The sequence below is a fragment of the Pseudomonas sp. 3HC3 genome, from assembly GCF_044904505.1.
GTDB lineage: Bacteria > Pseudomonadota > Gammaproteobacteria > Pseudomonadales > Pseudomonadaceae > Aquipseudomonas > Aquipseudomonas putida_Y.
The window spans coordinates 1-55,609 of record NZ_JADDRH010000003.1 but is presented as its reverse complement, the minus strand read 5'-3'; the positions used below and the strand labels follow the sequence as shown (position 1 = coordinate 55,609).

The following is a 55,609-nucleotide window of genomic DNA, read 5'->3' as shown; positions in this document are numbered from 1 at the left end:
CGTACAGTAGCCCGGCAATGAACAACCCCAGGCTCACCAGCACTTCAAGCCAGCCGAATACCGCCCGGGCCGGGTCGAACGCCGCCAGCACGCCCTTGATGAAATAGATATTCACCACGAAGCAGGTCCAGGCATGCGCCCGCGCGCTGCCTTTCAGCATGCCTGGCAGCAGTAACAGCAACGGCACCAGTTCGATCGCCAGAATCACCTCGACCCGGGCCCCATGCAGGTTGGCGAACCACAGGTTGTTCACCACCAACAAGGCGATCAGCCCGAAGAAGCATGCCAGGCTCAATGCCCGCGTCAGGCGCAGGCGTGGTACCAGCCATTGCAGCGGCGGCAATACCTTGGGCTTTCTAGCCACGCGTGGCCTCCAGGGCCTTGGCCGTGGTTGCCAGGCGTTGGCCCAAGGCGCGGCACAGGGCGATTTCGTGGGGGTCGAGTTCGCGTTTGCCATCGGCGCCTGCGTGGTGGCTGGCGCCATAAGGCGTGCCGCCGCCACGGGTCTCGAGCAGTGCCGACTCGCTGTAGGGCAGGCCCATCACCAACATGCCGTGGTGCATCAGCGGCAGCATCATCGACAGCAAAGTCGTTTCCTGGCCGCCGTGCAGGCTGGCGGTGGAGGTGAACACGCCAGCCGGTTTGCCGACCAGCTCACCGCCTAGCCAAAGGCTGCTGGTGCCATCTAGGAAGTACTTGAGCGGCGCTGCCATGTTGCCGAACCGGGTCGGGCTGCCCAGTACCAGGCCTGCGCAGTGGCGCAGGTCATCAAGGCTGGCGTACAGCGCGCCACTGGCCGGAATATCCGGGGCCACCGCTTCGCATTCGGTGGAGATCGCGGGCACCGTGCGCAGGCGTGCCTCCATGCCGGCCAGCTCGATACCGCGGGCGATGTGCCGGGCCATTTCGCTGGTCGCTCCATGGCGGCTGTAATACAGCACCAGGATGTAGGGCGTGCTCACGGCAGGATCTCCAGCACTTTTTCTGGCGGACGACCGACCACGGCCTTGTCACCGGCAACCAGGATCGGCCGCTCGATCAGCTTGGGGTGCTGGGCCATGGCCTCGATCAGTTGCGCGTCGGTCAGTGCCGGGTCGGCCAGGTTAAGTGTTTTATATTCGTCCTCGCCGCTGCGCAGCAATTGGCGCGGGGCGATGCCCAGCTTGCCGAGCAGGGCCTTGAGGGTGGCAGCGTCGGGCGGGGTTTCCAGGTAGCGCACGATGTTCGGGGCCAGGCCGCGGGCTTCGAGCAGTTCAAGGGCGCCGCGGGATTTCGAGCAGCGCGGGTTATGATAGAGCGTGAGGTCAGTCATGTCGGGTCGCATCCAGCTGGGTGTGGCGGCTATTCTAACCGCAGCGACTGACCAATTTGCTTTAAAACTCGAGAAGGATTGACCCATGGCAAGGCGTCTGGCAGCAGTACTGGCCATCACCGCGAGCCTGTTGCTCGGTGGTTGCGGTGCCGATTACGGCGTGGACCAACACGGTAATACGGTTAAGGCCGAACAGATCGAAGGGCACTGGCTGGTGCTCAACTACTGGGCTGAGTGGTGCGGGCCGTGCCGTACCGAAATCCCGGAACTGAACGCAGCGGCCAAGCAGTGGGCGGCTGATGGCGTCAAGGTGGTGGGGGTGAACTTCGATGGCCTGCAGGGGCAGGACCTGAAGCAGGCTGCCGAAACCCTGGGTATCGGTTTCACCGTGCTGGCCCAGGACCCGGCCGAGCGCTATGACTTGCCGCGCAGCGAGGCCTTGCCGGTGACCTACATCATTGACGACAAGGGCAAGGTGCGTGAGCAGTTGATGGGCGAGCAGACCCTGGAAGGGTTGCAGGCCAAGATCAAGGCCCTGAAAGGCGCCTGATGCATTCGGGGTCGGTTTGCGGTCCTTCGCGGGCACGCCCGCTCCCACAGGGGGATGACGAACTGTGGGAGCGGGCGTGCCCGCGAAGGGCCGCAAAGCGGCCCCGGCAATCCTCAGCCTTCCTCGGGCCAGAAGCGCAGCGGCTTGCCTTCGGCCGGCCAGAAGCGTATCTGCTCCACCGGTGATACATCCCAACGCTCTACCGTTTCCAGCGCCTGCAGGAAGCGCTTTTCCTGTTCCATCAGCGCGGGTGCGCACAGCTTGCGGGTCTTGCCGACCTTACCGAAGCTGAGGTGCTCGCCATCCAGCGTGTAAGGCGCAAACCAGTGGTTGCAGCCGCCGTTGCCATAGGCACGGCCGTCGCTGGCCAGGGTCAAGGTCAGGTGGCTGTAGTCGATCAGTGGTCGTTCGCCAATCCACTCCAGCACGTAGCTGCGCTCCTGCTGCAGCTTGGAAGGTTCTGTGGCGCAGCCGAGCAGGCCGGTTGCAATCAGCACGCCGGTCAGCAGATTTTTCACTCGGCGCTCTCCTGGCAACGTGGGCACAGGTGTTTTTCGCCACGGCTGGCCCAGCCCAGCTCTGCAATACGGGCGCTGGCCGCCGGTTGACGAGCTGCCTTGCCGAGCTTGGCGTCTACCGCGAACTCGAAGCGCAGCACCGCATCGCAGTTATCGCATTCGACCTGCCAGGTGAGGATTTCCAGCTCGTTGAACACCGGGCCGCTCGCCACGGCAACCCACTGGCCGCGTGGGTTGATCAGGTGGCGCACGCTTTCCACGGTCAGGCGCATGGACAAATCCTTGCTGCCCTTGAGCGTCACCAGCAGGCTGTCGCCTTTGTGCATCGAGCCGCCGTTGCCAGTGACCTGATAGCGGCCCGGCACCAAGGCGCGGCACTCGATCAGGGTGTGTTGCGGGTTGAAAAGGGTGTAGCGAAAATCGTGTTCGACCATGGGTCCTCCAGAAATGCCGCGTATCCTAGCACTAACCCATCACCAGGTTCTGTGGATTGCCTGCCGCCCAGCGGTTGATGTTGTCCAGTGTGGTCGCGGCAATGGCATCCAGCGCCTCGCGGGTGAGGAAAGCCTGGTGGGCGGTGATGATCACGTTGGGGAAGGTCAGCAGCCGAGCCAGCACATCGTCTTGCAAGGGCAGGTCGGAGCGGTCCTCGAAGAACAGTTGGGCTTCTTCTTCGTAGACGTCCAGGCCCAGGTAGCCAAGCTGGCCGCTCTTCAGTGCGTCGATCAGCGCAGGGGTGTCGACCAGCGCACCGCGACCGGTGTTGATCAGCATGGCGCCGGGCTGCAACTGGGCCAGGCTTTGCGCATTGATCAGGTGGCGAGTGTGCTCGGTCAGTGGGCAGTGCAGGCTGATGATGCGGGCTTCGCGCAACAGCTCGGGCAGGGGCATGTAGCGGGCGCCAAGGGCCAGCAGCTCTGGGTTGGGGTAGGGGTCGTACGCCAGCAACTGGCAGCCGAAACCGGCCATGATGCGGGCGAAGGCGGCACCGATCTGGCCGGTACCGACCACCCCGACGGTTTTGCCGTGCAGATCGAAGCCGGTCAGCCCGTGCAAGGTGAAGTCACCTTCGCGAGTGCGGTTGTAGGCCCGATGCAGACGCCGGTTGAGTGCCAGGATGAGCGCCACGGCATGCTCGGCAACGGCGTGTGGCGAGTAGGCCGGCACCCGCACCACGGTCAGGCCCAAGTGCTGGGCGGCGGCCAGGTCGACGTGGTTGTAGCCGGCTGAACGCAGGGCGATCAACCGCGTACCGGCTGCGGCCAGGCGCTGCAGCACCGGCGCGCCGAGTTCGTCATTGATAAAGGCGCAGACCACCTCAAAACCATCTGCCAGGGCGGCGGTGTCGAGAGTCAGGCGGGCGGGCTGGAAATGCAGCTCCAGGGAGGTGCCGCGGGCAGCCTCGGTGAAGCTTTCCTGGTCGTAGTGCTGGCTGCTGAACAACAGGGCGCGCATGGTGGAACTCCTTTGCAATGCATGTCTTGGGTGGGGCGCTGCCTGTCAAGGCATCCCCAGCGTGGCCCGGATCGACTCAAGCGCTCAATCTGGCCTGTGCCGCCAGCCGGCTGATCGCGCTGTCCAGTTCATCCAGGGCCTGCTGCGCCTGCGGGTTGTCCTGCTTCAGCAAGGTTTCGCTGCGCTGGCACGCTGCCCTTAACTGCGGCACCCCGCAATAGCGTGAGGCCCCGTTCAGACGGTGGACTTGCTCGATCAGGCCATTGCGGTCATCCGCTGCGCGGGCGGCGCGTATGGCTTCGCGGTCCATATCCAACGAGGCCAGCAGCATGCTCAGCATGTCAGCCGCCAGATCTGCCTTGCCAGCGGCCAGGCGCAGGCCCTCTTCGGGGTCGAGTACCTTCAGTTCGTCGCCGTTGGTCAGTAGCTCGGCCTGCGCCTGCTGCGGTGTGCCCAGGCTCAGGCCGGTCCACTTCATCACTACCTGGGCCAGTTGCCGTTCGCTGATCGGTTTGGTCAGGTAGTCGTCCATGCCGCTGTGCAATAACGCACGTTTTTCGTTGGCCATGGCATGGGCCGTGAGGGCGACGATCGGCAGCGGGTTGCCGCTTTGGGTGTTCTCCCACAGGCGGATCTGTTCCGTGCAGGCGCGGCCGTCCATGCCGGGCATTTGCACATCCATCAGCACCAGGTCGAACAGCTCGTCCTGCACGGCCTGTACCGCCGCATAACCATTGTTGACGGCCAGTACCTCGGCACCCAAGTCTTCGAGCAGGGTTTTTACCAGCAGCAGGTTGGCGGCATTGTCGTCGACGCAGAGTATTTTCGGTCGGCGCTGGCCATTGGCGCTGTTGACATCGGCCAGCGGGCGGCGTGGTTGCACCAGTTCCAGCAAGAGACGCCTCAGCTTGCGGGTGCAGGTCGGCTTGGACAGCAACTGGCCATGGCCGTTGGGCAGGTATGGGTGGTAAAGCGCCTGTTCGGTGGTCGGGCACAACACCACGCATTGGCAGTGGTAACGCTCGAGCTGCTGGTGATAATGGCCCAGTTGCTCGGGCGACAGGTTACCCAGGTTAGCCCCGAGCACCGCGAACTCGAACGGCAGGCCGGCCTGGCTGGCGGCCTGTACCCCTTGCAGCAACTGGTCGTAGGAGCCGAACAGGCTCACGCTGAGGCCGCAGTCTTCCAACTGGTGCTCCAGCGCCTGGCGTGCCAGTTCGTGGCCATCGACAATGGCGGCTCGGCGGCCAAGCAACGGCTGCGGTGGCAGCGCTTCGACATCGTCATGAGCCTTGGGCAGGTTGAGGCTGATCCAGAACTGCGATCCTTCGCCCGGGGTACTGTCGACGCCGATCTCGCCGCCCATCTGTTCGATCAGGCGCTTGGAAATCACCAGCCCCAGACCGGTGCCGCCGGGCTGACGGGCCAGTGAGTTGTCAGCCTGGCTGAAGGCCTGGAATAGCGTGCGCACATCTTGTGGTGACAGGCCGATGCCGGTGTCCTGCACGCTGATGCGCAACTGCGCGCAGTCTTCGTGCTCGTCTTCCAGCATGGCGCGCACGACGATGGTGCCTTCTCGGGTGAACTTGATGGCGTTGCTGACCAGGTTGGTGAGGATCTGCTTGAGCCGCAATGGGTCGCCAATCAGCGAAGCAGGCGTGTCACGGTAGATCAGGCTCAGCAATTCCAGCTGCTTGGCGTGGGCGGCCGGAGCGAGGATGGTCAGGGTGTCCTGGATCAGGTCACGCAGGTTGAACGGTATGCTGTCGAGCACCAGCTTGCCGGCCTCGATCTTGGAGAAATCGAGGATCTCGTTGATGATCCCCAGCAAGTTGTCAGCAGATTTCTCGATGGTGTTCAGGTAGTCGAGCTGGCGCGGTGTCATCTCGCTTTTTTGCAGCAGGTGGGTAAAGCCGAGGATGCCGTTGAGCGGGGTGCGGATTTCGTGGCTCATGTTGGCCAGGAACTCCGACTTGATGCGGCTGGCCTCAAGTGCCTCTTTGCGCGCCATGTCCAGTTCGATGTTCTGGATTTCGATGGTTTCCAGGTTCTGGCGCACGTCTTCGGTGGCCTGGTCGATGCTGTGCTGCAGTTCTTCGTGGGCGTTTTGCAGGGTTTCGGCCATGCGGTTGATGCCGTGGGCAAGTTCGTCCAGCTCATGGCTGCCCATGGTTGGCAGGCGTTCTTCGAGGTGGCCGTCCTTGAGCTGATTGACCGCGTGCTTGATGCGTTCGATGGGGTCGTTGATGGTGCGGCTCATGCGCAGCGCCAGCAGGCCACTGAGTGCCAGGCAGGCGAGGATCAGCAACAGGCTGGTGAACAGGTTGCGGTAGCCGCGCAGCAGCGTGCCGTCGTGCGACAACTCGATCTCTACCCAGCCCAGCAGACGATCGGCTTCGGCCGGCACGGCGTCGGTGGCCAGGTCACGGTGGTGGCCGAACACTGGCATCAGGTAGCGGGTGGCGTCGTTGCCACTGCGTTGCAGGAGTTGGGTGCCGGTACCGCCGCTGGGCGGCAGGTTGAGCATGCTCGGGCCTGCGTGGGCCAAGCGCGTACGGTCTGGGGCCAGAAACGCAACTGCGCGCACATCGGCCTGCTCCAGGGTTTGTGCGGCAATTCTCTCCAGTTGCGCAGGCGCGAGCCGGGCCATGGCGGGTGCGGCCAGTGGCGCCAGTTGTTCGGCGATCATTTTGCCGCGCTGCAACAGCTGGGTGCGCAGGTCGTTCTGTTGCAGCCAGGTGAAATAGCTACCCAGTACCAGGGCCATCAAGCCGGCCGGTAGCAGTGCCAGCAGCAGGACCCGGCTGCGGATTCCCAAACGATCGAGCACACTCGCCTCCTCTGATGTGCCTGGATGCCGTCAAGTGGTAACGGCCAAGCCGCGAAGTTACTCCGCCTGCCGCACCATTGCATCTCTTTAGTATGTGTCATGCGCTGTTGCCGGGGTATTGGTCGCAGCGCGGTTGCCTGGCAGGTGGCGAATACTCAATAATCGCTCAATTGAGAATTAGTGGCAGTTGCCAATGAATCCTGTAGCTATTTACAACTCCAACATCCTTGCCATCGAGGACGACCCGGTTCTTGGCGCCTATCTGCAAGAAGAGCTGCAGCGCGGCGGCTTCCAGGTCACCTGGTGCCGCAATGGCCTGGAGGGTCTGGAAACGGCTGGCCGCCAGGCTTTCGATGTTGTGCTCATGGACATCCTGCTGCCCGGGCTTGACGGGCTGGACGCCTTGGCGCAATTGCGCAGGCGCAGCGCCACGCCGGTAATCCTGATGTCGGCGCTGGGTGCCGAGGCCGACCGTATCAGCGGCTTTCAGCGCGGCGCCGACGATTACCTGCCCAAGCCATTCAGCATGGCCGAGTTGCAGGTGCGCATCGAGGCGATTCTGCGCCGCGTGGCTCTGGAACGGCGACATCAAGGCTCGCTGGAACCAGCCAACGGCGGCGAGCTGCAGTTCGACGAGGGGCTGTGTGACGTGTGCCTGGATAACCGCTTGGCGGGCCTGACCCCCAGCGAATACCGCCTGCTGGACATCCTCAACCGCAACCTCGACGAGGTCCTCAGCAAGCCGTTCCTGTACCAGCAGGTGTTGCAGCGCGGCTATTCACGGCATGACCGCAGCCTGGACATGCACGTCAGCCAGATCCGCCGCAAGCTCAAGGGCATTGGTTATCACGAACGTCAGATCCGCACCGTGTGGGGCAAGGGTTACGTGCTCAGTGCCAGCGAGGCGGAGTGAACCATGCTCGACCGCCATTCGCTGTTCTGGAAGCTGGCCATCTTGCTGGTGGGCTTCTGCCTGCTGATGATCGGCCTCAGTTACACCTGGGGCCGGCACATGGAAACCCAGAATGCCTTCCTCTCGCAGCCGGCACGGCAGACCTTGCGAGGTTATGCCGCCGAAGCTGAACAGGCTTGGCGCAGCGGCGGGCGGGTAGGGCTGGACCAGTGGGTGGCGGCCATGCATCAGCGCGAACGGGGCTGGGTGGGCGTGCTCGACATCAGCCTGCGCCCGCTCGACAACGCCACACTCAACCCACAGATCATGCAGCGTCTGACACGCCTGCGGGGTGTCGATTGGCCCATGAGTCGGCGCAGCATCGACCAGCCGTGGGTGCGCATACCGTTCCCGGGCGCGCCGGAGCAGGGGATGCTGGTGATCGAACTGCCGCAGCGCTTCAATCCGGGCCAGCACCGCTTGCTGTGGCGCATCGTCACCAACGGCATCATTCCGGGGCTGTTCACTTTGCTGTTGTGTATAGGCCTGTACCGCATGTTGATCGTGCCGCTGAATCAACTTCGCGAACAGGCCAATGCCTGGCGGGCCGATCAGCTGTCGGCCCGCCTGGACTCGCGCACCATCGCCCGGCATGACGAGCTGGGCGAACTGGCGCGTGCCTTTGACCAGATGGCCGAGCGGCTGCAAGGCACGGTGGCTATGCAGCAGCAGTTGCTGCGCGACCTGTCCCACGAAATGCGTACGCCGCTGAGCCGGCTGCGGGTTGCCTGCGATGGTGAACCCGACCTGCAGCGTCTGCGTGATCGCCTGATTCGTGAAGTGGACTGCATGCAGCAACTGGTCGAAGAAACCCTGCAACTGGCCTGGCAGGACGCCGAGCGTGCGCCGATGAACCTGGAGCCGATCGAGGTCCACGCCTTGTGGGAGTTGCTGGCCGAGAATGCCAGCTATGAGAGTGGCTGGTCGCCTGCACAACTGCGCTGCGAGGTGCCGGCCGACTGCTGGGTGCAGGGCAACCTCAACCACCTGGCTCAGGCGCTGGAGAACATGTTGCGCAATGCCATTCGTCACTCGCCGGCCGAGGGTGTGGTGCGGCTGGGTGGGCAGCGTGAGGGTAGCTATTGGTGGTTGTGGCTTGAGGATGAGGGTGGCGGTGTCGCTGAAGAAGACCTGGAACGGATCTTCGCGCCGTTCTCGCGGCTGGACGGTTCTCGGCCGGGGGATGGGGGCTTCGGTCTGGGCTTGAGCATCGCCCGCAGTGCCATTCAGCGCCAGGGCGGGACCTTGTGGGCGCAGAATGGCAAACGCGGGTTGCGCTTGTGGATGAAGTTGCCGTTGCATGTGCCGGCCTCTTCGCGGGTAAACCCGCTCCTACAGGCTAGCGGATCCCCGTAGGCGCGGGTTTACCCGCGAAGAGGCCAGCACATGTCACACCGTTATAGCTTGTAGCTATATGCACTACAGATTGCGTGATATGGCCGCGAAGGGTTTGCCGGTATGATAGTCACCCCCGCCGTCCGGATTGCGAAATACGCCCATGACCTTGCAGTACCCAACCATCGCCGATTGCGTCGGCAATACGCCACTGGTTCGCCTGCAGCGCATCGCTGGCGAAACCAGCAATACCCTCCTGCTCAAGCTCGAAGGTAACAATCCCGCCGGCTCGGTGAAGGACCGCCCGGCCCTGTCGATGATCGCTCGCGCCGAACTGCGGGGCCAGATCAAGCCGGGCGATACCCTGATCGAAGCCACCTCCGGCAACACGGGCATTGCCCTGGCGATGGCGGCGGCGATCAAGGGCTACAAGATGATCCTGATCATGCCCGACAACTCCACCGCCGAGCGCAAGGCCGCCATGACGGCCTATGGCGCCGAGCTGATCCTGGTGACCAAGGAGGAGGGTATGGAAGGCGCCCGTGACCTGGCCGAGAAGCTGCAGGCCGAAGGCCGTGGCCTGGTGCTCGACCAGTTCGCCAACGGCGACAACCCGATCGCCCACTACAACAGCACCGGCCCGGAGATCTGGCAGCAGACCCAGGGCACCATTACCCACTTCGTCAGTTCCATGGGTACCACCGGTACCATCATGGGCTGCTCGCAGTACCTCAAGGAACAGAACCCCGCGGTGCAGATCATCGGCCTGCAACCGATGGAAGGCTCGGCCATTCCGGGCATTCGCCGCTGGCCCGAGGAATACCTGCCGAAAATCTTCGACGCCACCCGCGTCGACCGCGTGGTCGACATGTCGCAGCAGGAAGCCGAAGACACCACCCGTCGCCTTGCGCGTGAAGAGGGCATTTTCTGCGGCGTGTCTTCTGGTGGTGCGGTCGCGGCCATGTTGCGCCTGTCCCGCGAAGTGGAAAATGCCGTGATGGTTGCGATCATTTGCGACCGCGGCGACCGTTATCTGTCCACTGGCCTGTTTGATCCACGCTAAATGTCCAAGAAAAAAAGCAACAGCGGCCTGCGCTTCCAGCCGGCCGGCGGTAATCGCACCCCACAGGTCCCCGTGGGCAAGAAGCAGCGCCTGGACATCGAGCGCCTGGCCGGTGACGGCCGTGGCATCGCCTTCCTCGACGGGCGTACCTGGTTCGTCAGCGGTGCTTTGGCCGGTGAAGCCGTGGAGGCGCGGGTGCTCAACGCCCGTGGCAAAGTGGTCGAAGCCCGCCTGGAGCGGTTGCTGCAGGCCGGGCCCGAGCGCCGTGAGGCGCCATGTCGCTACTACGACCGCTGCGGTGGCTGCAATCTGCAGCACCTGCCGCACGAAGCGCAACTGGCGCTGAAGCAGCGCACCCTCGCCGAGCAGTTGCAGCGGGTGGCCGGCGTGCAACCCGAGGAATGGGCCACACCCCTGAGCGGGCCGGAATTTGGCTACCGGCGCCGGGCCCGTGTGGCCGTGCGCTGGGACGTCAAGGCGCGTCAACTGGAGGTGGGCTTCCGCGCCGAAGCCAGCCAGGACATCATTGCCATCGACGATTGTGCCGTGCTGGTACAGCCCTTGCAGTCGATTCTGCGCCACTTGCCGACTGTGCTGCGCTCGTTGAGCAAACCGCAGGCGCTGGGCCATGTGGAGCTGTTCAGTGGCACCACCGAGGCGGTTCTGGTGCGCCACGTCATGCCGTTGCCGGCTGAGGACCAGGCCAGGCTGCAAGCGTTCTGCGAGCAGGCCAATGCCCAGCTGTGGCTGCAAGGCGAAGCTGAGCCGGCGCCCGTGGACCCTGCTGCGCAGTTGGGCTTTGCCCTGGCACCTTGGCAGTTGGAGCTGGCCTGGCGCCCGGGCGACTTCGTGCAGGTGAATGCCCAGGTCAATACCGCGATGATCGAGCAGGCCTTGGCCTGGCTCGCGCCACAGGCCGACGAGCGTGTGCTGGACTTGTTCTGCGGTCTGGGCAACTTTGCCCTGCCGCTGGCTCGCCAGGCGCGTGAGGTGGTGGCAGTGGAAGGTGTGCAGGCCATGGTCGATCGGGCCGCGGCCAATGCCCGGAACAACAATGTGCATAACGCACGGTTTTTTCAGGCCGATTTATCGCAGCCTTTGGCAGGCACCGGATGGGCCGCCGAGGGCTTTTCTGCGGTACTCTTGGATCCACCGCGCGACGGTGCTTTCGAGGTGGTGCAAGGCATCGCCCGCCTCAAGGCCAGAAGGCTGGTCTACGTATCGTGCAACCCGGCCACGCTGGCGAGAGACGCCCAAGTGCTGGTCGGCCAGGGGTACCGGTTAAAAAGGGCCGGGATTCTCGACATGTTTCCTCAGACGGCGCATGTCGAGGCCATGGCGTTATTCGAAGCGGGCTAGCTGACTGGCCCCTTGGTGCGGTTGCCACGGAAGGGCGGCCGCACGGTGATCGCCAGCACACCCGTATGGTGTGCTGCATGGAAAGGTAAAACAAAGATGGTACAGGTGAGAGTGCACCAGCCGGTCAACACAGACGGCAGTATCAATCTCGAAGCATGGTTGGACCATGTGGTAAGCGTCGATTCGGCACTGGATCGCGCAGCGCTGAAAGAAGCCTGCGAGTTTGCTCTTGAGGTAGAGAAAAAGGGCAACCCGGCCAAGCATTCCTGGGCGGATGGTACGTCCAGCTTCCAGGCTGGCCTGGAAATCGCCGAAATTCTGGCTGACCTCAAGCTCGACCAGGACTCCCTGGTGGCTGCGGTCATCTACCGTTCGGTGCGCGAGGGCAAGGTCACCCTCGCCGAGGTCAGCCAGTGTTTTGGCCCGGTGGTGTCCAAGCTGATCGACGGCGTGCTGCGCATGGCCGCCATCAGTGCCAGCCTCAGCCCGCGACAGTCGCTGGTGCTGGGCTCGCAGGCGCAGGTCGAGAACCTGCGCAAGATGCTGGTGGCCATGGTCGACGACGTGCGCGTGGCACTGATCAAGCTGGCCGAACGCACGTGCGCAATCCGTGCGGTCAAGTCCGCCGACGACGAGAAACGCCTGCGCGTCGCGCGTGAAGTGTTCGACATCTATGCGCCGCTCGCGCACCGCTTGGGTATCGGTCACATCAAGTGGGAGCTGGAAGACCTCTCCTTCCGCTACCTGGAGCCCGACCAGTACAAGCAGATCGCCAAGCTGTTGCATGAGCGGCGGCTGGACCGCGAGCGCTTCATCAGCGACGTGATGACCCAGCTGCAGAACGAGTTGCTCGCCACTGGCGTAAATGCCGACATCAGTGGGCGGGCGAAACATATCTATTCGATCTGGCGCAAGATGCAGCGCAAAGGCCTGGAGTTCAGCCAGATCTACGACGTGCGTGCGGTGCGCGTGCTGGTGCCGGAAATCCGCGACTGCTACACCGCGCTGGGCATCGTGCACACCTTGTGGCGGCATATTCCCAAGGAGTTCGACGACTACATCGCCAACCCCAAGGAGAACGGCTACCGCTCGTTGCACACTGCGGTAATCGGCCCCGAGGGCAAGGTGCTGGAGGTGCAGATCCGCACCCACGGCATGCATGAAGAGGCCGAACTTGGGGTATGTGCGCACTGGCGCTACAAGGGCACCGACGTCAAGCCCAGCTCCAACCACTACGAAGAGAAGATTTCCTGGTTGCGCCAGGTGCTGGAATGGCACGAAGAGCTGGGCGACATCGGTGGCCTGGCCGAGCAGTTGCGGGTCGACATCGAGCCTGACCGGGTTTATGTGTTCACGCCCGACGGCCACGCCATCGACCTGCCCAAGGGCGCCACGCCACTGGACTTCGCTTACCGCGTGCACACCGAGATCGGCCACAACTGCCGCGGCGCCAAGATCAACGGCCGTATCGTGCCGCTGAACTACAGCCTGCAGACTGGCGAGCAGGTGGAGATCATCACCAGCAAGCACGGCAACCCCAGCCGTGACTGGTTGAACTCCAACCTGGGCTACGTCACCACCTCGCGGGCGCGGGCCAAGATCGTCCACTGGTTCAAGCTGCAGGCTCGCGACCAGAACGTTGCAGCCGGCAAGACCTTGCTTGAGCGCGAGCTCAGTCGTCTGGGCCTGCCGCAGGTTGATTTCGAGCGTTTGGCCGAGAAGACCAACGTCAAGACTGCCGAGGACATGTTTGCCGCGCTCGGTGCTGGTGACTTGCGCCTGGCTCATCTGGTCAACGCTGCCCAGCAGTTGCTGGAGCCCGAGCGTATCGAGCAGATCGAACTGGTGCCGCGCAAGCCTACCGGGCCGCGTACCGGCAAGCGTGGCGACATTCAGATCCAGGGTGTCGGCAATCTGCTGACACAAATGGCCGGCTGCTGCCAGCCGCTACCGGGCGATGCCATTGTCGGTTACATCACCCAGGGCCGTGGCGTGAGCATTCATCGCCAGGACTGCGCCTCGGTACTGCAGCTGGCGGGCAAGGAGCCAGAGCGCATGATCCAGGTGAGCTGGGGGCCGATCCCGGTGCAGACCTACCCGGTCGACATCGTCATCCGTGCCTACGATCGCCCGGGTCTGCTGCGCGATGTGTCGCAGGTGCTGTTGAACGAGAAGATCAACGTGCTGGCGGTGAACACCCGTTCGAACAAGGAAGACAACACCGCGCTGATGTCGCTGACCATCGAGATCCCCGGCCTGGACGCGCTGGGACGCCTGCTGGGGCGGATCTCGCAGTTGCCGAACATCATCGAGACGCGGCGTAATCGTACCCCTTGAGACCGTGGCGCCAGCTTCGCGGGCTTGCCCGCTCCCACAGGATGGATGCAGGTTTCGAAATCTGCACCGTACCTGTGGGAGCGGGCAAGCCCGCGAAGAGGCCACCACCGAAGGACCTGCCTGTATGACCTACACCCTTGACGACCTGCTGCATCTCATGGCCCGCCTGCGCGACCCGCAGTACGGCTGCCCGTGGGACCTGAAGCAGAACTACGCCAGCATCGTCCCGCACACCCTCGAAGAGGCCTACGAGGTCGCCGACGCCATCGAACGCGGCGATTTCGAGCACCTGCAAGGTGAGCTGGGCGACTTGCTGTTCCAGGTGGTCTATTACAGCCAGCTGGCCCGGGAGGAGGGGCGTTTCGAGTTCGATGGCGTGGTCGACAGCATCACCCGCAAGCTTATCCGCCGCCACCCGCATGTATTCCCCACTGGCGAGCTGTACGCGCCGGTGGATACCCCCGCCTTGAGCGATGCCCAGGTCAAGTCGCGGTGGGAAGAAATCAAGGCCGAAGAGCGCGCGGAAAAAAGCCAGCCTGAACAGCTTTCGCTACTCGACGACGTTCCGGCAGCCTTGCCGGCGCTGTCGCGGGCAGCCAAACTGCAAAAGCGCGCGGCCACGGTCGGTTTCGACTGGCCAGCGGCCTTGCCGGTGCTGGACAAGGTCCGCGAAGAGCTTGATGAAGTGCTGCAGGCCATGGCCGACGGTGATGTCGATGCCCTTGAAGATGAAGTGGGTGATCTGCTGTTCGCCGCCGTCAACCTGGCACGCCACCTTCAGCAGGACCCGGAGCATGCCCTGCGCCGCGCCAATCGCAAGTTCGAACGACGTTTCCGTTTTATCGAACAGGCATTGCGCGACAGTGGCCGCCCCATTGAAGATTGTGACCTTGACGAGCTGGATGCCCTTTGGGGGGAAGCCAAACGTCAGGAAAAGAACCTGCCCAGCTGCGGCTGAGCTGTTGCATAAGTGAGTGAGTATTCATGAGCCTTTCCCTTCGCGACCAATTGCTCAAAGCCGGTCTGGTCAACCAGAAACAGGTCTCGCAGACCAACAAAGCTGAAAAGAAACAGAAGCGCATGGAGCACAAAGGCCAGGTCGAAGTCGACGACAGCCAGCAGCGCATGGCCAAGGAAGCCATGGCTGAAAAAGCCAGGCGTGACCAGGAACTGAACCGCCAGCAGCAGGAAAAGGCCGAGCAGAAGGCCCGTGCCGCGCAGGTCAAGCAACTGATCGAGGCCACTCGCCTGCCCAAGCTGAACACCGAGGATTACTACAACTTCGTCGACGACAAGAAGGTCAAGCGCATTGCCGTCAACGCCCTCATGCGTACCAAGCTGAGCAATGGTGCACTGGCCGTGGTAGCCCATGCCGGTGGTTACGAGGTTATCCCCCGTGAGGCCGCATTGAAGATCCAGGAACGCGACCCCGACCGTATTCTGCTGCTCAACAGCCATGTCGAGGAAGCGGACGAAGACGACCCGTACGCGGCTTACAAGATTCCTGATGATCTGATGTGGTAAACACGAAAACCCCGCCTTGGCGGGGTTTTCCCTTTGAAGGTTGGGTCATTGCGTGGCGCGCTGGTTTTCCAGGTCTTCAAGTTCTACGCGGTATTGGTGTGCTTCGTGTTCATTATGGAACATGCCCACCAGTTGGCCTTGTTGGTACACATCCCAGATCCGCACGCCAGCGGCCAGGCCTTCGTGGGACATTCTCGATTCGTCGCGTTCGGTTACTTGGACAGTCATCGGTAAACTCCACTTCTTCAAGATGGCTGCGACAGTGTGTCGCACACCTTCTTTATAGAGTTTGTTAGCAGACTAAGTAAGTAAAACAGGCATGAAACAAGTTTCATGAAGCTGGGAGGTATGTTGCCTGGGCGGGTCTCTTCGCAGCAAAGAAAAGCCCCGCACTGGGCGGGGCTTCAGGTGTTGCAGGCAGTGCCGGATCAGTTGCCCTTCACCGGCTTGCCATCGACCGTGCCATCCTGCAGCACGATCACGTACTCCTTGCCATCGGTCTCCACCTGGCGCAGTTGCACCAGCAGGTAGTCCCAGTTCTTGGCAAACCACAGCTCGGTGATGCGCTTGCTCTGGCTTGGATCGCGCACGCGCTCGACCTTCACTGCATCGACCTGGCCGGTCTTGGTGGTGACCTTTTCGGTGCCCAGCACGCGGAAGTCGTAGGTGTCGATCTCATCGCCGTCGACCACCTGGTAGGTCATGCTCTTCTTGCCAGCGGCTACGTCGTGCTGCAGGGCCAATTGGTAGGAGGACTTGTCCAGTACACCGCGGTTCAGTGGCAGGCTGACGGCATCGCCACGGTCACTGCCGGTGACCTTCTTGGTGCTCCAGTCGAAGTTCAGGTCGACCTTCTTGGCCTTGCCCAGGCCGCCACGCTCGAAGTGGTACTTCTGCGGCAGCAGGGTGTCGTTCTCCAGGCGCAGGGTGCTTTGCTCGGTCAGGCTGGCGATCATCATGGAAGCCTTGAAGTTAAGGTCCCAGGTACCGTTGCCATTTTTGACCAGGCTGCGCTCGGCGGTGCCGCTCATGGGCAGTTGCTTCCAGTCGGCGGTGTAGCTGGCCGAGAAGGGCTTCAGATCAGCTGCCTGGAGGGGCAGGGCGAGCACGGCGAGAGCCAAGAGCAGGGCGCGACGCATAAGTTCTCCTAGGATCGAATCAAGTGACCGCTGGCCGCCAGTGGCTGGCCGTCCAGTAATGCACCCTGTTCGCCAAGACGCAAGCGCCCTTCAGCGAACCAGCGCACCGCCAGTGGGTAGATCAGGTGTTCCTGATGGTGTACCCGCTGTGCCAGGCTTTCGACGGTGTCGTCAGACGCCACCGGTACCACAGCCTGTACGACCAGTGGGCCGCCATCGAGTTCCTCAGTCACGAAGTGTACGCTGCAGCCATGCTCGGCGTCGCCAGCTTCCAATGCCCGGCGATGAGTATGCAGGCCCTTGTACTTGGGCAGCAGCGACGGGTGAATGTTGAGCAGGCGGCCCTGATAGTGGCGCACAAAGTCGCCACTGAGGATGCGCATGAAACCGGCCAGCACCACCAGGTCCGGGGCAAAGCCGTCGATGCGCGCCATCAGCGCGGCATCGAAGGCTTCACGGCCGTCGAACTGGGTGTGGTCGAGCACGACGCTGTCGATGCCGGCCGTTGCAGCACGCTGCAGGCCAAAGGCATCGGCGCGGTTGGAAACCACCGCGCGGATACGCACCGGGCTGTCCTGCCCTTGGCAGCTGTCGATCAGGGCTTGCAGGTTGCTGCCGGAGCCCGACAGCAGTACCACTACATTGCAGGTCTTGCTCGGCATCAGTGTGCCTTGAGGTTCTGCAGCTCGACCTGGGCAGCGCCTTCGGCGGCTTCGGCGATGTGGCCGATGACCCAGGGTTGCTCACCGGCGGCGCGCAGTTCATTCAGGGCGGCTTCGACCTGGTCCTGAGCCACGCAGATGACCATGCCCACACCGCAGTTCAGTACGCGGTGCATTTCGTGCTCGTCTACGTTGCCTTTTTCCTGCAGGAAGTCGAACACCGCTGGGCGCTGCCAGCTGGCCACGTCAACCACGGCCTGGGCGTTTTTCGGCAGTACGCGCGGGATGTTGTCCAGCAGGCCGCCGCCGGTGATGTGGGCCATGGCCTTGACTGCGCCGGTGTTCTTGATCAACTGCAGCAGCGGTTTGACATAGATGCGGGTCGGCGCCATCAGCAGGTCGGTCAGCGGCTTGCCGTCCAGCTGGGTGTTCTCGATATCGGTAGCCGACACTTCGAGGATCTTGCGGATCAGCGAGTAGCCGTTAGAGTGCGGGCCCGAGGACGGCAGGGCGATCAGCGCGTCGCCGGTGGCAACCTTGGAGCCGTCGATGATTTCGGCCTTTTCCACCACGCCTACGCAGAAACCGGCCAGGTCGTAGTCTTCGCCTTCGTACATGCCTGGCATTTCGGCGGTTTCACCACCGACCAGCGAGCAGCCGGCCAGTTCGCAACCGGCGCCGATGCCGGTGACCACGGTGGCGGCCACGTCAACGTTCAGCTTGCCAGTGGCATAGTAGTCGAGGAAGAACAGCGGCTCGGCGCCGCAGACGACCAGGTCGTTGACGCACATGGCGACCAGGTCCTGGCCAATGCTGTCGTGCTTGTTCAGGTTCAGTGCCAGGCGCAGCTTGGTGCCGACGCCGTCGGTTCCGGAGACCAGCACCGGCTGCTTGTAGCCGGCCGGGATCTCGCAGAGGGCGCCGAAGCCACCCAGGCCACCCATGACTTCAGGGCGTGCGGTGCGTTTTGCCACGCCCTTGATGCGTTCGACCAGTGCTTCGCCGGCGTCGATGTCTACACCGGCGTCCTTGTAGCTCAGGGAGGGTTGCTTGCTCATTGATCCAGGCCTTTAGGAGGGAGGGATTCTTAAAAACGACCATGACGGCCAAGGCCGGCTGGTAAGCGGCGGCGGTCTGAAACGTCAGTGGTCTGTGAAGGCGCGCGATTTTATCAGGGTTGCCGGGCAGCGGCCATCCTCAGGCCGACGGGCAGGGCATGAAAAAGATAATTAGTTGGGGCGTTCGCCTTGAGGGAACAGCGATGCGCCGCGCGGGCGGTGCGCGATCTCACCGGCGCGGCACTGCTCAACGCGAACACCGGTAAGACCCGACAACACCCGCAAGCAATCTTTCACGCCCCGCGGCTGGTTACCTGGCGCCCCCGTGTATAAGGTATAGGCATTGCGGTAACTGGACAGGAATCCTCCATGCGTTTGTTCAATATTCTGGCAGCCGGTTGCCTGGCCCTGATCTCGGCCACTGCCCTGGCTGAAAATGTCTCAGGCCTCTATCAGGTGCGCGAGCCGGTCACCGGGCCGGGCGCCGAAGCCCGTACCGAGGCCACAGCCAAAGCTCTGGACACGTTGGTGCAGCGTCTGACCGGTGACTCAAAGGCAGTGCAAAGCCCCGCGTTGGCCGAGCTGCGCAAGGACCCTCGGCAAATCATCAATCAGGTCGGCAGCGAAGCCGGCCCGCCCGAGTCGGTGGTGGTCGAGTTCGACCCTGGTAGCACCGAGCGGGCTTTGCGCAAGGCTGGCCTGGCCCTGTGGGGCAGTAACCGGCCCTCGATACTGGGGTGGTGGTTGAACGACAGTGTTGAGGGCAGCAGCCTGGTCGGTGATGGCCAGACCAGTGCCCAACCCCTGCGCCGCGCCGCTCAGCACCGTGGTCTGCCGCTGCGCTTGCCGCTGGCCGACCTGCAGGAGCAACTGGTCGCCAATGCCAAGCAGATCGAGGGCAGCGACCCGACGCCGCTGCGCGAAGCATCCGAGCGCTACGGTGCTGATGCTTTGCTGGCAGTACATGCCCAGGAAGCCGACGGCAAGTGGCAGGGCAAGTGGCAGTTGTGGCTGGGCGACCAGCGTGAGCAGGGCAATGCCGAGGGTGCCGATCAGGCAGCCTTGGCTGACGCGGTGATGCTGGCGGTGAGCAGCCGTCTGGCGCCGCGCTACGTTACCCGGCCGGGTGCCAGCAGCCAATTACAGGTGCAAGTGCAGGGCATGAACCTGCAGCGCTACGCCGAACTGGCCCGCGTGCTGGAGCCCTACGGCCCACACTTGCAGGCGGCCGAAGGCACTACCTTGACCTACGGCGTTACTGGCAATCGTGAACAGTTGCGTGCCCAGCTTGGCCTGGCCAAGCTGCAGGAAGTGCCCGTAGAGCAGGCGCCCGCGGTGCCGGCCATGCCAGCACCGGCAGTGCACGCCGCTGCCGGGCAGTCCGTACCTGCGCAGCCAGCACCCAAGCCGTTCGACGGCTTGCGTTTTCGCTGGTAAGGGGCGCTCGCCGTGACCGACATGCGTCGCTGGATCTGGCTGGGCGCTGCGCTGCTGATCGCTGTGCTGCTTTATAGCCTGCACAGCATCCTTACGCCGTTCCTGGTCGGCATTATGCTGGCCTACCTGGCTGACCCGCTGGTCGATCGCCTCGAGCGCCTGGGGCTATCGCGTACCTGGGGTGTGGTAGTGGTGTTCGGCCTGTTCACCCTGGTGCTGTTGGCCTTGTTGCTGGTGCTTGTGCCGATGTTGGCCAAGCAGTTGGTGCGCCTGTACGAATTGGTGCCGCAGATGCTTGACTGGCTTGAGCATGTAGCGCTGCCGTGGGTACAGGCCCGCCTTGGCCTGGCAGATGGTTTCTGGAAATTCGACAAGATCAAGGCTGCCATCGGCGCGCACATGGGGCAGACCACCGATATCGTCGGCATGCTGCTGTCCCATGCCACCGCCTCCAGCCTGGCGTTGGTGGCCTGGCTGGCCAACATGGTGCTGATCCCGGTAGTGGGCTTCTATCTGCTGCGCGATTGGGACCTGATGATGGGCAAGCTGCGCGGCCTGCTGCCGCGCCAGCGCGAGCCGCAAGTGATGGGCCTGGCAGGTGAATGCCATGAAGTGCTGGGCGCATTCGTGCGCGGGCAACTGATGGTGATGCTGGCTCTGGGTGTCATCTATTCTGCCGGCCTTATGCTGGTGGGGCTCGAACTCGGTCTGTTGATCGGCATGCTCGCAGGCCTTGCGGCCATCGTGCCGTACATGGGCTTCATCATTGGCATTGGTGCTGCGCTGGTGGCTGGCCTGTTCCAGTTCGGTGGCGACCTGTACCCGATGTTGGGCATCGTTGCCGTGTTCATGGTCGGGCAGGCACTGGAGGGTATGGTGCTGACCCCGCTGCTGGTGGGTGATCGCATCGGTCTGCACCCGGTTGCGGTGATCTTTGCCATCCTCGCCGGTGGCGAACTGTTCGGCTTTACTGGCGTACTGCTGGCGCTACCGGTGGCGGCGGTGATCATGGTGCTGCTGCGGCATGTGCATGCTCTGTACAAGGAATCGGATATGTACGCCGGGAATATAGACCCGGAGCTTTGAACGCCACGCGTTTTGTCTTGGGCCTTTTCGCGCCCGCATCCGCCGTTCGCTTGCACAGCGCAACTTGTTGATTTTGCTTGCCCTATCCGCAGTCGAGATTGTGCGCCCCGCGTTGCGGGTATAGACTTTGCACATTGTTCACCAAAGGCCCCCTGCGGTCCTGTCGACCGCCCGCGAGCATGAAACCACCGATCCAGTTGCCCCTGGGTGTGCGCCTGCGCGATGACGCCACCTTCATCAACTACTATCCGGGCGCCAATGCTGCGGCATTGGGTTACGTCGAGCGGCTATGCGAAGCCGACGCCGGCTGGACCGAGAGCCTTATCTACCTGTGGGGCAAGCAGGGTGTTGGCCGTTCCCACCTGCTGCAGGCTGCCACCCATCGCTTCCAGCAACGCGGCGAGCCCGCTGTCTACCTACCGTTGGCGCAATTGCTCGATCGTGGCGTAGAGCTGCTCGACTACCTGGCTCAGTACGAACTGGTGTGCATCGACGATCTGCATGTGATCGCCGGCAAGGCCGATTGGGAAGAGGCCATGTTCCACCTGTTCAACCGCCTGCGCGACAGCGGCCGACGCTTGCTGCTGGCAGCCTCGGCATCACCGCGCGAGCTGCCGATCAAGCTGCCGGACCTGAAGTCGCGCTTGACCCTTGCCCTGGTGTTCCAGATGCGCGGCCTGTCCGACGAAGACAAGCTGCGTGCCTTGCAGCTACGTGCTTCGCGCCGTGGCCTGCACCTCACCGACGAAGTCGGCCATTTCATCCTTACCCGCGGCGCGCGGAGCATGAGCGCGTTGTTCGACTTGCTCGAGCGTCTCGACCAGGCCTCATTGCAGGCACAACGCAAGCTCACCATTCCTTTTCTCAAGGAAACCCTCGGCTGGTAACCCCCTGAAAACACTGGGCCAGAGCGGTAGAACAAAAAAGTCACATCTTTTTCGATAAAATTTGCAAATGGCCATGATAGAGGGCATAGTTTCACCCTTCTAAAGGATTACAGACACGGTCGTGCCCATGCTGAAGCGCTTCGCACCCCTCGTGCCACTCGCACTCGTGACCCTGCTTTTTGGCTGTGCGGCCCAAGGCCCGGTATCTCAGCCCCAGGATCACACCCCGGTCACCGCACAATCGGCAATCAAGGCCAAAGCCTCTCCCTCGGCGGTATTCGGCGAGCCGGAAGAGCTCGCCACCGAAGATGACCTGGCGTCTTTCTCCGGCAGCAAGCCTTACCAATTGCCCGTTCTGGCTGACAGCATTCTCGAGCGCGGCATGTCGTTGATCGGCACCCGCTACCGCTTCGGTGGTACCTCGGAAAAGTCCGGCTTCGACTGCAGTGGCTTCATCGGTTACCTGTTCCGCGAAGAGGCGGGCATGACGCTGCCGCGCTCCACGCGTGAAATGATCAAGGTCGATGCGCCTAAAGTGGCCCGCAACAAACTCAAGCCAGGTGACTTGCTGTTCTTCAGCACCAATGGCCGCGGCCGGGTGAGCCATGCCGGTATCTACCTGGGTGACAACCAGTTCATCCACTCCAGCAGCCGCCGCAGCGGTGGTGTGCGCATCGACAACCTCGGTGATCGCTACTGGAGCAAGACCTTCATTGAAGCCAAGCGAGCCTTGGCCATGGCGCCGACCAACATCGCGCGCAACTGATATCAAAATGATGTACCCTGCCGCGGCGGTGATGCTTTGAAAAAAAGCACACCGCCGTGCGCATTTACAGAAAGCGTCTAATCTAAATTCTCAACTCTTTTCGGCTGCAGCGCAGCGGTCTCAGACAGGATGTTCTGGCCATGGTAAAGATGGCGCGCTTCGCATTTCTCTCCTTGGCAGCCTTGCTGGCTGCATGCTCCAGCCGTGCGCCTGCGCCGGCCCCGGTGGTACAGCCGCAGGTTACCTATAGCCAGCCCAATCCTTCGCCGGTTGCCGATGACGTGCTGATTCGTGCCATTGGTCTGGTTGGCACGCCTTATCGTTGGGGTGGCAATACGCCGGACTCCGGCTTCGACTGCAGCGGCCTGATCAAATATGTGTACCGTGATGCTGCCGGCATCAGTCTGCCGCGCTCTACACGAGAGATGATCGTCATGCGCGCACCGACGGTGGATGCCAGTTCACTGCAGTCCGGTGACCTGGTGTTCTTCGCCACCAGTGGCGGCTCGCAGGTCAGCCATGCCGGCATCTATGTAGGGGACGGGCGCTTCGTGCATGCGCCCTCCACGGGTGGCACTGTACGCCTGGACTACCTCTCCAACAGCTACTGGGCCAAGGCCTACCTGCAGGCCAAGCGGGTGATTCCGCAAGGGCATCTGGCGCAGAACCCCTGATATCCATGCCTGTTCAGCGGCCCTGTTGAGTTCGGGGCCGCTAGCGGCTGCCGACATTCATGTTGCTTTGCTCACCCGCCAAGTCACCCGCTTCGATTGACGCTCCCGGTGCAACCCTCTAACCTTCGCGGCGTGTTTCAGGTGCCCTGCCAGCCCCGACTGGGCAGGGTGAAACTGGGAAGCCGGTGGGCGCCAGCATGGCGCGATTCCGGCGCTGCCCCCGCAACGGTAGATGAGTAAAAGGCCGCGCAGGGCCACTGGATGCCAGCATCCGGGAAGGCGCGCAGGCCAGGGCAAAGGCCCACTCACAAGCCCGGAGACCGGCCTGATACTGCCAACGGCATCACGGAGGGTGATGCGCGGTGCACCGTGGCGCCCTGCCATGGCCTCTGCGCGTTCTCCGTTTGCCTGCCAATTACCTGTCGCCGCGCGTTGCCGTGGTGCCAGCCAGCGGAGAACCCTGATGAGCGAATCCACCGAACGCGACGAACGCCACCTGGCGCGCATGCAGCGCAAGAAGGCGGTCATCGACGAACGCATCGCCAATTCCCCTAACGAGTGTGGCCTGCTGCTGGTGTTGACCGGCAATGGCAAGGGCAAGAGCAGTTCGGCCTTCGGCATGCTCGCGCGCGCCTTGGGCCATGGCATGCAATGCGGTGTGGTGCAGTTCATCAAAGGGCGCAACAGCACCGGCGAGGAGCTGTTCTTCCGTCGCTTCCCCGAACAGGTGCGCTATCACGTGATGGGCGAGGGCTTTACCTGGGAAACCCAGGACCGCCAGCGTGACATCGCTGCTGCGCAAGCCGCCTGGGCGGTGTCGCGCCAGTTGCTGCAGGACCCAGGTGTACAGTTTGTGGTGCTGGACGAGCTCAACATCGCCCTCAAGCATGGTTACCTCGACCTGGACCAGGTACTGTCCGACATTCAGGCCCGCCCGCCCATGCAGCATGTGATTGTCACTGGCCGCGCTGCGAAGCCCGAGATGATCGAACTGGCTGATACCGTGACCGAAATGGGCATGCTCAAGCACGCCTTCCAGGCTGGTATCCGCGCGCAGAAAGGCGTCGAACTGTGAGTCGATCGCGCCACTGTCCCGCCGTGTTGATCGCGGCACCGGCCTCTGGCCAGGGCAAGACTACTGTCACTGCTGCACTGGCCCGCCTGCACCGTAACCTCGGGCGCAAGGTGCGGGTGTTCAAGTGCGGGCCCGACTTTCTTGACCCGATGATTCTCGAACGGGCCAGTGGCGCGCCGGTGTATCAGCTGGACCTGTGGATGATCGGTGCCGAGGAAAGCCGTCGCCTGCTGTGGGAGGCTGCCGGCGAGGCTGACCTGATCCTCATCGAAGGGGTGATGGGGCTGTTCGACGGCACCCCATCTAGCGCCGACTTGGCACGCCACTTTGGCGTGCCGGTGCTGGCGGTGATCGATGGCACGGCCATGGCTCAGACCTTCGGCGCCCTGGCTCTGGGCCTGGCGCGTTACCAGGCCGATCTGCCGTTCGCTGGCGTGCTGGCCAATCGGGTAGGCAGCCTGCGCCATGCGCAACTGCTGGAAGGCAGCCTGACCGAAGGCTTGCGCTGGTATGGCGGCTTGTCCCGTGAGCGCGGCATCGAACTGCCTAGCCGTCACCTGGGCCTGGTGCAGGCCAGCGAGCTGAATGACCTGGATACCCGCCTGGACGCTGCCGCCGAAGCGCTGGGCGCCAGTTGCGATGCGGCGTTGCCGCCGCCAGTAAGCTTTGCCGAGCCCGAACCGCAAGCCTGCGTTGCCTCGCTGGCCGGTGTGCGCATTGGCGTGGCGCGGGACGAAGCGTTCGCCTTCACGTATGGCGCTAACCTAGACCTGCTGCGCAACCTTGGTGCCCAACTGGTGTTCTTCTCGCCGCTGCACGACCGCGAACTGCCGGCAGTAGACAGCCTGTATCTGCCGGGTGGTTATCCAGAGCTGCATCACCATGCGCTGGCCGCCAACGCACCGATGTGCGAAGCGATCCGCGCCCACCATGCGCAGGGCAAGCCATTGCTGGCCGAGTGCGGTGGCATGCTGTACCTGCTCGATGCCCTGACTGACGTGGCCGGTGAACGTGCCGAACTGCTCGGCCTGCTGCCGGGTGAGGCGACCATGCAGAAGCGCCTGGCCGCCCTGGCGCTGCAGGCGGTGGAGCTGCCGGAGGGGACCTTGCGCGGTCACACCTATCACCATTCGCTGACCAGTACTGCGCTGGAACCGATTGCCCGCGGTCTGAGCCCCAACGGCGGGCGTGGCAACGAGGCGGTTTATCGTCTGGGCCGGCTGACGGCCTCTTACGTGCACTTCTATTTCCCTTCCTGCCCGGATGCGGCGGCGGCGCTGTTGCGACCATGAATGATCACGCCTATAGCGACGCCGAGCGCGCCGCAATCTACCGGGCCATCGGCGAGCGCCGCGACATGCGCCATTTCGTCGGTGGCCAGGTAGCGCCCGAGCTGCTTGGCCGCTTGCTGGCCGCCGCGCATCAGGCGCCCAGCGTAGGGCTTATGCAACCGTGGCGATTTATCCGTATCACCCGGCGTGACCTGCGCGGGCGTATCCAGGCCTTGGTGGAGGCGGAGCGGATACGCACGGCCGAGGCATTGGGCGAGCGATCCGATGCCTTCATGAAGCTGAAGGTGGAGGGCATAAACGATTGCGCCGAGCTGCTGGTGGCGGCCTTGATGGACAACCGCGAACCACACATCTTCGGCCGCCGCACCCTGCCGGAGATGGACCTGGCCTCGCTGGCCTGTGCCATCCAGAACCTGTGGCTGGCCGCGCGTGGCGAAGGGCTGGGCATGGGCTGGGTGTCGCTGTTCGACCCGCAGGCGCTGGCCGCGCTGCTGGGCATGCCCGCCGGTGCCAAGCCGGTGGCGGTACTGTGCCTTGGGCCGGTCGCCGAGTTCTACCCGGTGCCGATGTTGGTGCAGGAAAACTGGGCTGAAGAGCGGCCGCTGAGTGAAATGCTTTACGAAAACCAATGGGGAGAGCGTCAATGAGCGTGGCCTTGCTGACCGTGGCCGGGGTGGCCCTGGACGCGTTGCTGGGCGAACCACAGCGCCGCCACCCCTTGGTGGCCTTCGGCAATATGGCTGGCAACCTTGAGCGCCGCCTGAACGCTGGCGGGCGCGGCTGGCGTAGCCACGGCGTGAGTGCGTGGTTTCTGGCGGTGGTGCCGCTGACCCTGGTGGCGCTGGTCCTTTCGTGGCTGCCGTATATCGGCTGGCTGGTTGACGTACTGGCGCTTTACTGCGCCGTGGGGCTGCGCAGCCTGGGCGAGCATGTGCTGCCGGTGGCCAACGCTTTGCGCCAGGGCGATCTGGCGGAGGCGCGGCGCCGGGTTGGCTACCTGGTCAGCCGCGAAACGCGCGAACTGGACGAGCCAGCGGTGGCCCGAGCGGCCACCGAGTCGGTGCTGGAGAACGGCAGCGATGCCGTGTTCGCCGCGTTGTTCTGGTTTGTGGTGGCCGGTGCGCCCGGCGTGGTGCTGTACCGCCTTAGCAACACGCTGGATGCCATGTGGGGCTACCGTAACGAACGTTTCGAGCGCTTTGGCTGGTGCGCGGCGCGCATCGACGATGTGCTCAACTATATACCTGCAAGGCTGGTGGCCCTGACTTATGCCCTGTTGGGCAAAACCCGTCTGGCCCTGGCCTGCTGGCGCAAACAGGGCCCGCTGTGGGACAGCCCCAACGCCGGGCCGGTGATGGCTGCCGGCGCCGGTGCGCTGGGCGTGGAGCTGGGTGGCCCGGCGGTGTACCACGGCGAGCTGCATGAGCGGCCGCGCCTGGGCGAGGGGCCAGTGGCCGATGCCGATGCCATCGAGCGCGGCTGGCAGCTGGTGCAGCGCGGCGTGTGGCTGTGGCTGCTGGTGATTTGCCTGGGGGCCTATGTCAATGCTTGAACATGGTGGCCGCCTACTACGCGCGGTGCAGCAATACGGTATCCCCCGTGAGCAGTGGCTCGACTTGTCCAGCGGCATTGCGCCCTGGCCATTCCCGATCCCGCCGATTCCCGTCGACGCCTGGGCCCGCCTGCCGGAAACCGAGGACGGCCTGGAGGACGCCGCGCGCGCGTATTACGGCGCCCTCCAGTTGCTGCCGGTCGCCGGCTCCCAGGCCGCGATCCAGGCCTTGCCGCTGCTGCGAACAGCCGCCCGGGTCGGCGTACTGACGCCGTGCTATGCCGAACACCCCTATGCCTGGCAACGGGCGGGGCACCAACTGCTGGCGCTGGAGGAAGCGCAAGTTGAGGCTGCACTCGACGGCCTCGATGTGCTGGTGCTGGTGAACCCCAACAACCCGACCGGCCACCGGGTATCGCGCGAACGCCTGCTGGCTTGGCATGCTCGCCTGGTTGCTCGCGGTGGCTGGCTGCTGGTCGACGAAGCATTCATGGACAACACCCCGGCGGACAGCGTGGTGGACTGCGCCGAACGCCCGGGACTGATCGTGCTGCGTTCGTTTGGCAAGTTCTTCGGCCTGGCCGGCGTGCGCCTGGGCTTCGTTGCCGCCGAACGCAGCTTGCTGCTGCGCCTGGCCGAGCTGCTCGGACCCTGGACCGTCAATGGCCCGACCCGTGTACTGGCCCAGGCCAGTCTGGCTGATCAAGCTGCCCAGCGCGCGCAGGCCGAACGCTGTGCTGCTGCCAGCCAGCGGCTTGCGCACGTGTTGCGCAGTGCCGGTCTGGCGCCCAGCGGTGGCTGCGACCTGTTCCAGTACGTGCGTAGCGAGCATGCTGCGCGGCTGCATGACTCTCTCGCCCGGCGCGGCATCCTTGTACGGCTGTTCGAACAGCCAGCGGCCGTGCGCCTGGGGCTGCCTGCCTGCGCCGCGGACGAACAGCGCCTGGCCCAGGCCTTGGCGGCTTATCAAAAGGAAACGGCATGACGACCCTCATGGTGCAAGGCACCACCTCCGACGCAGGCAAGAGCACACTGGTGACCGCGTTGTGCCGCTGGCTGTTGCGCCAGGGTGTCGCTGTGGTGCCATTCAAACCACAGAACATGGCGCTGAACAGCGCTGTGACGGCTGATGGCGGCGAAATCGGCCGTGCCCAGGCGGTGCAGGCCCAGGCCTGCCGGCTACAACCGCACACCGACATGAACCCGGTGCTGCTCAAGCCCAACAGCGACACCGGCGCCCAGGTCATCATCCACGGTCGTGCGGTCACCAGCATGAATGCAGTGGCCTACCACGACTACAAGACCACGGCCATGCAGGCTGTGCTGGCTTCTCACCAGCGCCTGAGTGCCGCGTACCCGGTGGTCATGGTCGAGGGCGCGGGCTCGCCGGCTGAGATCAACCTGCGTGCCGGCGATATCGCCAACATGGGCTTTGCCGAAGCGGTGGATTGCCCGGTGATCCTGGTGGCCGACATCAACCGCGGTGGAGTGTTCGCCCATCTGGTGGGCACGCTGGAATTGCTGTCGCCCACTGAACAGGCGCGGGTCAAAGGCTTTGTCATCAACCGCTTCCGTGGCGATATCGCCCTGCTGCAGCCAGGGCTGGACTGGCTGGAGCAACGCACCGGCAAACCGGTGCTGGGCGTCCTGCCTTACGTTACTGACCTGCACCTGGAAGCCGAAGACGGCATCGATGTGCGCCAGGGCGTCAAGCACGAGCGTGTGCTCAAGGTGATCGTGCCAGTGCTGCCGCGTATCAGTAACCACACCGACTTCGACCCGCTGCGCCTGCACCCGCAGGTGGACTTGCAGTTCATCGGCCCGGGCCAGCCGATTCCGGCTGCCGACCTCATCATTTTGCCGGGTTCCAAGAGCGTGCGCGGCGATCTGGCACAACTGCGCGAGCGCGGTTGGGACAAGGCTATCGAGCGGCACCTGCGCTATGGCGGCAAGCTGATCGGTATCTGCGGTGGCCTGCAGATGCTGGGGCGCGAAGTGCATGACCCGCTGGGGCTGGAGGGGGCCGCAGGCTCAAGCCAGGGGCTCGGCCTGCTCGACTATGCCACGGTGCTCGAAGCCGAGAAGCAACTGCGCAATGTGGCCGGCACGCTGAGCCTTGAAGCGGCAACGGTAACCGGTTACGAAATTCATGCTGGCGTGACCACCGGGCCTGCGCTGGCGCAACCCGCGGTCCAACTGGCTGATGGCCGCCATGATGGTGCTGTCAGTGCCGATGGCCAGATGCTCGCCACCTACCTGCATGGCCTGTTCGAAGGCAGCCAGTCGTGTGCCGCGCTATTGCGCTGGGCCGGGCTGGAGGATGTGCAGGTTATCGACTACGAAGCGTTGCGCGAACACGACATCGAGCGCCTGGCCGATCTGGTGGAAAAGCACCTGGACACCGCACAATTGCGCCAGCTGTGTGGGGTGGCCTGATATGCGTAACCTGATCCTCGGTGGTGCCCGGTCTGGCAAAAGCCGCCTGGCTGAACAGTTGGCCATGGCCAGCGGCTTGCCGGTGACCTACATCGCCACCAGCCAGCCGCTGGATGGTGAAATGAACGAACGTGTGTTGCTGCATCGCCAGCGTCGGCCGGATGACTGGGGGTTGATCGAAGAGCCCTTGGCCCTGGCTGCGGTACTGCGCGCCGAGGCGGCCGAAGGGCGCTGCCTGCTGGTGGATTGTCTGACCCTGTGGCTGACCAATTTGTTGATGCTGGAAGATGACCAGCGCCTGGCCGAGGAGCGTGATGCCCTGTTGGCGTGCCTGGAACAGTTACCTGGCACCCTTATCCTGGTCAGTAACGAAACCGGCCTGGGCGTGGTGCCCATGGGCGAGCTGACCCGGCGCTATGTCGATCTGGCCGGCTGGTTGCACCAGGCCGTGGCCGAACGCTGTCAGCGTGTCGTGCTGACCGTGGCCGGCCTGCCCCTAATCCTCAAAGGACCTGCACTATGACCCAAGCCTGGTGGCGTGACGCCTGCCAACCCCTCGATAACGCCGCCATGGGCCAGGCTCGCGCCCGTCAGCAGCAACTGACCAAACCTGCTGGCTCGCTTGGCCAACTTGAAGAGCTGGCCATTCAGCTGGCTGGCCTTCAGGGGCTTGAACGACCAACGCTGGATAAGGCAGCCATCACCATTTTTGCCGGTGACCACGGCGTGGTCGAAGAGGGCATCTCGGCCTATCCGCAGGCGGTGACCGGGCAGATGCTGCGTAACTTCGTCGGCGGGGGCGCGGCGATCAGTGTGCTGGCGCGGCAGCTGCAGGCCAGCCTGGACGTGGTCGACCTGGGCACCATTGACGCGCAGCTGGAGCTGCCCGGCGTGCGCCATCTACGTCTGGGCACCGGTACTGCCAACTTTGCCCGCCAGCCCGCGATGACCGCAAACCAGCTGCAAGCGGCCTTGCAGGCGGGCCGCGACAGTGCCCAGCGCGCTGCCGAACAGGGCGCACAGCTGTTCATCGGTGGTGAGATGGGCATTGGTAACACCACCGCCGCCGCAGCCTTGGCCAGTGTTCTGCTAGGGTGCCCGGCGTCGGCGCTGAGCGGCCCGGGTACCGGCCTGGACAACGCCGGGGTGCAGCACAAGGCCGAAGTCATCGAGAGGGCGCTGCGCCTGCATGGCTTGTGCGCTGAAGACCCGTTGCAGGCTCTGGCGTGTGTTGGCGGTTTCGAGATCGCGGCGTTGGCCGGTGCCTACCTCGGTTGCGCGCAGGCGGGTGTCGCGGTGCTGGTGGATGGCTTTATCTGCAGTGTCGCTGCGCTCGTGGCAGTGCGCCTCAACCCGCAGTGTCGGGCCTGGTTGTTGTTCGCTCACCAGGGCGCTGAGCCCGGCCACAAGACCTTGCTTGCTGCGCTGCAAGCCGAACCCTTGCTGGCCTTGGGCTTGCGTCTGGGTGAGGGCAGTGGCGCTGCCCTGGCGGTGCCGCTGTTGCGCCTGGCCTGTGCGCTGCATGGGCAGATGGCGACCTTTGCCGAGGCCGCGGTGGCGGACCGCCCGGCATGATCCTCGACTTGCTGCGCCATGGTGAAACGGAACAAGGCGGCCTGCGTGGCAGCCTTGATGATGCCTTGACCGACAAGGGCTGGCTGCAGATGCGCCGCGCCGTGGCCGACGCCGGTCCATGGCAGGTGCTGGTCAGTTCGCCGCTGCAGCGCTGCGGGCGTTTTGCCGATGAGCTGGGTGCGCAATTGAAACTGCCAGTGCAGCGTGAGCCCGCCCTGCAGGAACTGCACTTCGGTGATTGGGAGGGCCAAACTGCGGCGCAGATCATGGAGCACCAGGCCGATGCACTGGGGCGTTTCTGGGCCGACCCTTACGCCTTCACACCGCCCAATGGCGAACCGGTCGAGGCGTTTGCCGAACGGGTGCTGGCGGCGGTCGAGCGTTTGCGCCTGCAACATGCCGGCAAGCGCGTGCTGCTGGTGACCCATGGCGGCGTGATGCGGCTGTTACTGGCCCGTGCCCGTGGCTTGCCCAGGGAGCAGTTGCTGCAGGTCGAGGTCGGCCATGGCGCGTTGATGCGGCTGGCGGCAGGTGATGACGGGCAACTGGTCGAGGCACCCTGAGATGTTGCCGTTCTGGATCGCCTTGCAGTTTCTCAGCAGCCTGCCGGTTAGCCTGCCGGGCATGCCGGCACCGCGTGAGGTGGGGCGTTCGCTGCTGTACTACCCGCTGGTCGGGCTGCTGTTCGGCTTGCTCCTGTGGTTGGCCAGCCATCTGCTTCAGGGCACGCCGCCGCCGCTGCACGCGGCTTTGCTGCTGACGTTGTGGGTACTGCTCAGTGGTGCCTTGCACCTGGATGGCCTGGCGGACAGTGCCGACGCCTGGCTAGGTGGTTTCGGCGACCGTGAACGCACCTTGCTGATCATGAAAGACCCGCGCAGTGGGCCGATAGCCGTGGTCACCCTGGTCTTGGTGTTGCTGCTGAAGTTTTGCGCATTGTGGGTGCTGGTCGGGCAGGGCGTCGGGGTGCAATTGCTGCTGGCGCCGTTGATCGGGCGGGCGGCGATGTTGGGCCTGTTCCTTGGCACACCTTATGTGCGACCGGGCGGGTTGGGCCAGACGTTGGCCGAACATATGCCCCGACGCGCAGCCGGCTGGGTGTTGCTGGTTTGTGTGCTGTTCTGCCTGTTCCTGGGCGGATGGAGCGTGGTGCTGGCGCTGGCGGTGTTTGCCTGGTTGCGGCATCTGATGTGCCGGCGCCTGGGCGGGACCACCGGGGATACCGCGGGCGCGTTGCTGGAGTTGCTGGAGCTGGCCGTGGTGCTCGGGTTGGCGCTGGGGCTTTGAGCGCTTGGCCCGGACGGCCCTTCCGGGGCTGCTTTGCAGTGCTTTCGCGAAAGGCCTCATAAGTGGAAGGGGGGCAGTAACTTCTGGCAACGGTCCGATAGCGCCGGCATCTCCTTTGTCGGCGTATCCTCAGCCTCCCCTCATGCAACCAGGTAGGCTTCCCGTGCGCCACTGGATCTTTGCCAGTCTATTGGTCCTGTCCACCCTCCCAGCCACTGCTGCAGATCTCATGGCGTTCTGGGACACCCCACGCCACGGTGGCAACAGCTTCAACCGGCTGCCACCCGATCAAGCCTACTTCGATGCCCTGAGGGAGTACGGCGCCACATGGGTGCGGCTGTCGTACGACAAATGGCAACCGGTGAAACGTGATTTTCTCCTCGGCAGCGCCGATACCTATGAAGGCCTGCCCGAGGCCGACCTGGCTGTGCTGCGTGCCACCCTCGACCGGGCGCACCAGGCGGGGCTCAAGGTGGTCATCGCGCCACTCTCGCTACCGGGTATGCGCTGGTCGCAAAACAATCAGGGCCAGTTCGATGATCGCCTGTGGCAAGACAAACGCTACTGGTCCCAGGCTGCGGCCTTCTGGCGAGATATGGCGCGCGAACTGAAGCGCCATCCGGCCATCGCCGCCTACAACCTGATCAATGAGCCGGCACCGGAGAAACAGAGCAGCCTGGCTGAACATGCCGAACGCGGGCAGATGCAGCGTTGGTATGCGCAAGAGCAGGGCGGTGCGCGCGATCTGCCCTTGCTGTACCGGCAATTGATAGCGGCCATTCGCGAAGAAGACGCTGATACGCCGATCATGGTCGATGCCGGCTGGTATGCGGGTGCAGACGCGTTCGGCTACTGGCCAGCCCCGCTGGAAGACGCGCGAGTGCTGTACAGCGTGCACATGTACGAGCCCTATGCCGCTACCAGTGCGCCGAACATGGCGCGCAAGCATCCCATTGCCTATCCAGGTCCCGTACCTTTTGCCGGGCAGACCCAGCTGTGGGATGGGCAACGAGTTGAACGCTATCTGCGCCAGCCGCTGGCATGGGCCGAAGCCATGGGTGTGCCGCTTTCTCGTCTGGTGGTGGGCGAGTTTGGCTGTATGCGCAGGCTGCCAGGTTGCCGGCAGTATCTTGAAGATGTGCTCGTCGTGCTGGATCGCAACCGGTTGCATTGGGCGTTCTATAGCTTCCGTGAAGACAACTGGGATGGCATGGACTACGAACTGGGCACGGCGAAGGTGCCGTGGCGCTACTGGCAGGCGGTCGAGCAGGGCGCGCCAGACCCCTTGGCGCGCAAGGCCACGGTTGAGTTCGAGCCGATCCGCAGGCGCTTGAACCCGGACTGACGCTTCTCACCTCCCTGTGAAACTTCTTGCAACAGTCAGTATGCGGGTATATACACGTATCCATGCTGACCAGTGAATGCATCTGTACCCACCTGCGTCGTGCCGCCCGCGGGGTGAGCCGGCATTACGACGAAGCCCTTGCCGGCTTCGGGGTCAATGTTGCTCAGTTTTCCCTGCTGCGTCACCTGCAACGGCTCGACCGACCCAGCATCACGGTCCTGGCCGAAGCCATGGGACTCGAGCGCAGTACCCTGGGCCGTAATCTGCGTGTGCTGGAGGCGGATGGGCTGGTAGCACTGGGCGATGGTGACGACCAGCGTAACCGCGTGGTGCTGTTGACCGCCGCGGGTAAGCAACTGTTGCACGTTGCCCACCCAGCTTGGGAGCAGGCGCAGAAAGAGCTGGTTGAACGGCTCGGAGTGGGGCAGCGGGATGAGCTGGTGCGACTGTTGAAACAACTGGCCTGAATCGATACGACTATAAGCGGGTATATACCCGCAAAACCTTGCGATGAGCTGGAGATAACGACAATGACTTCGGTGTGGCGAACCAGCGGATGGGTATTGGTGGGGGCGGCCTTGATACTGGCGCTGTCTCTGGGCGTAAGGCACGGCTTCGGTCTGTTCCTGGCGCCGATGAGTGCTGACTTTGGCTGGGGGCGTGAGGTGTTTGCCTTCGCCATTGCCCTGCAGAACCTGATCTGGGGGTTGGCGCAGCCGTTCGCTGGCGCCTTGGCCGACCGGCTTGGCGCGGCACGGGTGGTCATCATCGGCGGTATCCTCTATGCCGTCGGCTTGATCCTGATGGGCATGGCTGATTCGGCCTGGTCGTTATCGCTGAGTGCGGGCTTGCTGATCGGCATCGGCCTGTCCGGCACGTCGTTCTCGGTCATCCTCGGTGTGGTCGGGCGTGCTGTGCCGGCCGAAAAACGCAGCATGGCCATGGGGATCGCCAGCGCCGCCGGGTCATTCGGCCAGTTCGCCATGTTGCCGGGCACCCTTGGCCTGATTCAGTGGCTGGGCTGGTCGGCAGCGTTGCTGGTGCTGGGGCTGATGGTGGCGTTCATCGTGCCTTTCGTCGGCCTGCTGCGCGATCGCCCGTTACCCAGTCACGGTGCCGAGCAGACCCTGGGCCAGGCGCTGCGCGAGGCGTGCTCGCACTCCGGCTTCTGGTTGCTGGCGCTGGGCTTTTTTGTCTGTGGCTTTCAGGTCGTATTCATTGGCGTGCACCTGCCGGCCTACCTGGTTGACCAGCACCTGGCTGCGACCACCGGTACGACAGTGCTGGCGCTGGTCGGCCTGTTCAACATCGTCGGAACCTTCACCGCTGGCTGGTTGGGCGGGCGCATGTCCAAGCCGCGCCTGCTGACCGGTTTGTACCTGCTGCGTGCGGTGGTGATCCTGCTGTTCCTGTGGGCGCCGGTGAGCGAGTTCAGTGCTTACCTGTTCGGCATTGCCATGGGCCTGCTGTGGTTGTCCACGGTACCGTTGACCAATGGTACCGTGGCCACCGTGTTCGGGGTGCGTAACCTGTCCATGCTGGGCGGTATCGTGTTCCTGTTCCATCAGTTGGGCGCTTTCCTGGGGGGCTGGCTGGGAGGGGTGGTGTATGACCGCACCGGTAGCTACGACCTGGTTTGGCAGATTTCCATCCTGCTCAGCTTGCTGGCCGCTGCCCTTAACTGGCCGGTGCGCGAACGCCCGGTTGCACGCCTTCAGGCCCAGGCAGCATGAACCGCTACCTGCTCCGCGGGCTGTTGGCGGTTGCCGCTCTGTTGCTGCTGGCACTGGTGTGGTGGGGTTGGCACCGGGGTGGGATGGCGCTGATGCAACTGGGCATGAGTGTGTGTTAGGCGCTACCCTGCAAGCTCAAGGATTGTCATGCGGGAGAAACGAGTCATGCGTGCACATTGGTTGACGGTGCCGGTGCTGGCCCTGCTTGCCAGTACATCGAACTGGGCAGCGGATTGCCCGGCGTTGTTGCAGGGCAGCCTGCCGGAATTGCGCGGCAAGGGGCAGGTCGAGCTGTGCGAACGCTTTGCCGGCAAGCCGCTCGTGGTTGTGAACACTGCCAGTTATTGCGGTTTTGCCCCGCAGTTCGAGGGGCTTGAGGCGACGTACAAGGAATATCACGAGCAAGGGCTGGAAATGCTCGGCGTGCCGTCCAATGACTTCAAGCAGGAAGACGCCGACAGTGAGAAGACTGCCAAGGTTTGCTATGCCAACTACGGTGTCACCTTCACCATGACCAAGACGCAGGCGGTGCGGGGCAAGGATGCGATACCGTTGTTTGCGGAGCTGGCCAGCCAGAGCACTGCGCCAAAGTGGAATTTCTACAAGTATGTTGTCGATCGCAAGGGCAAAGTGATCGGTAACTTCTCCAGCCTGACCAAGCCGGATGATCCTGCTTTCCGCGCCGCTATCGAAAAGGCCATCGCCTCTCAGCAGTAACCAGGCTGATCTTGCTGCGGCTTCTGCTTCTAAGTGCGAGGCAGTTCAGGCGATGCAGATTGCGACTTCAGGAGGCCGAGCGCAGGCCTCCTGAAGTCGTGAAGATCAAGATCAAAAACAGGAAGTGGCTGGCTGCAGGCCACTTCACCGTGCATGCACGGTAATCGCCACCAGCCGCATCACCACCGGCCGGACCACCAGCACACACACAAATGCCACCGGCATCGCCAGCTGATAGGCCTTGAGCACATTGCCCAGATACTCCGGGGTAATCCCGGCATTGGCAGCCGTGATCACAAAGCACATCAACAGCGCCATGATCGACGACATGAAGAACGCGAAAACGTAGGGGGTAGCGACCGGGTGTAATTTGCGTCGACCGCGCGACCGGGAAAGGTTGCTCATGCGAACTCCTGAAAGCTGAGTGGAAGCGCAGATTAGCAACGTGCACGCCTGCAGCTGTAGACCCGCAGCATTGAGTTCTTTATAAAGAAATCTTTACGAATCCAAGAGCTCACCATGGACCTGCTCAACGCCATCCGCTGCTTCATCAAGGTGGTCGAGGCCGGTAGCATTGCGGCTGGCGCCCGTAACATCGGCCTTAGCCCGGCAGCCGTCAGCCAGAATCTGGCGCGGCTGGAAGGCCACCTGCAAGTGCGCCTGCTCAGCCGAACCACACGCAGCATGGCCCTGACGCCCTCTGGTGCTCAGTATTACGAGCGTGTAAAGCACATCGAGCGTGATCTGGTCCTGGCCGAACAGGCAGTGACAACACCCGACAGCGAGCCTCAGGGGCGGTTGTGCATTGCCTCGACCTCTGCCTTCGGGCGCCATGTGCTGGCACCGTTGATACCAGCTTTCAGTGCCCGCTACCCCTTGCTTTCGATAGAGTTGGTAACGACTGATCGTCGGGTCAACCATGCCCGTGAAGACGTTGACGTGAGCCTGCGCATTGCGCCGCAGCTCGAAGACCAGTTGCTGGCCCGGCGCGTCGCCCGCATTCCGTTCATTTGTTGTGCCTCACCTGGCTACCTGCAAAGTGCTGGCGTACCTGGCACGCCCGAGGCCTTGCGCGGGCACCGTTGCCTTGTGTTTCGCTACCCGGTGGATGGCCGCTTCCTGCGCTGGGGCTTCATACGGGACGGCCTGCGTTTCGAAGCGGAATTCGGCAGTGTATTGATCAGCGACGATATCGATGCCCTGACCCAGATGGCCCTGCACGATGGTGGCATCACCCGCCTGGCCGAGTTCATTGTGCGGCCACACCTGGCCTCGGGCGCCTTGGTGCCGCTGTTCGAATACTGCGACAGCAGCCAGGCTTACGCCCAGACCGAGCCCATGGACATCTACCTGTGCCTGGCCGATCGCTTTGCCATGACCACCAAGGTGCGCGTTTTCATGGACTATCTGCGCGAGTGCCTGGGCGACAGCTGGCAAGTGCAGGCATGAAAAAAAACCGCCACGAAGGCGGTTTTCATGTGACGCGCAAGAATCAGAAGCGGTAGGTGAGGGATGCACCGATACCGTGAGCGCTGTTCTCGTACTTGGCCTGGTAGCTGCCTTTGGTCGCGCTGACCTGATTGACCTTGGTGTCCTCCTCCCACAGGTAGGAGTAGGCGACGTCAATGGTCATGTCGTCGTTCGGGCTCCAGCCGGCACCCAGGCTGAACACCTTGCGGTCGCCAGTCGGGATGCGCGGCGAACGATCGTGGTTGTTGGTTGGCGACTGGTCGACGGTGAAGCCGGTACGCAGTACCCACTCCTTGTTGACCTTGTAGGATGCACCAATGGCGTGAGCCCAGGTGTCATGCCAGTTCTGCTCTTCGGTGATGGTCTGGAACGCCGAACCTGCCAGTGGCGCCGGCACATCGTTCTGCACGGTGATGTCTTCCAGGCGGCTCCAGCGCGTCCAGGTGCTGCCTGCGTACAGGGTCCATTGGTCGTCCAGTTCATGGGTAACCGAAAGGTCGACGGATTCAGGCGTCTTGATCTTCAGGCTGGCGTCAAACTTGTTGCCGTTGAATGGCCCGATCAGCGGGGTGCTGACACGGGTCTTGCCCTCAAGCTTGTAGTCGACCATCGAGTGATAGGTAAGACCGACACGGGTGCGGTCTGTGGCCTGGACCAGAATACCGATGTTGTAGCCAACGGCGGTATCGTCGCCCTTGATCTTCACTTCGCCGTCGTTACGGCCCGGGGTGAACGGGTTGATCAGGCTCGAGCCCAGTTCCCCTTCGATGCGGTTGATGGTCGGGCCAAAACCGATCGAGACCTTGTCGTTGAAGGCATAGCTGACAGTCGGCTGGAAGGTGACAACCTGTACGTGGCTCTTCTTGCCCCAGTAGCGCGCGGCGTCATCGCTGCCGTAGTCGGTTACCAGGCCGAACGGTACATACACACCGAAACCGACACTCCAGTGGTCATCGATCGGCTTGACGTAGTAACCCATGGGTACGCCAACGACAGGCACCATGTCACCATCGGTTTCCCCCCCGAGGTTGCTGCCTGGGCCCGATATATCGGTCTTGGCGATGACGGCAGCGCCGCCCACGGTGAACTGTTCGCGCTTGAGGCGGGACATGCCGGCCGGGTTGCCGAATACGGTACTGGCATCTTCGGCAGAAGAAGAACGTCCCGCGAAACCTGTCCCCATGCTGCTGATGCTCTGTTCGTTGAGCGCGAAGCCGCTGGCGAGCAGTTGGCTGGAAGCAAGCGCAACGGCTACGCCGAGGGAGGTTTTGAGCATTACTTTTTTCATTATTAGAAAACTCCTTGGGATCTCCGGGGCGAAAAGCTACCAACAAATCACGCGCCGCGCTATAGGCTCAATCGCAGGAGTTAGCGCGGTTTTGTAGGACAATCCGACCAAAATTCCCTTTTTTCCGGTTTAGTTGTAGGACGCGTCTCAAGATGCCTGTGGCAATTTCTGATCTATGCAGGCGTGCCAGGCGTGGGTGAAGTCGCGCAGGCGACCTTGGGGGTTGAAAATCTGTCGCCAGATCCGCGCCAGTGCCAGTAGATCGTCCGCCGCAGGCAATGGTGTGGCCTGCTCTTCGATGAGCATCCAGGCAATGGCAGTGGAATAGCGCAGGTTGACGGTGAGCTCCAGGTGCGGGCCACCAAGGAAGGCGTGCTGGCTGGCCAGGCCGCGGACCAGGCTGGCTAGGTCGGGATCACGGGCAAGGTATTCGTCCCAGAGTGCCTGGTGACGTTGTTCGCCGATACGGTAAAGGCCGTGCCCGCGTCGGTCATGCAAGGCTGAGCCGAGGGCTGACTGGCTGGCAGCGACGCCCAGTAACAAGGCTTCGGCGCTCGTGCAGTGACGGTTCAGGTAGACCAGAGTGGGTCGGATCACATACTGACACAATTCATTCGCCGCAATACCCATGATGCCCTCGAGCAGGTAAGGGCCGGACGGGCGCTGGAGCTTGGCAGCTGGTGAATGATCAGGCCCGCCGGGAGCGGAAAGCACCGCTCGAGTTGAAGTGTAGTGTGATCATCGTGGTGTAAAGAACTGTTTTTAAATCGATTGCTGCCTGATGCTCCGGGCTATATGCCTTAAGGCAATTACGCCAAGAGCGTTCAGGCAGTCTTGCGATCGGATGATTCAGCGCTTGAATACCCCGGCATTCGCCGGTCACGCGGTGAGCGACTGACGAGTCCGGGCGATCACCGCCTGCAGCGGTTCGTTGCGGCTGTACTGTTCGTGGTACAGGCGTTCGGTGTGGCAGGCAACGCCGTGTTCGTCTACCAGGGTAAAGCTGAAGCTGCCCTTGCGTGGGGCAACGATAAGGCACTTCAACGGCGAGAAGGCCTGGGAGAGGGTGCCAATGGCAGCCTGAATCTGATGATGAGTTTGCATATTGTTGGAGGTTCCTGCTTTAAACACGGGGGTTATGATCCGTGCATGATAGAAACGTTCCAGTGACGCCTTTATTAAGGGACGAACGAACCTGACTGGAACAGGGCAGCCAGAGGGGCGCAATCAAATGTAGGCGCTTGGGCTGACTGGTAGGTACTTCGGAAGGCAGGCAGCACGCCGGGGCCAAGGTTCTAGGCCGTCGAGGTGGGATCCTGATCAATCTGTCATGTGATTCATGCTTGCGCAGCGCAGTGCTGGCGAGTGAATCATTGAATGGGCCGGTCCTTGTTTCAGCAGGGCTGCTCTTGGGGGGAGCGAGTCTGCAAGGACGCTTGCGGCCAAAATTGACTTTCAGCTTGGTACTAACGAGGGGCACCTTACCGGAAGTGCAGATGTTTGGCAAGCACTACGTTTGTTCAGGTGAGCCGCGCAGTATGGCGCGAATTCTCGCTGCTGGGAAGAGGGGGTAAATGACCCGAATGCCGGTCGATGTGCCCTTTTCGTGCACCCAAATGGAGGTTTATGGTGCACTTGTTCACATTCGGGGCAGCGCTTGTAACGGCTTGCTAACACTACCTCGCAGCCTCGCCAATGCCTTGACTGCGTGGTTAAGTCAATGAAAAAAAACACTATTTTTAGCTGGTGAAAAAATCGTCAGTTTGACCAAAGCCCCCAATTCACGGGGGTTTGAGGGGTGTGAGAGGGGGTTGTCCACCGAGTTATCCACAGGAACTGTGGATTGTCCCGAGCGCTTGCTCTAGTACGGGCGTGCCAGCAATGGGATGAACTGTCCGACAATTACCATGTTCCAACAGACCGGTTGGTCATCCACCTGAAAACGTCAAGAAAAGATCATTGAATTTTTTTTCAATCCGCCAGAAATCGACAGGCCAAGGTGAAAAAAAAAGAGTAGAGTGGCGCGCCTTTCGAGTTACCAAACCTGTTGCTCATGAAGTTTCGCGGTAAACACCTCGCCAGCCCCGCTGCATCGACACCCGCCCCTCCCGCCAAACGTTTTTCCCTGAAAGTGGCCCTGTGGTTGCTCGACAGCCCGAGCCTGGGCGACAAACCTCAGGTCAAGCACCTGGCCGGGCGCTTGTTGAAGCAGCCGGCGCGCCAAGGTGTGGTTGTGGCGCAGAGCCGCCTGGGGCAGATGCTGTGCCGCGATTGTGGCAACGCCCGCGACCGGCGTATTGGCCATGAGCTGCTGCGTCAGGCTGCCCGTGCAGGAGATCGGCGGGCGCAGCTGGAGTACGCTCGGCTGTGTCAGCACAACGAGCCGGAGCAGGCGCGCTATTGGCTCGAGCTTGCCGCAGGGCAGGGGTCGCAGGAAGCGCGGCGGTTGCTGCGACAGTGGTTTCCTGCCTGAGCTTTGTTGCCTGCGCGGGCCCTTTCGCGAGCAATCACCGATGCGTGTCCACCACCGTGGTAGGAGCGGGTTTACCCGCGAATACGGTGGCGGCAGCAACGGTGAGCGGCGGGTGGGGATTGGCCAGCAGGCCCGGCCCTTTCGCGGGTAAACCCGCTCCTACGGCGGCCTGTGTTCAACCCCCGATGCGTGTGTAGGAGCGGGTTTGCCCGCGAATACGGTGGCGGCAGCAACGGTGAGCGGCGGGTGGGGATTGGCCAGCAGGGCCGGCCTCTTCGCGGGTAAACCCGCTCCTACGGCGGCCTGTGTTCAACCCCCGACGCGTGTGTAGGAGCGGGTTTACCCGCGAATACGGTGGCGGCAGCAACGATGAACGGCGGGTGGGGATTGGCCAGCAGGGCCGGCCTCTTCGCGGGTGAACCCGCTCCTACGGGCGACCGTGCGGGCTTTTCCTCCAGGCTTGCGCAGCGGGCTTGCCCGCGAAGAGGCCGATGCAGGCAACACACCAGTCAGGCTGATAAGCTGCACTCAATTTGCATCAGAGCGTTCGGGGTAAGCATGACAGTGGATCTGGCCAGCATTCTGCTGGGCTTGGTGGCAGGCGCAATACCCTGTCTGGTGTGGGTCATGCAGGTGCAGCGCCGCCAGGGCGCACGGCAAGGTGAGCAGGCCTTGCTCGAAGAGCGCCTCAATGCTGCGCAGCTGGCCCAGGCCGGTCTGCAGGCGCAACTGGATGCCAGTCGCGACGAGGTCAGCGACCTCAGTGAGGCCAATGCCGTCAAACAGGCCCAGCTGGCTGCCCAAGGCCGTGAGCTGGAGCTGCTGCAGATCGATCGCGACAACGCCCGTGACGCCGCCCACGCCTGGAGCCTTGAGCGCGCCAACCGCGAAGCCGAACTGCGCCGCCTGGAAGCGCAAACCGCGCGCCTGGACGCAGAACTGCGTGAACAGCAGGAAAGCCACCAGCAACGCCTGGAAGACCTGCAGGAGGCCCGTGACACCTTGCGCGCCCAGTTCGCCGACATGGCCACCAAGATCTTCGACGAACGCGAGCAGCGCTTCGCCCAGACCAGCCAGCAGCACCTTGGCCAGTTGCTCGACCCGCTCAAGGAGCGCATCCAGGCCTTCGAAAAACGCGTGGAGGAAAGCTATCAGCAAGAGGCCCGCGAGCGCTTCTCGCTGGGCAAGGAGCTGGAGCGCCTGCAACAGCTCAACCTGCGCCTGTCCGACGAAGCCACCAACCTTACCCAGGCCTTGAAGGGCCAGAAGACCCAGGGTAACTGGGGTGAGCTTATCCTCGAACGTGTGCTGGAACATGCCGGCCTGGAAAAGGGCCGCGAATACCAGACCCAGGTCAGCCTGAAAAGCGCCGATGGCGAGCGTTTCCAGCCGGATGTGCTGATCATGCTGCCCGGCGACAAGCAGGTGGTGGTGGACGCCAAGGTCAGCCTCACGGCGTACCAGCAGTTCGTTGCCGGCAACGACGAAGTTGCGCTCAAGCAGCATGTGCAGTCGCTGCGCAGCCACGTCAAAGGCCTGTCGAGCAAGGACTACAGCCGCCTCGAAGGCCTGCACAGCCTGGATTTCGTGTTGTTGTTCGTGCCCATCGAGGCGGCCTTTTCGGCGGCCCTGCAGGCCGAGCCGAACCTGTTCCAGGAGGCCTTCGACCGGCAGATCGTGATTGTCAGCCCTACCACGTTGCTGGCCACCTTGCGGGTTATCGACAGCCTGTGGAAGCAGGAGCGTCAAGGGCAGAACGCCCGCGAAATTGCCGAGCGGGCCGGCTGGCTCTACGACAAGTTCGTGCTGTTCATCCAGGACCTGGACGAACTGGGCAGCCGCTTGCAGCAGGTGGACAAGGCTTATGCGGCAGCGCGCAACAAGCTGTGCGAAGGGCGTGGCAACCTGGTCAGCCGCAGCGAGCAGCTTAAGCTGCTGGGCGCCCGTGCCAGCAAGAGCTTGCCGGCAGACCTGCTGGAGCGGGCGCTGTCCGATGAGGCGCTGCCCGAGGTAGCGGTTACTGAGCCAGGCTCAGATGGCGATTGAGCAGGGCGCGCAAGGCCGCAGGCTTGACCGGTTTGGCCAGGTAGTCCAGCCCTGATGCATGTACCAGGGCGATGGTTTCCTTGCTGCCGTCGGCGCTGATCACTACACCGGGTACCGGCTCACCCAGCCGTGCTCGAAGCCAGCCCATCAGCCCGGTGCCGGTCTCGCCGTCGTCCAGGTGGTAGTCCACCAATGCCAGGTGCGGGCGCATGCCTTTGGCCAGCTGGGCTTCGCATTCGGCCTGGTTGCGCGCGGTCCATACCTGGCAACCCCAGCGGCTCAGCAGGCTGTTCATGCCGATCAGGATGCTGTCTTCGTTGTCCACGCAAAGCACTTGCAGCCCCGCCAGTGGCTGGCCGCCCTGTTGTTCCACGGGCGTGCTTGGCGCCGCGGCGGCCTGGCGTGCAATCGGTACGCTGACGCGGAACACCGTGCCCTTGCCTGGCCATGAGCGCACTTCCAGCGGATGCCCCAGCACCCGACACAGACCGTCTGCAATGGCCAGGCCCAACCCTAGCCCCTTCTCGGCACGGGTCTGGTGGCTGTCCAGGCGCTTGAACTCCTGAAAGATCACTTGCAGCTTGTCGTCAGCAATGCCCGGGCCACGGTCCCAGACCTCCAGCCACAGGCGCTCGCCCTGTCGGCGCGCGCCTAGCAGGATCGGGCTCTTGCCGTAGCGCAGGGCATTGGTGAGGAAGTTCTGCAGCACCCGGCGTAGCAGTTTCATGTCGCTGTCCACCCGCAGGCGGCTGCCGCGCAGGCGGAACTCCAGGCCTTTTTCGGCCGCCAGCAGCTTGAACTCGGCGCCCAGGGTGTCGAACAGTTCGTTGAGGGCGAAGGGTTTGGCATCCGGGGTGATCTTGCCGTTTTCCAGGCGCGAGATGTCCAGCAGGTCGCTGATCAGCTCTTCAGCCGAGCGCAGTGAGCTGTCCATGTGCTGTACCAACTGCCGGGCCTCTTCGTTCATGCCCTCGGCCTGTTGCGACAAGGCGGCAGAGAAAAGCCGTGCGGCGTTCAACGGTTGCATCAGGTCATGGCTGACGGCGGCCAGGAAGCGGGTCTTGGACTTGCTCACCGCTTCGGCCTGGCTCTTGGCTTCGGACAGCGCCTGGTTCAACTGCGACAGTTCGTGGGTGCGCTCCGCCACGCGTTGCTCAAGGCGTTCGTTGGCATCGCGCAGGGCCTGCTCGGCCTCGCGGAACGGGGTGATGTCGGTGAAGCTCATGACAAAGCCGCCGCCCGGCATCGGGTTGCCGATCAGCTCGATCACCCGGCCATTGGGGAACAGCCGCTCGGAGGAGTGCGCGCGGCCCTGACGCATCCAGTGCAGCCGCCGCGCCACATGCACTTGCGCCTCGCCGGGGCCGCACAGGCCGCGCTCGGCGTTGTAGCGGATGATGTCGGCAATCGGTCGCCCTACGCTGATCAGCCCGTCCGGGTAGTTGAACAGCTCCAGGTAGCGGCGGTTCCAAGCCACCAGGTGCAGGTTCTGGTCGACCACGCTGATGCCTTGGTTGATGTTCTCGATGGCGCCTTGCAGCAGGGCGCGGTTGAACTGCAGCACCTCACTGGCTTCGTCAGCGATGCGCACCACGTCTTCCAGCTGCATGTCGCGGCCTTCGATGGCTGCTTTGACCACGGCACGGGTCGAGGAGGTGCCGAGCACCCCAGCCAGCAGGCGTTCGGTGTGCTCGATCCAGTCGCCATCGGCGTTCTGGTTGGGGTTGAAACCCTTGCCCTGGCGGTAGGCAAAGCGGATGAAGCTCTGCCGTGCGCGCTCTTCTCCGACAAAGCGCGAGGCCAGGGTCAACAGGTCGTCGATCTGCACCGCCAGCAGCGGCTTGCTGCTGGGCCGCGCGCTGGTCTGCTGGCCAATGAACCGGCCGGCCTGCCAGTGCTCGGAAACCCGTGTGCGCGACAGCACCGAAACCCAGGCGAACAGGGTGAAGTTGCCCGCCAGTGACAGCACCACACCTTGGGTCAGCGGACTGATCGGCAGGTTCAGCGGGTTACCGTGCAGCCACGCCAGGCCAGGGAACAACTGCAACGACCAGCCCAGGCTGTGTGCGGCAATCGGCAGCACCAAGGTGTAGAACCACAGGAAAATGCCAGCGGCCAGGCCGGCGAACACGCCACGACGGTTGGCCTGCTTCCAGTACAGCGCGCCAAGCATGGCCGGGGTGAGCTGGGTTACAGCGGCAAAGGCGATCTGGCCGATGGTCGCCAGGCTGGCGGTGGAACCCAGCAGACGGTAGCTGACATAGGCCAGCAGCAGGATCACCACGATGGTTACCCGGCGTACCGAAAGCATCCAGTGGCGGAATGCTTCGAAAGGCCGCTCGGCGTTATTGCGGCGCAGCAGCCAGGGCAGCAGCATGTCGTTGGACACCATGGTCGACAGCGCCACGGCCTCGACGATCACCATGCCGGTGGCCGCCGAGGCGCCGCCGATGAACGCCAACAGGGCAAGGCTCGGGTGCGCCTCTGCCAGCGGCAGGCTGATGACGAACGAGTCGGAGATCACCGTGCCTGGCAGCAGCATCTGCCCGGCCAGGGCAATCGGCACCACGAACAGCGCGGCCAATGCCAGGTACATGGGGAATACCCAGCGCGCCAGGCGCAAGTCCTGCGGCTCGATGTTCTCCACCACGGTAACGTGGAACTGCCGGGGCAGGCAGATGATTGCCATCATCGCCACGGCGGTTTGCACCACCATGGACGGCCAATTGATGGTTTCTTTCCAATAGTCCTGCAAGTGGATCGACTGGCGGGCCTGGCTGAACAGGTCGTCGAAACCGTCATACAGGTTGAAAACGATGAAGATGCCCACGGCAAGGAACGCCAGCAGCTTGATCATTGATTCGAAGGCGATCGCCAGGACCATGCCGCGGTGGTGCTCGGTCACATCCAGGCTGCGGGTACCGAAGACGATGGCGAACAGCGCCAGTACCAGCGATATCACCAGCGCGGTGTCCTGCACGCGGGTGCCGGTGGCATCGGCGTTGGCGCCGATCAGCAGGTTCACGCCCAGTACGATGCCCTTGAGCTGCAAGGCGATGTACGGCAGCACGCCGACCAGGCAGATCAGCGCCACCACCACTGCCAGGGTCTGCGACTTGCCGTAGCGCGCGGCAATGAAGTCGGCGATCGAGGTGATGTTCTGCTGCTTGCTGATCAGCACCATCTTCTGCAGCACCCAAGGCGCGAAGATCAGCAGCAGTACCGGGCCCAGGTAGATTGGCAGGAACGCCCAAAGCTGTTCGGCGGCCTGGCCGACCGCGCCGAAGAAGGTCCAGCTGGTGCAGTACACGGCCAGCGACAGGCTGTACACCCAGGCACGCAGCTTTGGCGGCAAGGGCGTGCTGCGACGGTCGCCGTAGAAGGCGATGGCGAACATGATGGCCATATAGGCCAGGGCGACCACGGCGATCAGCCCGCTGGACAACGACATGAAGACTCCGAAGCAAAAAGGTAACGCGGTCCCGATCAATCAGTCTGGCACGCAAGTGCCGCTTCGTCAGCGCAGACGATGGTTGTAGGAGCGGGTTCACCCGCGAATAGGCCGGAACAGGCAACATCAAACCCTGCGGGTACCTAATCCGTAAAACACCCCTGCCAGTATCACCGACAACACCAGCAGGTAGAAGACCGCCCCTGGCCACAGGTGTACCAGTGCAAACCCCACCATCACCGGCCCCAGCGCCGCCCCCAGGTTGGACAGGTTCTGCGCGCCGTAATACACCCCGCGCAAGTGCTCCGGTGCGATCAGGTCGATGAACATGTACTCGGCCGGGATCACGATGATTTCGCCCAGCGTGAACACCAGCATCGCCAGGCACCAGGCCAGCACCGAGCCTGCCAGCGCAAAACCCAGCAAGCCGGCGATAAACAGGCCCATGCCGGCCAACAGCCAGGGCATCAGGCGCTGGCGGCTGATACGCCGGCCAATCAGGTACTGCAAGGCAATGACCGTCACGGCGTTGGTGGTGACCAGATAGCCGATCAGCCGAGCGGCTTCGGCCGGGCTGCTGGTGACCACCAGGTACTGGGACAGGTAGGCGGTGAACTGGCCGAACACCACCGCGCTCAGCACCCCACCCACGGTAAAGCACACCAGTCGACGATCCCGCGTCAGCCCCAGCGCCACTTGGCCGAAGCCGGCCGCAGGTTTGTCCGGCGCGATGGCCTGCAGGCTGCGATCACCCAGGCGCCAATAAGCCAGGCACATGGCCAGGCCAAGCAGGGCAGAGGCGAGGAACGGCACATGGTCGTTCAGTTCAAGCATGGCCACGCCCAGCAACGGGCCGGCGGCGTAGCCAACGTTGCTGAGGGTGTACTTGATGGCGAAAACCTCGGCCCGCTCATCCACCGGCAACAACGCGCAGAAGCCCGCCTTGGCGGCGATGTCGACCACTGCCAGGGCCAGGTTGATCAACACCAGACAAAAGAAGAACGGCAGTGCCGAACGGCTGGCGACCGCGCCGACGAAGGCCAGGGCGAACAGCAGGGTACTGATGCTGACCAGCGCGTGGTTGCTCAAGGTGTCGACCAGATGGCCACCGTACAGACTCAATAGCGAGGCGACGATCAGCGCGCCACCGATCAGCAGGCCGATCTGGCTGATCGGCAGCTGGAAATTGTCTGCCAGGTAAACCACCAGGTAGGGCAGGGTGAGGGCGCGGGCGATGGTAAGCGTGAAGGTGGTGGTGAGCAGCAGGCGAACGGTGTGCGGGTAGCGTTTTATGGCGGCGAGCATTGCCACGTCCTTGTTATGCGGGTTTGCCGGGCACAAGCATAAGCCACAAGCGGCTCTTGCAGCAGCACCGACAACATTCGAGTGAATGCGGGAATTCTCCGGCCGCTTCACAGCCCTCCGCGACACAAGGCCGCGTCACAAGCAAAAGGGCGACGGGCGGAGGATTGACAGCCCGGCAGGCTCGGGGAATACTCTCGAAAAATTCATATATATGTTTATATAACAAGACGAGAGCGAGACCCATGCACCCATTGACCGGTGATGCTCGACTGCCCCGCTACCAACAACTGCGCGACCACATGGTCGCGCAAATTGCCAACAACCGCTGGCGTCCGGGGGAAGCGATCCCGACCGAAGCAGCTTTGGCCACCGAGTTCGACCTGTCGATCGGCACCGTGCGCAAGGCTGTCGATGTGCTGGTATCCGAAGGCGTGCTGGAGCGTCAGCAGGGTCGCGGCACCTTCATTCGCCGCCCGCAGTTCCAGTCGTCGCTGTTCCGCTTCTTCCGTTTCGAAGCCGCCAATGGCGAGCGCGTGGTGCCGGAAAGCCGCATTCTCTCTATCGAGCCGCTTCCGGCGCCTTCGGCGGTGGCCGAGGCATTGGGCCTGGCGGGGGAGGCTGATGTGATCCGCATCGTTCGCACTCGTCTGCTTGGCGCCCAGCCGGTGCTGGCTGAAGAGATCTGGCTGCCGCGTCAAACCTTCCAGCCGCTGCTGGACGTGGATTTGAACAGCAAGGGCCCACTGCTGTACCCGATCTACGAAGCGCTGTGCGGTCAGGTGGTCGCCTACGCCGAAGAGACCCTGACCGCCGAAGCGGTCGACGCGGTGCATGGCCGCTTGCTGCAACTGCCGGCCGATAGCCCGGTGGTAGTGATCGAGCGCCTGGCCCGGGACTACGCCGGCAAACCTCTGGAATGGCGCCGCTCGCGCGGCCGTGCGCAGCACTTCCGCTACCGCATCGACATTCGCTGAACCGGTCGCTTCACCCTTTTACCTGTCTGCGCCGTGCTGCCACGGCGCAGTGGCTTCGCCTGCCCGTCACACCACGACTAGAAGGATAACAATCATGTTCAGCTGGTATCGCGAGATCACCTCACGGGAACGCAAGACATTCTGGGCCTGTTTCGGCGGCTGGTCGCTCGATGCGCTGGAAGTGCAGATGTTCGGCCTGGCCATCCCCGCGCTGATCGCCGCGTTCTCCCTGACCAAGGGCGACGCCGGCCTGATCAGTGGCCTGACCCTGGTGACCTCGGCAATCGGCGGCTGGCTGGGTGGCACCCTGTCCGACCGCTATGGTCGCGTGCGTACCCTGCAATGGATGATTCTCTGGTTCTCGTTCTTTACCTTCCTTTCGGCATTCGTCACCGGCTTCTACCCGCTGCTGTTCGTCAAGGCCATGCAAGGCTTTGGCATTGGTGGCGAATGGGCAGCCGGCGCTGTGCTGATGGCCGAAACCATCAACCCCAGGTATCGCGGCAAGGTCATGGGCACGGTGCAGAGTGCCTGGGCTGTGGGGTGGGGGCTGGCGGTGGCACTGTTTACGCTGATTTACTCACTGGTACCGCAGGAGTTTGCCTGGCGGGTGATGTTCTTCGTCGGTCTGCTGCCATCGCTGCTGATCATCTGGGTACGCCGCAACGTGCCCGAGCCGGACAGTTTCCAGCGCCTGCAGAAAGAAAAGGCCATCCCCTCCAGCTTCTTGCAGTCGATGGCTGGCATCTTCCGCCCGGAACTGCTGCGTGTGACCCTGCTGGGCGGCTTGCTCGGCCTGGGTGCCCACGGTGGCTACCACGCGGTGATGACTTGGTTGCCGACCTTTCTCAAGACAGAGCGCAACCTCTCGGTGCTTAACTCCGGCGGTTACCTGGCGGTGATCATCCTGGCCTTCTGGTGCGGCTGCGTGGTCAGCGGCCTGCTGATCGACCGTATTGGCAGGCGCAAGAACATCCTGCTGTTCGCCCTGTGCTGTGTGCTGACCGTGCAGGCCTACGTGTTCTTCCCGCTGAGCAATACCCAGATGCTGTTCCTCGGCTTCCCGCTGGGCTTTTTCGCCGCCGGCATCCCGGCCAGCCTTGGCGCATTTTTCAATGAACTGTACCCGGCTGACGTACGCGGCGCCGGGGTGGGCTTTTGCTACAACTTCGGTCGCGTGCTGTCGGCCGTGTTCCCCTTTCTGGTCGGGCACATGAGCGAGTCGATGTCGCTGGGCAGTGCCATCGGCATCGATGCCGGCATCGCGTATGGCGTTGCGGTGATCGCAGCCCTGTGCCTGCCCGAAACCCGTGGCCGCAACCTTGAATCTGCACCTGCGCCGGAAGCGGCCGGTGCCGTCGCCAAGTAACCTGAACGTGTTTGTATGAGAACCATGCCCCACGCACCCGCTTTGCACCTGACTGCCATCGACAGCCACGCCCACGTGTTCAGCCGTGGGCTGAACCTGGCCAGCCAGCGGCGTTATGCGCCCAGTTACGATGCGCCGCTGGGCGACTACCTGGGCCGGCTGCGGGCCCATGGTTTCAGCCATGGCGTACTGGTCCAGCCCAGCTTTCTGGGTACCGACAACCGCTATTTGCTCAGCGCCTTGCAGACCGTGCCTGCGCAACTGCGCGGGGTGGTGATGCTGGAGCGGGATGTCGAGCGCGCGACCTTGGCGGAAATGGCCCGGTTGGGGGTAAGGGGTGTACGCCTCAACCTCATGGGGCAGGATATGCCTGACCTGACCGACGCGCAGTGGCGGCCGCTGCTGGAGCACATCGGCGAGCAGGGGTGGCACGTGGAACTGCACCGTCAGGTGGCGGACATTCCAGTGCTGGTGCGGGCATTGCAGCCCTATGGCCTGGACATCGTGATTGACCATTTCGGCCGGCCAGATGCCCGCCTTGGTCTGGGCCAGCCGGGGTTTGCCGAACTGCTGACCCTGAGCGGTCGGGGCAAGGTGTGGGTGAAGGTGTCCGGCATCTACAGGCTGCAGGGTTCGCCGGAACAGAACCTGGCATTCGCCCGTCAGGCGCTGTGCGCGCTGGAAGCCCATTACGGCGCAGAGCGGTTGATGTGGGGCAGTGACTGGCCGCATACCCAGCATGAGTCGGAGGTCAGTTTCGGCACCGCTGTCGAACAGTTCGAGGCCTTGGGGTGTTCAGCGCAGTTGCGCCAGGCACTGTTGGTAGATACCGCGCGGGCGTTGTTTGGCTTCGAGTGACGTAGCGCCAGTGCTGCAACTGCCAGCAGGTCCTTGAAAGCAAGCTTGCGTGGTCATGCCTGAGCCGGTGCTTGCCAGCCAGCGCATTTCCCATGCAGATTTGTGGCCCGGCGCGCTTGGCGAGCCTCCAATTGAAAAGCCCTCAGGACCAAGGACGATGAGTCACTCTTCGCAATTTACCTTGCTCGGCAAGCGGCGTTTCCTGCCGTTTTTCATCACTCAGTCGCTGGGTGCCTTCAACGACAACCTGTTCAAGCAGTCGCTGATCCTGGCGATCTTGTTCAAGCTCAGCCTGGGCGATGGTGACCGATCGATCTGGGTCAACCTGTGTGCCTTGCTGTTCATCCTGCCGTTTTTCCTGTTTTCGGCGCTGGGCGGACAGTTTGGCGAGAAGTTCGCCAAGGATGCGCTGATCCGCGCAATCAAGCTGGCCGAAATCGTGATCATGGCGATTGGTGCGCTGGGCTTTGTCACCAACCATCTGGCGCTGATGCTGGTGGCGCTGTTCGGTATGGGGACCCACTCGGCGCTGTTCGGCCCGGTGAAGTATTCGATCCTGCCGCAGGCCCTGCGCGAGGAAGAGCTGGTGGGCGGTAATGGGCTGGTGGAAACCGGTACCTTCCTCGCCATCCTCGCCGGCACTATCGGCGCCGGGGTGATGATGTCGGCCGACAGCTACGCAACGGTGGTGGCCGGTGGCGTGGTCGGCACGGCTGTGCTCGGCTACCTCGCCAGCCGCTGGATCCCGCGGGCTGCTGCCGCCTCGCCGCAAATGCCGCTGGACTGGAACATCTTCAAGCAGTCGTGGGTGATCTTGCGCATGGGGCTGAGCCAGCCGCCGGCGGTATCGCGCTCGATCGTCGGCAACTCGTGGTTCTGGTTTGTCGGCGCCATCTACCTCACGCAGATCCCGGCCTATGCCAAGGATTGGCTGCACGGTGATGGCACGGTAGTGACCCTGGTGCTGACCCTGTTCTCGGTGGGCATTGCCCTGGGCTCGCTGCTGTGTGAGCGGCTCAGTGGACGCAAGGTGGAAATCGGCCTGGTGCCGTTCGGCTCGTTCGGCCTGACCCTGTTCGGCCTGCTGTGGTGGTGGCACTCCGGTGATGTGCCGGCTGCAGCAGCGCCGCACGACTGGCTGGCATTGCTGGGCATGAGCCAGGCCTGGTGGATCTTGCTGTCGATCATTGGCCTGGGTGTGTTCGGCGGCTTCTACATCGTGCCGCTGTATGCGTTGATCCAGGCCCGCACGGCCGAGGACCAGCGCGCCAGGGTGATCGCGGCCAACAACATCCTCAATGCCTTGTTCATGGTGGTGTCGGCGGTGCTCACCATCATCCTGCTAGGCGTGGCCAAGCTGAGCATCCCGCAGCTCTTCCTGGTGGTGTCGCTGCTCAATATTGCGGTCAACACCTATATCTTCAGGATCGTGCCCGAGTTCACCATGCGTTTCCTGATCTGGCTGCTCAGCCATTCGATGTACCGCGTGCAGCACCGAGACCTTGAGCGCATCCCCGATGAGGGTGCAGCGTTGCTGGTGTGCAACCACGTGTCGTTCGTCGATGCGTTGCTGCTGGGCGGGTCTATCCGCCGGCCGATCCGCTTTGTCATGTACTACAAGATCTACAACCTGCCGGTGCTCAACTTCGTGTTTCGCACTGCCGGTGCCATCCCGATTGCCGGGCGTAACGAAGACCAGGCGACGTACGAGCGGGCCTTCGCGCGCATTGCCGAGTACCTGGCGGATGGTGAACTGGTGTGCATTTTCCCGGAAGGCAAGCTGACGGGCGATGGCGAAATCGATGTCTTCAAGGGTGGGGTCAGCCGCATCCTCGAAGAAACGCCGGTACCGGTGATTCCGCTGGCCTTGCAGGGGTTGTGGGGAAGCTTCTTCAGCCGTGACCCGGCCAAGGGTTTCTTCAAGCGCCTGTGGTCGCGGGTGACCATCGTGGCAGGCGCCGCCGTCCCGGTGGAGGCGGCGCAGCCTGAAGTGTTGCGCGAACAGGTCAGCCGCCTGCGCGGCCATCTGCGATAGGGGTTAGCTGGCGCTGACTTTCAGGCCGACAAGGCCGCAGACGATCAGCGCCACACTGACCAGCCGCACCAGGGCCATGGACTCGCCGAACAGAATGATCCCGGCGATGACCGTACCGACTGCGCCTACGCCGGTCCAGATGGCATAGGCGGTGCCCAGCGGCAATTCCTTCATGGCCAGGCCCAACAGGCCCAGGCTGATGACCATGGCGCCGACGGTAAGGACAGTGGGTAGCGGTCGAGTGAAACCGTCGGTGTATTTGAGGCCGACGGCCCAGCCGACTTCGAACAGGCCGGCGAAAAACAGGATGATCCAGGACATGAGTGTGTTTCCATCGTTTGAATGATGGGGCCGTCCCCGGAGTGGTCACGCGGTGCGTCGTGAGGTCGTCCTCACCGTGGGCACCATGGTGCCTGTCTGCGGCCTCGCGGGCAAGACCGCGCCTGCTGGCCAATTTCCACCCGCCGTTCACCGTTGCTGCCGCTACCGTATTCGCGGGTAAACCCGCTCCTACACAGATTGGTGGTGGACACACATTGGTGATTGGGCGCAGGCCGTTGTAGGAGCGGGTTTACCCGCGAAAGGGCCGGGCCTGCTGGCCAATTTCCACCCGCCGTTCAACGTTGCTGCCGCCACCGTATTCGCGGGTAAACCCGCTCCTACACAGATTGGTGGTGGACACACATTGGTGATTGGGCGCAGGCCGTCGTAGGCGCGGGTTTACCCGCGAAAGGGCCGGTGCTGGCAGAATACGATTCAGGCCAGCACCTGCATTTCATACCAATCAGACCCCTTGCGGGATCTCTTCCCCACCCAGTGCCTCGAACAGCACCGGCAGGAATTCGGCAAAGGTCATCATCATCAGCTGGAAGCTGGCATCGAACTGCTGAGCAGCCTCATCGCCACCGTCCTGCTCGGCCTGCTCCTGCAGCAGCTCTTCGAACTTCAGGCGCTTGATGACCATCTTGTCGTCGAGAACGAACGACAGCTTGTCTTGCCAGGCCAGGGCCAGCTGGGTCACCACCTTGCCAGTGGAAAGGTGCAACTGGATCTCTTCGCCGGTCAGGTCCTGGCGCTTGCAACGCACGATACCGCCATCTTCGGCGGTGTCACGCAGTTCGCACTCGTCCAGCACATAGAAGCCTTCGGCGGCTTGCTGCGATTTGACCCAGTCGGTCATGGTGGCCACCGGCGCAATCTTCACCGTGGCCGGGCGCACCGGCAGCGAGCCCATCACTTCACGCAGGGTCGACAGCAGGTCTTCGGCGCGCTTGGCGCTGGCCGAGTTGACCAGGATCACGCCCAGGCGCGGGGCAATGGCAGCGAAGATCATCGAGCGGCGGATGAACGCACGCGGCAGGAACGCCTGGATGATTTCGTCCTTGATCTGGTCGCGCTCCTTTTTATAGACCTTGCGCATTTGCTCGGTCTCGATCTCTTCGACCTTTTCCTTGACCGCGTCGTTGACCACGCTGCTCGGCAGGATGCGTTCTTCCTTACGTGCGGCAATCAGCAGGTACTCGCCGCTGACATGCACCAGGGGAGCGTCTTCGCCTTTGCCGAACGGCGCGACGAAACCATAGGTGGTCAGCTCCTGGCTGGCGCAGGGGCGGGCCGGCTTGCTGGCCAGGGCGGCTTCCAGCGCTTCAGGCTCGAACGGAACTTCCTGGGTCAGGCGGTAGGTCAGCAGGTTCTTGAACCACATGAGGGGCAATCTCTCCTTAATGCATAAGGCGGGCATTATTCTCCGAGCGGTGAGTTGAGGCCAGCCCTGTCAGAGGGCCAGCAGTGGCTTATGCATGAAAGAATCGCCCGGCAACGCTAGGTCTTTGAAAGGCCTGAGGTTTTTTTTGCAAAAAGTTTAAAAAATGCTTGCCAGGGTGCGGGGCGCTCCGTAGAATGCGCGCCACACCGAGACGAAGGGTGATTAGCTCAGCCGGGAGAGCATCTGCCTTACAAGCAGAGGGTCGGCGGTTCGATCCCGTCATCACCCACCACTCGATGTATAGCGCAGCGGTAGTTCAGTCGGTTAGAATACCGGCCTGTCACGCCGGGGGTCGCGGGTTCGAGTCCCGTCCGCTGCGCCATATTCAACTTCCAGGGCCCACTGAACACCCGGAAGTAACAAAGAAAGCGACCTTAGGGTCGCTTTTTTTGTGCCTGATTTTTGGTGTTTGACCGAAGTGTGAAAAAACTTCGATAAGTGCTTGCCAGAGCGCCAAGTCGCCCGTAGAATGCGCGCCACACCGAGAGACATGGGTGATTAGCTCAGCCGGGAGAGCATCTGCCTTACAAGCAGAGGGTCGGCGGTTCGATCCCGTCATCACCCACCACTCGATGTATAGCGCAGCGGTAGTTCAGTCGGTTAGAATACCGGCCTGTCA

Annotated in this window: 54 protein-coding genes, 3 tRNA genes and 1 riboswitch (1 of these 58 cut by a window edge); of the genes, 38 read left to right on the top strand and 19 right to left on the bottom strand. The window is 63.1% G+C overall.

The annotated features are described in order from the left end of the window. The 3 genes in view from INQ47_RS07380 to arsC are tightly spaced (each overlapping or abutting the next) and all read right to left on the bottom strand, a layout consistent with a single transcriptional unit that may run on beyond the window. Window positions 1-364: the 5' portion of a DUF2069 domain-containing protein gene (locus INQ47_RS07380; RefSeq protein ID WP_252459426.1), read on the bottom strand. 50 nt of this gene lie to the left of the window's left edge; 364 of the gene's 414 nt are visible here — the first part of the coding sequence; the start codon lies at window positions 362-364; its stop codon lies beyond the left edge, outside the window. After that, window positions 357-962 (bottom strand): NAD(P)H:quinone oxidoreductase, encoded by a 606-nt coding sequence (gene wrbA, locus INQ47_RS07375; protein WP_404701425.1) that lies wholly within the window; start codon window positions 960-962, stop codon window positions 357-359. Before wrbA ends, INQ47_RS07380 begins: the two co-directional genes overlap by 8 nt. Next, window positions 959-1,312, bottom strand: coding sequence for an arsenate reductase (glutaredoxin) (arsC, locus tag INQ47_RS07370; RefSeq protein ID WP_252459424.1), 354 nt, complete (start codon window positions 1,310-1,312; stop codon window positions 959-961). The genes wrbA and arsC overlap by 4 nt, the downstream gene beginning before the upstream one ends. A gap of 85 nt (window positions 1,313-1,397) precedes the next feature. Between arsC and INQ47_RS07365 the strand changes: the two genes are divergently transcribed. After that, window positions 1,398-1,862, top strand: coding sequence for a peroxiredoxin family protein (locus INQ47_RS07365; protein ID WP_010952706.1), 465 nt, complete (start codon window positions 1,398-1,400; stop codon window positions 1,860-1,862). Window positions 1,863-1,975: 113 nt separating this feature from the next. Here INQ47_RS07365 and INQ47_RS07360 read toward each other — a convergent pair whose 3' ends face one another. The 4 genes from INQ47_RS07360 to INQ47_RS07345 form a co-directional block, all read right to left on the bottom strand. Next, window positions 1,976-2,380, bottom strand: coding sequence for an META domain-containing protein (locus INQ47_RS07360; RefSeq protein ID WP_021782541.1), 405 nt, complete (start codon window positions 2,378-2,380; stop codon window positions 1,976-1,978). Then, on the bottom strand, window positions 2,377-2,814 hold the full coding sequence (locus tag INQ47_RS07355; protein ID WP_404701424.1) for a hypothetical protein: 438 nt from the start codon (window positions 2,812-2,814) through the stop codon (window positions 2,377-2,379). The genes INQ47_RS07360 and INQ47_RS07355 overlap by 4 nt, the downstream gene beginning before the upstream one ends. 31 nt (window positions 2,815-2,845) lie before the next feature. After that, entirely contained in the window at window positions 2,846-3,835 is a 990-nt protein-coding gene (locus tag INQ47_RS07350; RefSeq protein ID WP_404701423.1) for a 2-hydroxyacid dehydrogenase, read from the bottom strand. Between the two features lie 76 nt (window positions 3,836-3,911). Further along, window positions 3,912-6,665 carry a response regulator gene (locus INQ47_RS07345; RefSeq protein WP_404701422.1) on the bottom strand — a complete coding sequence of 918 codons (2,754 nt, stop codon included), beginning with the start codon at window positions 6,663-6,665 and terminating at the stop codon, window positions 3,912-3,914. Window positions 6,666-6,858: 193 nt separating this feature from the next. Between INQ47_RS07345 and INQ47_RS07340 the strand changes: the two genes are divergently transcribed. The 7 genes from INQ47_RS07340 to INQ47_RS07310 all read left to right on the top strand — a co-directional run bounded on the left by INQ47_RS07340 (window position 6,859) and on the right by INQ47_RS07310 (window position 15,235). Further along, the gene (locus INQ47_RS07340; protein ID WP_252459421.1) at window positions 6,859-7,578 is read left to right on the top strand and encodes a response regulator transcription factor; all 720 of its coding nucleotides are present in this window, start codon (window positions 6,859-6,861) and stop codon (window positions 7,576-7,578) included. 3 nt (window positions 7,579-7,581) lie between these two features. Then, window positions 7,582-8,973 (top strand): histidine kinase sensor domain-containing protein, encoded by a 1,392-nt coding sequence (locus INQ47_RS07335; RefSeq protein WP_404701421.1) that lies wholly within the window; start codon window positions 7,582-7,584, stop codon window positions 8,971-8,973. 142 nt (window positions 8,974-9,115) lie between these two features. After that, window positions 9,116-10,015, top strand: coding sequence for a cysteine synthase CysM (gene cysM, locus INQ47_RS07330; RefSeq protein WP_010952713.1), 900 nt, complete (start codon window positions 9,116-9,118; stop codon window positions 10,013-10,015). Continuing rightward, window positions 10,016-11,374: a 23S rRNA (uracil(1939)-C(5))-methyltransferase RlmD gene (rlmD, locus tag INQ47_RS07325; protein WP_252459419.1), complete on the top strand. Its 1,359-nt coding sequence runs from the start codon at window positions 10,016-10,018 to the stop codon at window positions 11,372-11,374. Between the two features lie 96 nt (window positions 11,375-11,470). After that, the gene (gene relA / locus INQ47_RS07320; RefSeq protein ID WP_021782534.1) at window positions 11,471-13,711 is read left to right on the top strand and encodes a GTP diphosphokinase; all 2,241 of its coding nucleotides are present in this window, start codon (window positions 11,471-11,473) and stop codon (window positions 13,709-13,711) included. Window positions 13,712-13,835: 124 nt separating this feature from the next. Continuing rightward, entirely contained in the window at window positions 13,836-14,669 is an 834-nt protein-coding gene (mazG, locus tag INQ47_RS07315; protein WP_252459417.1) for a nucleoside triphosphate pyrophosphohydrolase, read from the top strand. Window positions 14,670-14,695: 26 nt separating this feature from the next. Then, a complete protein-coding gene (locus INQ47_RS07310; protein ID WP_252459416.1) occupies window positions 14,696-15,235 on the top strand; it encodes a DUF2058 domain-containing protein in 540 nt (179 codons plus the stop codon). A 45-nt stretch (window positions 15,236-15,280) separates the two neighbouring features. Here the strand turns inward: INQ47_RS07310 and INQ47_RS07305 are convergent, their stop codons facing one another. The 4 genes from INQ47_RS07305 to purM form a co-directional block, all read right to left on the bottom strand. Next, the gene (locus INQ47_RS07305; protein ID WP_003252431.1) at window positions 15,281-15,463 is read right to left on the bottom strand and encodes a hypothetical protein; all 183 of its coding nucleotides are present in this window, start codon (window positions 15,461-15,463) and stop codon (window positions 15,281-15,283) included. A 200-nt stretch (window positions 15,464-15,663) separates the two neighbouring features. Then, entirely contained in the window at window positions 15,664-16,374 is a 711-nt protein-coding gene (locus INQ47_RS07300) for a DUF3108 domain-containing protein (RefSeq protein WP_252459413.1), read from the bottom strand. An 8-nt stretch (window positions 16,375-16,382) separates the two neighbouring features. Continuing rightward, window positions 16,383-17,036, bottom strand: a complete 654-nt coding sequence (gene purN, locus INQ47_RS07295) for a phosphoribosylglycinamide formyltransferase (RefSeq protein WP_252459412.1) — start codon at window positions 17,034-17,036, stop codon at window positions 16,383-16,385. Beyond that, window positions 17,036-18,094 carry a phosphoribosylformylglycinamidine cyclo-ligase gene (gene purM, locus INQ47_RS07290; RefSeq protein WP_003252437.1) on the bottom strand — a complete coding sequence of 353 codons (1,059 nt, stop codon included), beginning with the start codon at window positions 18,092-18,094 and terminating at the stop codon, window positions 17,036-17,038. The genes purN and purM overlap by 1 nt, the downstream gene beginning before the upstream one ends. A 369-nt stretch (window positions 18,095-18,463) precedes the next feature. Here purM and INQ47_RS07285 point away from each other — a divergent pair, with 369 nt between their 5' ends. The 20 genes from INQ47_RS07285 to INQ47_RS07190 all read left to right on the top strand — a co-directional run bounded on the left by INQ47_RS07285 (window position 18,464) and on the right by INQ47_RS07190 (window position 35,956). Then, window positions 18,464-19,531 (top strand): DUF2066 domain-containing protein, encoded by a 1,068-nt coding sequence (locus tag INQ47_RS07285; RefSeq protein ID WP_404701420.1) that lies wholly within the window; start codon window positions 18,464-18,466, stop codon window positions 19,529-19,531. A 12-nt stretch (window positions 19,532-19,543) separates the two neighbouring features. After that, on the top strand, window positions 19,544-20,617 hold the full coding sequence (locus INQ47_RS07280; protein ID WP_252459410.1) for an AI-2E family transporter: 1,074 nt from the start codon (window positions 19,544-19,546) through the stop codon (window positions 20,615-20,617). A gap of 179 nt (window positions 20,618-20,796) precedes the next feature. After that, complete coding sequence (gene hda / locus INQ47_RS07275) at window positions 20,797-21,504, top strand: DnaA regulatory inactivator Hda (RefSeq protein WP_003252443.1); 708 nt, start codon at window positions 20,797-20,799, stop codon at window positions 21,502-21,504. A gap of 127 nt (window positions 21,505-21,631) precedes the next feature. Next, window positions 21,632-22,270: a C40 family peptidase gene (locus INQ47_RS07270; protein ID WP_021782522.1), complete on the top strand. Its 639-nt coding sequence runs from the start codon at window positions 21,632-21,634 to the stop codon at window positions 22,268-22,270. Between the two features lie 140 nt (window positions 22,271-22,410). After that, window positions 22,411-22,944: a C40 family peptidase gene (locus tag INQ47_RS07265; RefSeq protein ID WP_252459409.1), complete on the top strand. Its 534-nt coding sequence runs from the start codon at window positions 22,411-22,413 to the stop codon at window positions 22,942-22,944. A gap of 122 nt (window positions 22,945-23,066) precedes the next feature. Next, window positions 23,067-23,288, top strand: a riboswitch (cobalamin riboswitch). A 119-nt stretch (window positions 23,289-23,407) separates the two neighbouring features. After that, window positions 23,408-24,019 (top strand): cob(I)yrinic acid a,c-diamide adenosyltransferase, encoded by a 612-nt coding sequence (gene cobO, locus INQ47_RS07260; RefSeq protein WP_014754250.1) that lies wholly within the window; start codon window positions 23,408-23,410, stop codon window positions 24,017-24,019. Next, complete coding sequence (locus tag INQ47_RS07255; protein WP_404701419.1) at window positions 24,016-25,311, top strand: cobyrinate a,c-diamide synthase; 1,296 nt, start codon at window positions 24,016-24,018, stop codon at window positions 25,309-25,311. Before cobO ends, INQ47_RS07255 begins: the two co-directional genes overlap by 4 nt. After that, entirely contained in the window at window positions 25,308-25,958 is a 651-nt protein-coding gene (gene bluB / locus INQ47_RS07250; RefSeq protein WP_252459407.1) for a 5,6-dimethylbenzimidazole synthase, read from the top strand. The genes INQ47_RS07255 and bluB overlap by 4 nt, the downstream gene beginning before the upstream one ends. Then, a complete protein-coding gene (gene cbiB / locus INQ47_RS07245) occupies window positions 25,955-26,863 on the top strand; it encodes an adenosylcobinamide-phosphate synthase CbiB (protein WP_252459406.1) in 909 nt (302 codons plus the stop codon). The genes bluB and cbiB overlap by 4 nt, the downstream gene beginning before the upstream one ends. Then, window positions 26,856-27,848, top strand: a complete 993-nt coding sequence (gene cobD, locus INQ47_RS07240; RefSeq protein ID WP_404701530.1) for a threonine-phosphate decarboxylase CobD — start codon at window positions 26,856-26,858, stop codon at window positions 27,846-27,848. The genes cbiB and cobD overlap by 8 nt, the downstream gene beginning before the upstream one ends. Further along, window positions 27,845-29,299 (top strand): cobyric acid synthase, encoded by a 1,455-nt coding sequence (locus INQ47_RS07235; protein ID WP_404701418.1) that lies wholly within the window; start codon window positions 27,845-27,847, stop codon window positions 29,297-29,299. Before cobD ends, INQ47_RS07235 begins: the two co-directional genes overlap by 4 nt. A 1-nt stretch (window position 29,300) precedes the next feature. Then, complete coding sequence (gene cobU / locus INQ47_RS07230; protein ID WP_404701417.1) at window positions 29,301-29,822, top strand: bifunctional adenosylcobinamide kinase/adenosylcobinamide-phosphate guanylyltransferase; 522 nt, start codon at window positions 29,301-29,303, stop codon at window positions 29,820-29,822. After that, on the top strand, window positions 29,819-30,874 hold the full coding sequence (gene cobT, locus INQ47_RS07225; RefSeq protein WP_404701416.1) for a nicotinate-nucleotide--dimethylbenzimidazole phosphoribosyltransferase: 1,056 nt from the start codon (window positions 29,819-29,821) through the stop codon (window positions 30,872-30,874). The genes cobU and cobT overlap by 4 nt, the downstream gene beginning before the upstream one ends. Further along, window positions 30,871-31,437 (top strand): histidine phosphatase family protein, encoded by a 567-nt coding sequence (locus INQ47_RS07220; RefSeq protein WP_021782514.1) that lies wholly within the window; start codon window positions 30,871-30,873, stop codon window positions 31,435-31,437. Before cobT ends, INQ47_RS07220 begins: the two co-directional genes overlap by 4 nt. A 1-nt stretch (window position 31,438) precedes the next feature. Continuing rightward, complete coding sequence (locus INQ47_RS07215; RefSeq protein WP_404701415.1) at window positions 31,439-32,161, top strand: adenosylcobinamide-GDP ribazoletransferase; 723 nt, start codon at window positions 31,439-31,441, stop codon at window positions 32,159-32,161. A gap of 229 nt (window positions 32,162-32,390) precedes the next feature. Then, on the top strand, window positions 32,391-33,506 hold the full coding sequence (locus tag INQ47_RS07210) for a glycoside hydrolase family 5 protein (RefSeq protein ID WP_404701529.1): 1,116 nt from the start codon (window positions 32,391-32,393) through the stop codon (window positions 33,504-33,506). 62 nt (window positions 33,507-33,568) lie between these two features. Further along, the gene (locus INQ47_RS07205) at window positions 33,569-33,973 is read left to right on the top strand and encodes a MarR family winged helix-turn-helix transcriptional regulator (protein ID WP_084850372.1); all 405 of its coding nucleotides are present in this window, start codon (window positions 33,569-33,571) and stop codon (window positions 33,971-33,973) included. A 63-nt stretch (window positions 33,974-34,036) separates the two neighbouring features. Beyond that, on the top strand, window positions 34,037-35,239 hold the full coding sequence (locus INQ47_RS07200; RefSeq protein ID WP_110741420.1) for an MFS transporter: 1,203 nt from the start codon (window positions 34,037-34,039) through the stop codon (window positions 35,237-35,239). Further along, the gene (locus INQ47_RS07195) at window positions 35,236-35,358 is read left to right on the top strand and encodes a hypothetical protein (RefSeq protein ID WP_289711625.1); all 123 of its coding nucleotides are present in this window, start codon (window positions 35,236-35,238) and stop codon (window positions 35,356-35,358) included. Before INQ47_RS07200 ends, INQ47_RS07195 begins: the two co-directional genes overlap by 4 nt. 46 nt (window positions 35,359-35,404) lie before the next feature. Next, on the top strand, window positions 35,405-35,956 hold the full coding sequence (locus INQ47_RS07190; RefSeq protein WP_404701414.1) for a glutathione peroxidase: 552 nt from the start codon (window positions 35,405-35,407) through the stop codon (window positions 35,954-35,956). 144 nt (window positions 35,957-36,100) lie between these two features. Here INQ47_RS07190 and INQ47_RS07185 read toward each other — a convergent pair whose 3' ends face one another. Beyond that, window positions 36,101-36,361, bottom strand: a complete 261-nt coding sequence (locus INQ47_RS07185; RefSeq protein ID WP_176685477.1) for a DUF2798 domain-containing protein — start codon at window positions 36,359-36,361, stop codon at window positions 36,101-36,103. Between the two features lie 114 nt (window positions 36,362-36,475). Here INQ47_RS07185 and INQ47_RS07180 point away from each other — a divergent pair, with 114 nt between their 5' ends. Next, window positions 36,476-37,405, top strand: coding sequence for a LysR family transcriptional regulator (locus INQ47_RS07180; RefSeq protein ID WP_404701413.1), 930 nt, complete (start codon window positions 36,476-36,478; stop codon window positions 37,403-37,405). 43 nt (window positions 37,406-37,448) lie between these two features. Here INQ47_RS07180 and INQ47_RS07175 read toward each other — a convergent pair whose 3' ends face one another. From INQ47_RS07175 to INQ47_RS07165, 3 genes are all read right to left on the bottom strand, one after another. Beyond that, entirely contained in the window at window positions 37,449-38,714 is a 1,266-nt protein-coding gene (locus INQ47_RS07175; RefSeq protein WP_404701412.1) for an OmpP1/FadL family transporter, read from the bottom strand. A 147-nt stretch (window positions 38,715-38,861) separates the two neighbouring features. Then, complete coding sequence (locus INQ47_RS07170) at window positions 38,862-39,344, bottom strand: hypothetical protein (protein ID WP_404701411.1); 483 nt, start codon at window positions 39,342-39,344, stop codon at window positions 38,862-38,864. Window positions 39,345-39,593: 249 nt separating this feature from the next. After that, on the bottom strand, window positions 39,594-39,818 hold the full coding sequence (locus INQ47_RS07165) for a hypothetical protein (RefSeq protein WP_016501083.1): 225 nt from the start codon (window positions 39,816-39,818) through the stop codon (window positions 39,594-39,596). Window positions 39,819-40,767: 949 nt separating this feature from the next. Between INQ47_RS07165 and INQ47_RS07160 the strand changes: the two genes are divergently transcribed. Further along, the gene (locus INQ47_RS07160) at window positions 40,768-41,187 is read left to right on the top strand and encodes a tetratricopeptide repeat protein (protein WP_252459400.1); all 420 of its coding nucleotides are present in this window, start codon (window positions 40,768-40,770) and stop codon (window positions 41,185-41,187) included. 672 nt (window positions 41,188-41,859) lie between these two features. After that, the gene (gene rmuC / locus INQ47_RS07155) at window positions 41,860-43,233 is read left to right on the top strand and encodes a DNA recombination protein RmuC (protein ID WP_392511449.1); all 1,374 of its coding nucleotides are present in this window, start codon (window positions 41,860-41,862) and stop codon (window positions 43,231-43,233) included. On the opposite strand, the gene INQ47_RS07150 is transcribed toward rmuC, so the two are convergent. Both INQ47_RS07150 and INQ47_RS07145 read right to left on the bottom strand, forming a co-directional pair. Next, window positions 43,205-46,684: a NahK/ErcS family hybrid sensor histidine kinase/response regulator gene (locus tag INQ47_RS07150; protein ID WP_404701410.1), complete on the bottom strand. Its 3,480-nt coding sequence runs from the start codon at window positions 46,682-46,684 to the stop codon at window positions 43,205-43,207. The genes rmuC and INQ47_RS07150 overlap by 29 nt on opposite strands. Window positions 46,685-46,810: 126 nt before the next feature. Then, a complete protein-coding gene (locus tag INQ47_RS07145; protein ID WP_404701409.1) occupies window positions 46,811-47,989 on the bottom strand; it encodes an MFS transporter in 1,179 nt (392 codons plus the stop codon). A gap of 242 nt (window positions 47,990-48,231) precedes the next feature. On the opposite strand from INQ47_RS07145, the gene INQ47_RS07140 reads away from it, so the two are divergent. The 4 genes from INQ47_RS07140 to INQ47_RS07125 all read left to right on the top strand — a co-directional run bounded on the left by INQ47_RS07140 (window position 48,232) and on the right by INQ47_RS07125 (window position 53,225). Continuing rightward, window positions 48,232-48,963, top strand: a complete 732-nt coding sequence (locus tag INQ47_RS07140; RefSeq protein WP_404701408.1) for a GntR family transcriptional regulator — start codon at window positions 48,232-48,234, stop codon at window positions 48,961-48,963. Window positions 48,964-49,057: 94 nt separating this feature from the next. After that, window positions 49,058-50,332, top strand: a complete 1,275-nt coding sequence (locus INQ47_RS07135) for an MFS transporter (protein ID WP_021782503.1) — start codon at window positions 49,058-49,060, stop codon at window positions 50,330-50,332. Between the two features lie 24 nt (window positions 50,333-50,356). Beyond that, window positions 50,357-51,190: an amidohydrolase family protein gene (locus tag INQ47_RS07130; protein ID WP_404701407.1), complete on the top strand. Its 834-nt coding sequence runs from the start codon at window positions 50,357-50,359 to the stop codon at window positions 51,188-51,190. 157 nt (window positions 51,191-51,347) lie between these two features. Next, the gene (locus INQ47_RS07125; protein ID WP_404701406.1) at window positions 51,348-53,225 is read left to right on the top strand and encodes an MFS transporter; all 1,878 of its coding nucleotides are present in this window, start codon (window positions 51,348-51,350) and stop codon (window positions 53,223-53,225) included. A gap of 3 nt (window positions 53,226-53,228) precedes the next feature. On the opposite strand, the gene sugE is transcribed toward INQ47_RS07125, so the two are convergent. Together sugE and rdgC are read right to left on the bottom strand one after the other, a co-directional pair. Beyond that, window positions 53,229-53,546, bottom strand: a complete 318-nt coding sequence (sugE, locus tag INQ47_RS07120; protein ID WP_010952753.1) for a quaternary ammonium compound efflux SMR transporter SugE — start codon at window positions 53,544-53,546, stop codon at window positions 53,229-53,231. A 463-nt stretch (window positions 53,547-54,009) separates the two neighbouring features. Further along, window positions 54,010-54,930 carry a recombination-associated protein RdgC gene (gene rdgC / locus INQ47_RS07115; RefSeq protein ID WP_176685465.1) on the bottom strand — a complete coding sequence of 307 codons (921 nt, stop codon included), beginning with the start codon at window positions 54,928-54,930 and terminating at the stop codon, window positions 54,010-54,012. Window positions 54,931-55,146: 216 nt separating this feature from the next. Here rdgC and INQ47_RS07110 point away from each other — a divergent pair. The 3 genes from INQ47_RS07110 to INQ47_RS07100 all read left to right on the top strand — a co-directional run bounded on the left by INQ47_RS07110 (window position 55,147) and on the right by INQ47_RS07100 (window position 55,558). Then, window positions 55,147-55,222: transfer RNA gene (locus tag INQ47_RS07110), tRNA-Val, on the top strand. A 13-nt stretch (window positions 55,223-55,235) separates the two neighbouring features. After that, window positions 55,236-55,312, top strand: a tRNA-Asp gene (locus INQ47_RS07105). Window positions 55,313-55,482: 170 nt separating this feature from the next. Further along, a tRNA-Val gene (locus tag INQ47_RS07100) sits at window positions 55,483-55,558 on the top strand. The last annotated feature ends 51 nt before the right edge of the window (window positions 55,559-55,609 follow it).

Coding starts and splice junctions, on each gene's coding strand:
- INQ47_RS07340 (WP_252459421.1), top strand. CDS start 6,859: ATGAATCCTGTAGCTATTTACAACTCCAACATCCTTGCCATCGAGGAC.
- cobU (WP_404701417.1), top strand. CDS start 29,301: ATGCGTAACCTGATCCTCGGTGGTGCCCGGTCTGGCAAAAGCCGCCTG.
- INQ47_RS07200 (WP_110741420.1), top strand. CDS start 34,037: ATGACTTCGGTGTGGCGAACCAGCGGATGGGTATTGGTGGGGGCGGCC.
- INQ47_RS07130 (WP_404701407.1), top strand. CDS start 50,357: ATGCCCCACGCACCCGCTTTGCACCTGACTGCCATCGACAGCCACGCC.
- INQ47_RS07175 (WP_404701412.1), bottom strand. CDS start 38,714: ATGAAAAAAGTAATGCTCAAAACCTCCCTCGGCGTAGCCGTTGCGCTT.
- INQ47_RS07150 (WP_404701410.1), bottom strand. CDS start 46,684: ATGTCGTTGTCCAGCGGGCTGATCGCCGTGGTCGCCCTGGCCTATATG.
- INQ47_RS07300 (WP_252459413.1), bottom strand. CDS start 16,374: ATGCGTCGCGCCCTGCTCTTGGCTCTCGCCGTGCTCGCCCTGCCCCTC.
- relA (WP_021782534.1), top strand. CDS start 11,471: ATGGTACAGGTGAGAGTGCACCAGCCGGTCAACACAGACGGCAGTATC.
- cbiB (WP_252459406.1), top strand. CDS start 25,955: ATGAGCGTGGCCTTGCTGACCGTGGCCGGGGTGGCCCTGGACGCGTTG.
- INQ47_RS07350 (WP_404701423.1), bottom strand. CDS start 3,835: ATGCGCGCCCTGTTGTTCAGCAGCCAGCACTACGACCAGGAAAGCTTC.
- bluB (WP_252459407.1), top strand. CDS start 25,308: ATGAATGATCACGCCTATAGCGACGCCGAGCGCGCCGCAATCTACCGG.
- cysM (WP_010952713.1), top strand. CDS start 9,116: ATGACCTTGCAGTACCCAACCATCGCCGATTGCGTCGGCAATACGCCA.
- INQ47_RS07235 (WP_404701418.1), top strand. CDS start 27,845: ATGACGACCCTCATGGTGCAAGGCACCACCTCCGACGCAGGCAAGAGC.
- arsC (WP_252459424.1), bottom strand. CDS start 1,312: ATGACTGACCTCACGCTCTATCATAACCCGCGCTGCTCGAAATCCCGC.
- INQ47_RS07270 (WP_021782522.1), top strand. CDS start 21,632: ATGCTGAAGCGCTTCGCACCCCTCGTGCCACTCGCACTCGTGACCCTG.
- INQ47_RS07205 (WP_084850372.1), top strand. CDS start 33,569: ATGCTGACCAGTGAATGCATCTGTACCCACCTGCGTCGTGCCGCCCGC.
- INQ47_RS07185 (WP_176685477.1), bottom strand. CDS start 36,361: ATGAGCAACCTTTCCCGGTCGCGCGGTCGACGCAAATTACACCCGGTC.
- INQ47_RS07310 (WP_252459416.1), top strand. CDS start 14,696: ATGAGCCTTTCCCTTCGCGACCAATTGCTCAAAGCCGGTCTGGTCAAC.
- cobD (WP_404701530.1), top strand. CDS start 26,856: ATGCTTGAACATGGTGGCCGCCTACTACGCGCGGTGCAGCAATACGGT.
- INQ47_RS07170 (WP_404701411.1), bottom strand. CDS start 39,344: ATGGGTATTGCGGCGAATGAATTGTGTCAGTATGTGATCCGACCCACT.
- INQ47_RS07135 (WP_021782503.1), top strand. CDS start 49,058: ATGTTCAGCTGGTATCGCGAGATCACCTCACGGGAACGCAAGACATTC.
- INQ47_RS07190 (WP_404701414.1), top strand. CDS start 35,405: ATGCGTGCACATTGGTTGACGGTGCCGGTGCTGGCCCTGCTTGCCAGT.
- purN (WP_252459412.1), bottom strand. CDS start 17,036: ATGCCGAGCAAGACCTGCAATGTAGTGGTACTGCTGTCGGGCTCCGGC.
- rlmD (WP_252459419.1), top strand. CDS start 10,016: ATGTCCAAGAAAAAAAGCAACAGCGGCCTGCGCTTCCAGCCGGCCGGC.
- INQ47_RS07165 (WP_016501083.1), bottom strand. CDS start 39,818: ATGCAAACTCATCATCAGATTCAGGCTGCCATTGGCACCCTCTCCCAG.
- INQ47_RS07335 (WP_404701421.1), top strand. CDS start 7,582: ATGCTCGACCGCCATTCGCTGTTCTGGAAGCTGGCCATCTTGCTGGTG.
- cobT (WP_404701416.1), top strand. CDS start 29,819: ATGACCCAAGCCTGGTGGCGTGACGCCTGCCAACCCCTCGATAACGCC.
- INQ47_RS07215 (WP_404701415.1), top strand. CDS start 31,439: ATGTTGCCGTTCTGGATCGCCTTGCAGTTTCTCAGCAGCCTGCCGGTT.
- INQ47_RS07365 (WP_010952706.1), top strand. CDS start 1,398: ATGGCAAGGCGTCTGGCAGCAGTACTGGCCATCACCGCGAGCCTGTTG.
- INQ47_RS07210 (WP_404701529.1), top strand. CDS start 32,391: ATGGCGTTCTGGGACACCCCACGCCACGGTGGCAACAGCTTCAACCGG.
- INQ47_RS07195 (WP_289711625.1), top strand. CDS start 35,236: ATGAACCGCTACCTGCTCCGCGGGCTGTTGGCGGTTGCCGCTCTGTTG.
- INQ47_RS07145 (WP_404701409.1), bottom strand. CDS start 47,989: ATGCTCGCCGCCATAAAACGCTACCCGCACACCGTTCGCCTGCTGCTC.
- sugE (WP_010952753.1), bottom strand. CDS start 53,546: ATGTCCTGGATCATCCTGTTTTTCGCCGGCCTGTTCGAAGTCGGCTGG.
- INQ47_RS07305 (WP_003252431.1), bottom strand. CDS start 15,463: ATGACTGTCCAAGTAACCGAACGCGACGAATCGAGAATGTCCCACGAA.
- INQ47_RS07265 (WP_252459409.1), top strand. CDS start 22,411: ATGGTAAAGATGGCGCGCTTCGCATTTCTCTCCTTGGCAGCCTTGCTG.
- purM (WP_003252437.1), bottom strand. CDS start 18,094: ATGAGCAAGCAACCCTCCCTGAGCTACAAGGACGCCGGTGTAGACATC.
- cobO (WP_014754250.1), top strand. CDS start 23,408: ATGAGCGAATCCACCGAACGCGACGAACGCCACCTGGCGCGCATGCAG.
- mazG (WP_252459417.1), top strand. CDS start 13,836: ATGACCTACACCCTTGACGACCTGCTGCATCTCATGGCCCGCCTGCGC.
- INQ47_RS07125 (WP_404701406.1), top strand. CDS start 51,348: ATGAGTCACTCTTCGCAATTTACCTTGCTCGGCAAGCGGCGTTTCCTG.
- INQ47_RS07285 (WP_404701420.1), top strand. CDS start 18,464: ATGCGTTTGTTCAATATTCTGGCAGCCGGTTGCCTGGCCCTGATCTCG.
- INQ47_RS07180 (WP_404701413.1), top strand. CDS start 36,476: ATGGACCTGCTCAACGCCATCCGCTGCTTCATCAAGGTGGTCGAGGCC.
- hda (WP_003252443.1), top strand. CDS start 20,797: ATGAAACCACCGATCCAGTTGCCCCTGGGTGTGCGCCTGCGCGATGAC.
- INQ47_RS07140 (WP_404701408.1), top strand. CDS start 48,232: ATGCACCCATTGACCGGTGATGCTCGACTGCCCCGCTACCAACAACTG.
- INQ47_RS07355 (WP_404701424.1), bottom strand. CDS start 2,814: ATGGTCGAACACGATTTTCGCTACACCCTTTTCAACCCGCAACACACC.
- INQ47_RS07160 (WP_252459400.1), top strand. CDS start 40,768: ATGAAGTTTCGCGGTAAACACCTCGCCAGCCCCGCTGCATCGACACCC.
- rdgC (WP_176685465.1), bottom strand. CDS start 54,930: ATGTGGTTCAAGAACCTGCTGACCTACCGCCTGACCCAGGAAGTTCCG.
- INQ47_RS07220 (WP_021782514.1), top strand. CDS start 30,871: ATGATCCTCGACTTGCTGCGCCATGGTGAAACGGAACAAGGCGGCCTG.